This is a genomic window from Klebsiella sp. JN_Kp127, assembly GCF_040062505.1.
Classification (GTDB): domain Bacteria; phylum Pseudomonadota; class Gammaproteobacteria; order Enterobacterales; family Enterobacteriaceae; genus Klebsiella; species Klebsiella quasipneumoniae.
Genome location: NZ_JBEAHS010000052.1, coordinates 115,344 through 173,014 on the forward strand (window position 1 = coordinate 115,344; position 57,671 = coordinate 173,014).

Here is a 57,671-nt window from a genome sequence, read left to right on the forward strand (position 1 = left end):
CGGCGTGGTCGGGATGATGATTGGCAGTATGTTGGCAAAAGTCCTCACCGACCGCTGGTGCAAACTGCAGGTCTTCTTCTGGACCAACATCGTGCTGGCGATCTTCTCCTGCGCCTTCTATTTCTTTAATCCGCACGCCACCACGCTGATTATGGTGCTCTACTTCCTGCTCAATATCCTGCATCAGATCCCCTCCCCGCTGCACTGGTCGCTGATGTCCGATGTTGACGACTACGGCGAGTGGAAAACCGGCAAGCGCATCACCGGTATTAGCTTCTCCGGCAATCTGTTTTTCCTTAAAGTCGGCCTGGCGGTCGCCGGGGCGATGGTCGGATTCCTGCTGTCATGGTACGGCTACGACGCCGGCGCCAAAGCGCAGAGCGCCTCGGCCCTCAACGGCATCGTGCTGCTGTTCTCGGTCATCCCCGGCGTCGGCTACCTGATCACCGCCGGCGTGGTGCGCCTGCTTAAAGTTGACCGCACCCTGATGCGCCAGATTCAGAGCGATTTAGAGAAGCGCCGCAGCAACTACAGCGAGCTGAATGAATACCAGGAACTGAAAACCAGTGAACATGTAAGGAAAGCCTGATGAACAACTGGCCAAACCCCTTTATTGAGCAGCGCGCAGATCCCTTTATTCTGCGCCACCTGAATCATTACTACTTTATTGCCTCAGTGCCGGAATACGACCGGCTGGAGATCCGGCGCGCGGCAACCCTTGAGGGGTTGCGCGATGCTGAGCCGGTAGTGGTGTGGCGCGCACCGCAAAGCGGGCCGATGAGCCAGCTGATTTGGGCGCCGGAGCTACATGAGATAGACGGTAAGTGGTATATCTATTTTGCCGCCACCCATACCCACGATCTGGATGCGCTGGGCATGTTCCAGCATCGCATGTTCGTTATCGAGTGCGCCGACAGCGATCCGCTGACCGGCCGCTGGCAGGAAAAAGGCCAGGTGGAGACGCCTTTCGATACCTTCGCCCTCGATGCCACCACCTTTATCCATCAGGGCAAACGCTGGTACCTGTGGGCGCAAAAATCTCCGCATATCGAGGGCAACTCAAACCTGTATCTCGCTGAAATGGCCAACCCGTGGACGCTAAAAGGCGAGCCGGTCATGCTGAGCAAGCCGGAGTTCGCCTGGGAGTGCCGGGGATTTAAGGTCAATGAAGGACCCGCGGTGCTGGTGCATGGCGATAAGCTTTTCATCAGCTATTCCGCCAGCGCCACCGATGAAAACTACTGCATGGGATTGCTCTGGATCGACCGGGAGGCCGATCCGCTGCAGCCGGAAAACTGGCATAAAGCCCCGCAGCCAGTGTTCCGGACCAGCTATGAAAACCGCCAGTATGGCCCGGGCCATAACAGTTTTACCCAAACGCCGGCGGGAGAAGATGTGCTGGTATATCACGCGCGGAATTACACCGAGATTGAAGGCGACCCGCTGTATGATCCCAATCGTCATACGCGGCTAAAACTCGTCGCCTGGAGAGAGGACGGCATGCCCGACTTCGGCATCCCGCCGGCGGATACGCTGTAGCGGTTCGGTATGCTGCCCGCAGGCGCAGGTTCTCCAGGCCGGGTCAGGCGAAGCCGCCCCCCGGCAACATGACAAGCGCGGCGTCAGATATAGCGCCCGGCGGCGCTGTTGCTTGCCGGCCTGCGTGGTGTGAGCCCCAGGCCGGATAAGCGCAGCGCCATCCGGCAATCAAAGCCCCGCAGGTGGGGTATCCTGGCAGATAGAGTACGGGCGCAGGCCGTTACACCAGGGTGCCGTAGATCGTCAGCAGCGCCATGATCACCACCACCACCAGCGAGGTTTTCTTGGCCATCGACACCGCGGCCTTTGGGGTCGCCACTTTATCCACGTGCGGTTCACGGGCCAGGGAATACTGCGCCAGGCGGGTCAATACCTGATACTGCGACGAATGGCGGTCGCCTAACGATGCAAACCACGCCGGAAGCGCTTTCTCTCCATGCCCCACCAGGGCATAGACAACCCCCACCAGACGCACCGGCAGCCAGTCGACAATATGCAGGATACCATCGATTCCAGACTGCAAACGGTGATGCGGCGTCTGGTAGCGCGCCAGCCACGTCTGCCAGGCACGCAGAACGCAATAAGCGATAAGCGTCAGCGGCCCCCACGCCCCACCCACCACAAACCAAAAGAGTGGCGCCAGGTAGTAACGATAGTTAATCCATAACAGCGCATTTTGCAGTTCGCTAAGGTACTCGCGCTCATCACAGCCCGGCGGGACGCCATGGATCAACGTCAGCTCGCTGGCCATCGCATCGCAGGCGCGACTGTCATTGCGCGACGCCGCTTTCAGATAGGCATGATAGTGCAGCCGAACCTTGCCGGCGCCGATGCACAGCAGACCCAGCAAGATCCAGAACACCAGCAGCGGTACGTTGAACAGCTGCCCCTGCAGCAAGCGCTGAACGAGGTAGACCACCGCGACGGCGACCAGGGTCATCAGCAGCGTTCCCGGCAACGAGAAATGTTTTATCCGGCGAAACACCACCTCCAGCCGATGATCAAGCTGCCAGTGTTCGCCCAGTTTAAACAGGCGTTCAGCGATAAGCACCAGCAGCGTAGTAAACAGCGTCATGAGGTCTCCTTTTCTGACGGCGCGCTGAGCAGCGCACGAAATTTTTTCCAGTCAAAGGCCGGTCCCGGGTCTGTCTTGCGCACGGGCGCGATATCGCTATGGCCCGTGATGTTTGTGGCGATGGCAGGATAAATCGTGATAAGCAGATCCGTCACCGCCGCCAGCTGCTGGTACTGCGCATCGGTATACGCCAGGGTATCCGTGCCTTCCAGCTCTATGCCGATGGAAAAGTCATTGCAGCGTTCGCGCCCCTGATAGCAGGAGACCCCCGCATGCCACGCACGCTTATCGAAAGGCACATACTGCACGATTTCACCATCACGGCGAATCAGACAATGCGCCGAAACGCGCAGATGAGCGATCTCGGCAAAGAAAGGATGCGCGTGCGGATCCAGGGTGCCGGTGAACAGCGCGTCAATCCATGGACCACCAAATTCACCTGGTGGCAGGCTAATGTTATGCACCACCAGTAAGGAAGGGGCTTCTTCATCCGGACGGCAGTCATGGTGCGGCGAGGGAACCCGACGCGCGCCGACCAGCCATCCCTCGTTCAACTGCATGCGGGATCTCCTTTCGCGAACTCATGCTTCCGGGCCACACGCCGGCCCAAAGGATGAAGTGTGTATGGTACTGAAACGTCGTTCAGGTTAGCATGTTTCCCACTTCTGAATCTTATCTATCTGGAGCTTTATCATGTCGCCTCGTCGTTACAACCCCGACCGCCGCCGTGACGTGCTGCTGGAACGAATTAATCTCGATATTACCGATGCTGTCGCACACTCCCTGCGGGAAGATTTGGGCGGCGAAGTCGACGCCAGCAACGATATTAGCGCACAATTATTGCCGCAGGATGCACGCTCCCATGCGGTGGTCATTACCCGCGAAGATGGCGTCTTCTGTGGTAAACGCTGGGTGGAAGAGGTCTTCATTCAGCTCGCCGGTGACGACGTGACTATCACCTGGCACGTCGCCGATGGCGACGCGGTCAAAGCCGATCAACCCCTGTTCGAGCTGGAAGGCCCATCGCGCATTCTGCTCACTGGCGAACGTACGGCGCTGAACTTTGTGCAAACCCTCTCCGGCGTCGCCAGCGTCGTCCGCCGCTATGTCGACCTGCTGGCCGGCACCAAAACCCAACTCCTGGATACGCGTAAAACGCTGCCAGGGCTGCGTACCGCGCTGAAATACGCGGTTCTCTGCGGAGGCGGCGCCAACCACCGTCTGGGGCTGTTCGACGCTTTCCTGATTAAAGAAAACCACATCATCGCCTCCGGCTCGATCCGTCAGGCGGTGGAAAAGGCTTTCTGGCTGCATCCTGATGTGCCGGTGGAAGTGGAAGTGGAAACGCTGGATGAGCTGGAGCAGGCGTTAAAAGCCGGGGCCGATATCATTATGCTCGATAACTTCACCACCGACCTGATGCGCGAGGCGGTGAAAATCACCGCTGGCCAGGCGGCGCTGGAGGTCTCCGGCAACGTCACCTTTGACACCATCCGCGAATTTGCCGAGACCGGGGTCGACTATATTTCCGTCGGGGCCCTGACCAAACATGTGCAGGCGCTCGACCTGTCGATGCGTTTCCGCTGAGGATTTGGCCTTCACGCTTCCGGGCGTGAAGGCCTGAATTTGCGACCCGACTCGCAGTCGCTCTTGCTCGCCATGCAATACCGGTAAAAACCCTGGAACCCGGTTTCCCGGATCGTTTTCGTCTCCTCGCCTGCCCCCCAGAATCCCGTCACAGTGCTCCTGTCACAACAAGGAGCGACTTATGGATAAACAACGAGGTTTTACCCTGATTGAACTGATGGTGGTCATCGGCATCATCGCCATTCTCAGCGCCATCGGCATCCCGGCCTACCAGAACTACCTGCGTAAAGCCGCCCTCACCGACCTGCTGCAGACCTTTGTCCCCTACCGGACGGCAATCGAACTTTGCGCGCTCGATCATGGCGGCCTGACGACATGCGACGGCGGCAGCAATGGCATCCCCTCGCCAACAACCACGCGCTACCTCTCCGCCATGAGCGTGGCCAAAGGCGTCGTTACCCTCACCGGCCAGGAAAGTCTCAACGGACTGGGCGTCACCCTGACCCCGACCTGGGATAACGCCGAAGGCGTTACCGGTTGGCAGCGGGTCTGCACTATCACCGACAACAGCGCACTTCAGCAGGCCTGCGAAGACGTCTTCCGGGTGAAGTGAGGGCGACAACATGAAAACAGAACAGCTGATCCCTCTCTGTCGTCGCCATCACGCCCTGCTGCTGCACAGCGATGAGCAGACGATATCCATTGCGGTGGTCGATACCCCACCGACAGAGCTAATGGAAGCGCTGCGTTTCGCGACGCAAAAACGGATCGATATTGAATGCTGGAGCCAGGAGCAGATGGATAAGCGCCTGCAAGTCCAGGAAAAGCAGGCGCTGCTGGCGCAAAATGCAGGGCCGGAAAACATCGCCGAGCGGGTCAACCAGATCCTCGAGCAGGCCCTGCGTCAGCGGGCGTCCGATATTCATATCGAGCCCACGGAAGCGCACTTAAGGATCCGCCTGCGTGTCGATGGCGTGCTACACGCGCTGCCGCTGCTGGCGCCCGAGCTGGCCGCGCCGGTTATCGCACGTCTCAAGGTGATGGCCAATCTCGATATCGCCGAGCATCGTTTGCCGCAGGATGGCCAGTTCGCGCTGAACCTCGCCGGACGGCCGCTCTCCTTTCGCATCGCCACCCTGCCCTGCCGCTATGGCGAGAAAATTGTCCTGCGCCTTCTGCATCAGGTTGACCAGGCGCTGGATCTGGAGGCTCTCGGCCTCTCATCCTCTCAGTTGGCGGCCTTTCGCCAGGCCCTGAATCAGCCGCAGGGGCTGCTGCTGGTCACTGGCCCAACCGGAAGCGGGAAAACGGTGACCCTCTACAGCGCCCTGCAGGCCCGAAACCGGGAGCAAGTGAACATCTGTAGCGTCGAGGATCCTCTGGAGATCCCTATCGCCGGGATGAACCAGACGCAAATCAATCCGCGCGCCGGGCTGACCTTTCACAGCGTGCTGCGCGCCCTGTTACGCCAGGACCCGGATATTGTGATGGTGGGTGAAATCCGCGATGCCGAAACCGCTGAAATCGCGCTGAAAGCCGCTCAAACGGGCCATCTGGTGCTCTCTACCCTGCACACCAATTCCACCAGCGAAACCCTCACTCGCCTGCAGCAAATGGGCATCGCCCGCTGGATGATCTCTTCTGCGCTCTCGCTGGTTATCGCCCAGCGTCTGGTCCGCAAGCTGTGCCCCCACTGCCGGCGCAATGCCGGCAGCGCCGCCGACCTGCCGCACAGTCTGTGGCCCCGCCCGCTGCCGCGCTGGCAGGCAGCAGGCTGCGAAAACTGTTATCACGGGTATCATGGCCGTCTGGCGCTGTTTGAGGTCTTGCCTGTCACCCCGGGGCTACGTCAGGGGATAGTCCAGGGACTCAACGCCCTTGAGATCGAATCTCTGGCGCGAGCCGCGGGCATGATGACGCTTTTTGAAAGCGGATGTCAGGCTATCGAACAGGGGTTGACGAGCCTCGAAGAGGTGGTGCGGGTGCTGGGGATCCCCCATGGCGACTAAGCGTCTCTGGCGCTGGCGAGGCGTCGATGCACAAGGCGCTCCTTGTCAGGGGATGCTATGGCAAGCCAGTCGTCCGGAGGTACTGCATCACCTCCAGCAGCAGCGCATCATGCCGCTGGCTATACGCCGCTGTTCGGTGAAGCAAAGCCTGTGGCGCCCGCGCTACAGCAGCGAAACCATCCGCCAGTTGGCAACACTGCTGCAGGCCGGGCTACCGCTGGCGGAAGGGTTATCGCTGTTGGCGCAGCAGCAACCGCATGCGCAGTGGCAGGCGCTGCTTGAGGCGCTGGGCCGCGAACTGGCCCAGGGCGTAGCCTTCTCTGCCGCACTGGCGCAGTGGCCGCAGGCTTTTCCGCCACTGTATCTGGCGATGATTAGCACCGGCGAACTGACGGGCAAGCTCGATATTTGCTGCCAGCAGCTGGCCAACCAGCAGCAGGAGCAGCAGCGGCTTGCCGGCAAGGTCAAAAAGGCGCTGCGCTACCCGCTAATCGTGCTCACTCTGGCGCTGCTGGTGGTGCTTGGAATGCTCTATTTTGTCCTTCCCGAATTCACCGCCATCTACCAGACGTTCAATACGCCGCTGCCGTTGTTGACGCGAATGGTTATTGCGGCAGGCGACATGCTGAGCCGCGGCTGGCCGTTGCTGTTGGCCTTTCTGCTGAGCCCGCTGCTGCTCAACCAGCTGCTCCGGCAGCGCGCCGACTGGCTGCTGCGTCGCCAGCAGTTGCTTAACGCGCTCCCTCTCGTCGGCCCCCTGATCGGCGGCCAACAGCTGAGCCTGATATTCACCGTTCTGGCTTTAACCCAAAGCGCCGGTATCAGCTTTCTGCAGGGGCTGCAAAGCGTTGAAGAGACCCTGTCGTGCCCGCTGTGGCGCCAGCGCCTGGCGCAGGCCCGCGCGCTGATCGTTCAGGGGGATCCGATCTGGCAGGCGTTAAGCCGCTGCGGCGGTTTTACACCGCTGTGTCTGCAGCTCATCCGCACGGGGGAAATCGCGGGGGCGCTGGATCAGATGCTGGAAAACCTGGCGCATCATCATCGTGAGCAGACCCATCAGCGAGCCGACAGTCTGGCTGCGCATCTGGAACCCCTGATGCTGGTAATAACCGGCTCGCTGGTTGGGATCCTGGTGGTGGCGATGTATTTGCCCGTTTTTCACCTGGGCGATGCCATTGGCGGGGCGGGAGGATGAGAAACGCTGGCACCGCGCAGGCGCCAGCGCAGCCGGTTACAGGCTGTTGAATACCCGGTTCTCTTGTTCCTGAACGCGGATAAAGGTGGTGCGTTTGGTCAGCTCTTTCAGTCGCGAGGCGCCAACGTAGGTGCAGGCTGAACGCAGGCCGCCGAGAATGTCGCGCGCGGTATTGTCCACCGGGCCACGCAGCGGCAGCTTCACGGTTTTCCCTTCCGCCGCGCGGTATTTCGCGACACCGCCCACATGGCGGGTCATCGCCGACTCGGAGCTCATGCCGTAAAACAGCATGAATTTTTCACCGTTCTCTTCAACCACAGTACCGCCGCTCTCTTCGTGGCCCGCCAGCATACCGCCGAGCATCACGAAATCAGCGCCGCCGCCGAAGGCTTTCGCCACATCGCCCGGCATGGTGCAACCGCCATCGCTGATGATCTGGCCGCCAAGGCCGTGTGCGGCATCAGCACACTCGATCACGGCGGAGAGCTGCGGGTAGCCGACCCCGGTTTTGACACGGGTGGTGCAAACGGACCCCGGGCCAATGCCAACTTTGACGATATCGGCGCCGGAGAGGATCAGCTCTTCGCACATTTCACCGGTGACCACGTTCCCGGCGATAATGGTTTTTTGCGGCCAGGCTTCGCGCGCCTTCGCCACAAACTGTACGAAGTGTTCAGAGTAGCCATTGGCGACGTCAATGCACACAAAATTCAACTGTGGGTTCTCAGAGAGGATCTGTTGCGTTTTATCGAAATCCGCGTCGGAAGTACCGGTGGAAACCATCACATGCTTGAGAACGTCTGCGGATACGCTCTGGACAAACGCCTGCCATTCTTCTGCGGTGTAGTGCTTGTGTACTGCGGTCAGAATGCCAAAAGTGGCCAGCGCTTTCGCCATGCTGAAGGTGCCGACGGTATCCATGTTTGCCGCAATAATCGGCACGCCGGACCAGGTCAGGCCTGAATGTTTAAAGGTGAATTCACGTTCCAGCTCAACATCAGAACGGCTTTTGAGGGTAGAGCGTTTCGGGCGGATAAGAACGTCTTTGAAACCAAGCTTCAGATCTTCTTCAATACGCATGTGCGAATTCCTGGGGTTAATGGCATTAATGTAAGAGCACAACTCCAGTGACGTTATCATACGCACGAATCAGGCCCGCGCAAGACTGCGATTTTCACTTTTTTTACGCTACAATCGTATAAATTTACCTGGTGAATGGAGAAAAAAACGCTTATGTCTCCACCCGCCAGCGTATTATTTTTAACCATTTGATTTGCTTGATTAAAATAAACAGAATAGCGGACGGCGCTCCCGGTTGGCACGGGGCCATCACGACAAGATCGCTGTCGCCTCTCCGGCATACTGCCCGTCCTCGCTGTCTGAATACCAAAAAATACGAGCAATCCGTTTCAGGGTCAGAAGATATGGGGTACACAGTCGCGTTAACAGGCGGGATTGGCAGCGGTAAAAGTACGGTTGCCGACGCCTTCGCGCAGCTCGGGATTAACGTTATCGATGCCGATGTTATCGCCCGCCAGGTAGTCGAGCCCGGCACCCCGGCACTCCAGGCCATTGCCGGCCACTTCGGGCCACAGATGATCGCGCCCGACGGCACGCTAAACCGCCGTCTGCTGCGGGAAAAAATTTTTGCTCAGGTGGAGGAAAAAGCCTGGCTCAACGCGCTGTTGCATCCGCTAATTCAGCAGGAAACGCGCCGCCAGATGCAGGCCGCCACCTCCCCTTATCTCCTCTGGGTCGTACCTTTGCTGGTCGAAAACCGCCTGTCCAGCCAGGCCGATCGCGTCCTGGTCGTCGATGTGCCAAAAGAGACGCAAATCGAACGCACCATGCTGCGCGATAAGGTCAGCCGCGAACATGCTGAACATATTCTTGCCGCCCAGGCCACGCGCGAGCAGCGCCTGGCCGTCGCGGACGATGTTATTGAAAACACTGGCACGCCGGATGCAGTGGCATCGGATGTTGCCCGCCTGCACGAAAAGTATTTAACGCTGGCATCGCAGGCCGCCTCACAGGAAAACTCGTAATGCATACCCCCGTTCTGTTTGAACATCCTCTTAATGAGAAAATGCGCACCTGGCTGCGCATCGAATTTCTGATCCAGCAGATGGCTTTCCATCCGATGATTGCCAGCCATGCCGATGCGCTCCATTTTTTCCGTAACGCCGGCGATCTGCTGGATGTCCTGGAGCGCGGCGAGGTGCGTACCGATCTGGTCAAAGAGCTGGAGCGCCAGCAGCGTAAGCTCCAGTCCTGGGCAGAAGTGCCGGGAGTCGATCAGGAGCGTATTAACGCGCTGCGCCAGCAGCTCAAGCAGTCTTCCAGCACCCTGATGGCCGCGCCGCGCATTGGTCAGTTTCTGCGTGAAGATCGCCTGATTGCGCTAGTGCGTCAGCGTCTGAGTATCCCAGGCGGCTGTTGCAGCTTCGATTTACCGACCCTGCATATCTGGCTCCATATGCCGCAGGCGCATCGTGACGAGCAGATGGCCAGCTGGCTTGCCAGCCTCGATCCTTTGGTCCAGTCCCTGAGCCTGATCCTCGATCTGATCCGTAACTCCGGGCAGTTTCGCAAACAGACCAGCCTCAATGGCTTTTATCAGGATAATGGCGAAGATGCCGATCTGCTGCGCCTGCGTCTCGATCTGGCCCACCAGCTTTATCCGCAGATCTCCGGCCATAAGAGCCGTTTCGCCATCCGCTTCCTGCCGCTGGACAGTGAGTATGGGATCGTGCCGGAGCGCTTTGATTTTGAACTGGCCTGCTGTTAAGGAGATAACATGTCAGAAGAGACTATCGTCAATTGTCCGACCTGCGGCAAAAATGTGGTATGGGGCGAACAAAGCCCCTATCGTCCGTTCTGCAGCAAGCGCTGCCAGCTGATCGATTTGGGAGAATGGGCAGCAGAGGAGAAGCGCATCCCCAGCGCGGGCGATCTCTCCGATAGCGATGACTGGAGCGAGCAGCAGCCCTGATTTGACGGCACGCTAACCCACGCCTGTTGGGTTAGCCTCCCGGCCCGGGGCTCAGCCCTGGGCGATAAGTTTGCGGATAACCGGTTCATTAGCCGGGGGAAACGCCGCCGGATCCAGCGCCTGCCGCGCCATCCACTGTCCCGGCTGCCCCTCTTTGCCCCAGGGCTCGCCTTCCCAGCTTTCCACGAGGAAAAACCACAGCGTAATGTGGCGATCGGGGAACTGATACTCCAGCTTATCAAATAGTGAAAACGTGGTGACCGTAATCCCCACCTCTTCCTGTAGCTCGCGGATCAACGCCTGCTCTGGCGTTTCAGCAGATTCAATCTTCCCGCCCGGGAACTCCAGTTTATTCGCCATATGGGCATCGGCGGCGCGCTGGGTAATAAAGATGTCGCCTTCTGGATTGCGAATTATCCCTACGGCGATTTGCAGTTTTTTCATTGAATCAGCTCCATAAAAAAGGCGCAGAACTCTGCGCCTTTGTTTTTTTATCAGCCCTTAGCTCAGACGGCCATGGCACTGTTTGTATTTTTTACCGGAACCACACGGGCAGGGATCGTTACGCCCCACTTTACGTTCGCCGGTTTGCGCCGCCAGATCCTGTGCAGCGGCTTCATCATCGCTCTGATGGCTGAGCTGCTGCATCTGCGCCAGGCGCTCGGCCTCTTCCCGACGCTGCTGCTCCATCGCCTCGACTTCTTCCGGCATCCGCACCTGCACTTTGCTCAGGGTGCTGATCACTTCATACTTCAGTGACTCCAGCATCGCGGCAAACATAGAGAACGATTCGCGCTTGTACTCCTGCTTCGGATCTTTCTGCGCATAGCCGCGCAGGTGGATACCCTGGCGCAGGTAGTCCATCGCCGCCAGATGTTCTTTCCACAGCGAATCCAGGGTCTGCAGCATCACGCCTTTCTCGAAGTGGCGCATCATTTCGGCGCCGACCACTTCTTCTTTACGCTGGTAGGTTTCTACCGCGCTCTGCAGAATACGTTCGCGCAGGGTCTCTTCATGCAGCTCCGGCTCTTTATCCAGCCACTCTTTGATTGGCAGGTCGAGGTCGAAGTCGTTTTTCAGACGCTCCTGCAGGCCTTCGATATCCCACATTTCCTCCAGCGACTGCGGCGGAATATGGGCATCGATAGTCGCCTTAAACACGTCTTCGCGGATGCTGTTGATGGTTTCGCTGACATCAGACACGTCCAGCAGTTCGTTACGCTGGGTGTAAATTGCCCGGCGCTGGTCGTTGGCCACATCATCATATTCCAGCAGCTGCTTACGAATATCGAAGTTACGGCTCTCGACTTTACGCTGTGCGTTGGCGATAGCCTTGGTGACCCACGGGTGCTCAATGGCTTCGCCGGGTTTCATCCCCAGTTTACGCATCATGCCGGATACGCGATCGGAGGCGAAGATACGCATCAGGGCATCTTCCATCGACAGGTAGAAGCGGGAAGAACCGGCATCCCCCTGACGACCGGCACGGCCGCGCAGCTGGTTATCGATACGGCGTGATTCATGACGCTCGGTACCGATGATGTGCAGGCCGCCTGCGGCCAGTACCGCATCGTGGCGCACCTGCCAGTCGGCTTTGATTTGTTCAATCTGCTCAGGCGTTGGGTTTTCCAGCGCCGCGACTTCCGCCTGCCAGCTACCGCCGAGCATAATATCGGTACCACGGCCCGCCATGTTGGTAGCGATGGTCACCGCGGAAGGATAGCCTGCCTGGGCGACGATGTCCGCTTCGCTGGCGTGGAACTTGGCGTTCAGAACGTTGTGCTTAATGCCGGCTTTGGTCAGCTCACGGGAAACCACTTCCGATTTCTCGATCGAGATTGTCCCCACCAACACCGGCTGACCGGCTGCGGTACGGGTTTTAATATCTTCGATAATCGCCTGAATTTTTTCCGCTTCGGTCATATAGACCAGATCCGCCATGTCTTTACGGATCATCGGACGGTTGGTCGGGACGACCACGGTATCCAGCTTGTAGATGGAGCTGAATTCAAAGGCTTCAGTATCGGCGGTACCGGTCATCCCCGCCAGTTTCTCATACAGACGGAAATAGTTCTGGAAGGTGATAGAGGCCAGGGTCTGGTTCTCGTTCTGGATATCCACGCCCTCTTTGGCCTCAACGGCCTGGTGCAGGCCATCGGACCAGCGGCGGCCCTGCATCGTACGGCCAGTGTGCTCATCAACGATGATAACTTCACCATCTTTAACGATGTAGTCAACGTCGCGGGTGAACAGCGCATGGGCGCGCAGCGCGGCGGTGACGTGGTGCATCAGCATAATGTTGGTCGGGGAGTACAGGGACTCACCTTCATCCATAATGCCTTCCTGTACCAGCAGCTCTTCAATCAGCACCAGACCGCGTTCGGTCAGGTTAACCTGACGCGCTTTTTCATCCACCGAGAAGTGGCCTTCGCCGGTGAAGGTGTCCGAATCCTCTTTTTCCTGACGGATCAGGTGTGGAATGATCTTGTTGACCTTGCGGTACATTTCAGAGCTGTCTTCCGCCGGGCCGGAAATGATCAGCGGGGTACGCGCCTCATCGATCAGGATGGAGTCCACCTCATCCACCAGCGCATAGTGCAGTTTACGCTGAACGCGCTCTTCCGGGCTGAAGGCCATGTTGTCGCGCAGGTAATCGAAGCCGTATTCGTTGTTGGTGCCATAGGTGATATCGGCAGCGTAGGCTTCACGCTTCGCCGGCGCCGGCAGGCCGGACATGTTGATGCCAACGGTCATGCCGAGGAATTCGAACAGCGGGCGGTTATTTTCGGCGTCACGCTGGGCCAGATAATCGTTGACGGTCACCACGTGTACGCCTTTGCCGGTCAGCGCGTTGAGGTAGGCCGGCAGGGTCGCGGTCAAGGTTTTACCTTCACCGGTACGCATCTCGGCGATGCAGCGATCGTTAAGCACCATACCGCCCAGCAGCTGAACGTCGAAGTGACGCATGCCGAACACGCGCTTACTCGCTTCGCGAACGACGGCGAAAGCTTCAGGGATCAGGTTTTCCAGTACTTCGCCTTTTTCCAGGCGCGCGCGGAATTCAGCGGTTTTCGCTTTCAGCTCGTCATCAGAGAGTTTTTCCATCGCCGGTTCCATACCGTTGATGATATTGACGACTTTGCGCATACGACGCAGCGTACGGTCGTTACGGCTGCCGAAAACCTTGGTTAACATTTTAATAAGCATAATAAAATCTCAAACGCCCCGCGGTGCGGAGTCACAAAAAATAGGATAGTCCGTGGTTATTTTCAGCTGAGACGTTGAGGCCCTGCGCGGATCCCCGCCACCTGGCTTATCCAGGCGCTGACGCGGAAGGCAGAATATGAGGAAGGGATATACGCCGCCTGGCGGAACACCACCGGCGGCGTGCTGTCCTGCGTCAGCAGCGCGCTGAGCGTGTCGAGCAGCGCCAGATGCTGCGCCTGCAGCGGGGACGCTTCTTCCGCCACCGGCAAGGCCTGCGGCGCCATGGCGAAAGAGAGATGACGAATAACGGTGCGAATGGCGTGCTGATGCCAGTAGTCGACGGTAAAGTTTGGCCGGCGATTCGTCTCCAGCAGCGCCAGCTGGGAGAAATTAACTTTGCTCGGATTATGGTTGCTGGCGGTCGCCTTCGCTGGCGTCGCGGTCTCATGGCCGTTGCTTAGCGCAGGCAGGCCGAGGCTGGCCGCGACCATCCCCAACAGGAGATGCGGCCAAAAATACCGTCTGCCAAACTGTCGCCAGCGCGTCAGCAATCCACTCACGTTCATTACCTTTCTTTGGTATACCCGTTGTCGTTCAGGCTGTCTCTTTATTAACGTTTTTCGCAGGACAACCTGATGTCCACGGGGTAAAGCAACCCGGAGAAATAATTTTGCGCTCAAATACTAACATTAATAGCGCGCTGAGGCAGCATGAATGAAGGCTGTTGCCCGGGGAAAACGCTTAATAAAGCAGCGAACGCGCGCTAATTATTACCCAGAAATCGCAGCGAAAAATAACGGGAAGAGGCTATAAAAGAAAAACGACTGGTTCCCTGGTCGGAGAGAGTACCAGGTTACCAGTCGAATTTACTGAATGGTCAGGCTTACGCCAAAACCATCGACGGTGCGCGGAACGCCATTGGCAGTTTTGCGTCGTCTTCGAAGGTCACATACTCCCAGGCTTCCTGTTTTGCCAGAACAGCCTGCAGCAGTTTGTTATTCAACGCGTGACCCGATTTGTACGCCGTGAATGCGCCGATAATGTTGTGACCACACATAAACAGGTCACCGATCGCATCCAGCATTTTGTGGCGAACAAATTCGTCTTCAAAGCGCAGACCGTCTTCGTTCAGTACGCGATAATCGTCAACAACGATGGCACAATCGAAGCTGCCGCCCAGGCACAGGCCGCGGGACTGCAGATATTCGATATCGCGCATGAAACCGAAGGTACGCGCACGACTAATCTGACGCATGAACGCATCGGCCGAGAAGTTCAGCGTATAGCGCTGGGTGCTGGCATCAATCGCCGGATGGTTAAAATCGATGGTGAAGTCCAGCGAAAAACCATTGTACGGTTTGAATTCAGCCCATTTGTCGCCATCTTCGACGCGAACCGTCTCTTTGATACGTACAAATTTCTTGGCGCAGTTCAGTTCATCGATGCCGGCGTCCAGCAACAAATAAACGAACGGAGCCGCACTGCCGTCCATAATCGGGATTTCCGGTGCATCGACTTCAACAATAATGTTGTCGATACCCAGGCCAGCCAATGCGGCGTTCAGGTGTTCAACCGTAGAAATCCGCACGTCATGCTCATTAACCAGGCAAGTACAGAGCATGGTATCACGCACAGATTTGGCATCAGCCGGAAAATCTACCGGTGGATTCAAGTCGGTGCGACGATAGATGACCCCGGTATTTGCCGGCGCAGGGCGTAACGTCAGTGTGACTTTCTTGCCGGTATGCAAACCGACACCAGTCGCCTGAACGATACGTTTAAGAGTCCTTTGTTTGATCATCGTATAATCTCGCCAATTTACCTATCCAACCGAAGTGTACACCACTATCGGGAGGCCAGTTTAGCACAAAGAGCGCAGATGCCCAACTTCCAGTCGATTCTTAATCGGCTTGCTTACGCAGGAAGGCTGGGATATCCAGATAATCCGGCTCTTTCGCGGTTTGCGGCGTATTGTCGTTCACCACTTTTGCCGCCGGCTTCTGCTCTTGCGTCAGCGGGGACATACCGTGCTGCTGGTAGCGATCCATCACCGGCTGCTGAACCTGTTTGTTGGTCACCAGGGTAATTTCCGGACGCTTGTCCATGCCGATACCGGTCGCCACTACGGTGACGCGCAGTTCGTCGTTCATATCCGGGTCCAGAGAGGTACCGATAACCACGGTGGCGTTATCCGAAGCAAATGCGCGGATGGTGTTACCCACGGTTTCGAACTCATCCAGACGCAGGTCGAAGCCCGCGGTGATGTTAACCAGCACGCCGCGCGCGCCGGACAGGTCGATATCTTCCAGCAGCGGAGAAGAGATAGCCATTTCAGCCGCTTCTTCCGCACGGTCTTCACCGCTCGCCACGCCGGAGCCCATCATCGCGTAGCCCATTTCTGACATCACGGTACGGACGTCCGCGAAGTCGACGTTCATCAGGCCCGGACGGGTGATCAGTTCGGCGATACCCTGCACCGCGCCTTTGAGGACGTCGTTTGCCGCGCCGAACGCGTCAAGCAGAGAAATGCCGCGGCCAAGTACTTTCAGCAGCTTGTCGTTCGGGATGGTGATCAGTGAGTCAACGTGCTTGGACAGCTCGGTGATCCCCTGCTCAGCAAACGCCATGCGCTTCTTGCCTTCAAAATTAAACGGCTTAGTGACCACCGCCACGGTGAGGATCCCCAGATCCTTAGCCACTTCGGCAACAACAGGCGCCGCGCCGGTACCGGTACCGCCGCCCATGCCTGCCGCGATGAACACCATGTCTGCGCCATCAAGGGCCGCGCGCAGCGCTTCACGGTCTTCATCCGCCGCATTACGGCCGACTTCCGGGTTCGCGCCAGCGCCCAGACCTTTGGTAATACCGCTACCGATCTGGATAGTCTGGCCAACAGCCGTTTTGCGCAGCGCCTGCGCATCGGTGTTCACCGCGAAGAATTCAACACCCTCAATGCGCTCGCGCACCATGTGTTCAACGGCATTACCGCCGCCGCCACCGACGCCGATGACTTTAATCACCGCGTCGTTGGTCAGTTCCATAGGTTCAAACATAGTTTCTCTCCGTTTTGTGCCTGTCGCCTGAGAACGCTAATTGTCTGCGTTCTCTTAAAAAATTAAAACTCTTTTCGCAGCCAGCTGTTGAGTCGCTTAATCCACGAGCCCACCGACGCCGTCACGCGTTTTTCGACTTCCGCTTCACCACTCAGATGTGACTCTTTTCCGTAGTGCAGCAGCCCCACCGCCGTCGAATAATACGGCTCCTGGGCATAGTCCGTTAAACCGGTGATGTTCAGCGGCGCGCCAATGCGCACCTGAGTATGGAACACGCGCTGCGCACAGGCCGCCAGACCTTCAATTTGCGCCGCGCCGCCGGTTAACACAATCCCCGCCGCCAGATGGTGTTTAACCCCCTGCTGGCGGAGCTGTTCCTGCAGCTGCAGGATCTCTTCATTGACCAGATTAAGCAGTTCGGTATAGCGCGGTTCAATCACCTCAGCCAGCGTCTGACGCTGCAGGCTACGCGGCGGCCGTCCGCCTACGCTCGGTACTTCGACGTTTTCGTCTTTACCGACGATGGAACCCAACGCGCAACCGTGACGAACCTTAATGGCTTCGGCGTCGCTCGGCGGCGTACCGAAGGCATAGGCGATATCGCTGGTCACCACGTTGCCCGCGTACGGGATCACTTTGGTGTGACGCAGCGCGCCGCCGGTATAGACGGCGATATCCATTGTACCACCGCCAATATCCACCACGCAGACGCCCAGCTCACGTTCGTCTTCTGTTAATACGGAATAACTGGCCGCTAAACCGGCGAAAATAAGTTGGTCAACTTTCAGACCACAACGTTCCACCGCTTTAACAATGTTTTTCGCCATATCGTTATGGCAGGTAATCAGATGTACCTTCGCCTGCATACGCACGCCGGACAGCCCTACCGGGTTTTTTATCCCTTCCTGGTAGTCAATGGCGTATTCCTGCGGAATCACGTGCAGGACGCGGTGCTCATCGCGTACGCGAACCGACTTCGCGGTATGGACCACGTTCTCGACGTCATCCAGCGTCACTTCTTCTTCCGAAATCGGTACCATCCCGATTTCATTCTGACAGCTTATATGTTTACCCGAAAGAGCCAAATAAACTGATGAAATCTGGCAATCCGCCATCAGTTCGGCCTGGTCGATGGCGCGCTGTACGCATTTCACCACCGACTCGAGGTCGTTCACACCGCCTTTATCCATACCACGCGATGGGCAACTGCCCACGCCGATGATATTAATCATGCCGTCGGGCAGAACTTCCCCTACTAAAGCGGCCACCTTGGCGGTGCCAATCTCCAGTCCAACTACCAGTTTTCTGTCCGTCGCCTTGATCATTGTTGTTCTGCCTGTGCCTGATTCTGTTGTTGATTAGTTTCCTCTGCGGGAGCAGGTACCCAGCCTACTGCCGCACCCGAGTCATAACGCAAATCAACGTAGCTAATCCGTTTGCCGTCGGTCTGCGCCTGCTGCTGAAGAACCGGGTAGAGTTCCATAAAGCGCTGAAGCCGTTTCATGGTGTCGCCACGGCCAAGGTTGAGCTTAATGTCATTATTAAGCGTCAACTGCCAGGAACGACGGGCGGTCATTGCCGCCACTTTCAACGTGAATTTATCCTTTGCCAGCACCTGCCCCATGTCACGGTACCCTTGCAGCACTTCGTTCTCGCTGCCTTCCGGGCCATATAACATCGGTAAATTCTGTTTGCTGGTGCGATCCGCCGGCACGCTGAAGGCATTTCCTTCTGCATCCACCATATGTTGATCATTCCAGCGTGCAATCGGCACATATTCAACCAGATGAATCTTCAATTCATCGGGCCACTGCTTTCGGACGCTCGCCTGCTTAATCCATGGCAGACGTTCAATCTGACTCTGAATGATGTTCACATCCTGAGTCATAAAGGTGCCCGGCGAACCCAGCGCCAGGATCGCCTGGCGGATGTCATCATTGCGCGTATAGTGACGCTCGCCGGTCACCACCATCTTCGACAGCGGTAAACGCTGCGCGTCTTCCATCCAGCCAAGAACCATCCACCCGCTGACCAGCACGGTAAACAGCACCGCCAGCAGGAAAACGATCCCTGCCAGCCGCGTTCCATTACTCCGACGCGAAGAAGAAACGTCCTCTTCATGGTTCCGCGTATTCAGCGCAGCCTGCGACATATCACCCCGCCAGGTCCAGAATTCGTACAACAAGCTGGGAGAAGCTCATTCCTGCCTGACGCGCCGCCATCGGTACAAGGCTATGGCTGGTCATGCCCGGGGAAGTATTCGCTTCCAGCAGATAAAACTGGCCATCGCTGTCCAGCATGACGTCAATACGGCCCCAGCCTTTGCAACCCAGAACATTCCAGGCTTTAAGCACCAGGCTCTGAATGACTGACTCACGCGCTGGATCTTCCAATCCTGGGCAGAAATATTGCGTCTCATCAGAGAGATACTTCGCCTCATAATCATAGAAGGTTCCAGCCGCCTGGATACGTATTGACGGTAAAATTTCTTCACCGACGATGGCGACGGTAAATTCCGGCCCACTGAGCCATTTTTCGACCAAAACTTCATCATCATGCTGAAAAGCCAGCGCCAGCGCACTCGCTAAATCACAGCTTTCGCTGACTTTCGACATCCCAACGCTGGAGCCTTCGCGGCTGGGCTTGATGATGAGCGGCAGACCCAGCGCCGCAATCTGCTGTTCGACATCAGCAGATAATCCGGCGCTAAACTGGGCGCGGGTCAGCGCCACCCACGGCGCGACCGGTAATCCGGCCCCCTGCCACAGCCATTTGCTGCGCAGTTTATCCATTGAAATCGCCGAAGCCATCACGCCGCTGCCGGTATAAGGCAGCTGGATCAGATCCAACAGCCCCTGCAGCGTGCCATCTTCCCCGCCGCGGCCGTGGAGTGCAATAAACGCTTTCTTAAAGCCCAGCTTTTTCAACTGGGTAATATCGACATCGCGCGGGTCAACCGGATGGGCATCCACCCCGGCTTCACGCAGCCCGGCCAGCACCGCGGCGCCTGAATTCAGCGACACTTCACGTTCAGCGGAGGTTCCACCGAAAAGCACCGCGATTTTATCAGCCATGGCGCTCCTCCTCCGTTTTTTGCGGGATCAGTTTGATTTCAGCCAGGTGACGGGCGATTTTTCCAATGTTTCCGGCACCTTGCACCAGCACTAAATCGTTGCCGGTCAGCACCGACGCCAGCATCGCCGCGGCCTGCGCCGGGTCGGATACCAGAATCGGGTCGACTTTACCGCGACCACGGATCGTACGGCACAGCGAGCGGCTGTCGGCGCCCGGGATCGGCGCTTCGCCTGCCGGGTAGACATCGAGCATCAGCAGCGCATCGACCTGGGTCAGCACGTTGGCGAAATCATCGTACAGATCGCGAGTACGGGTATAACGGTGCGGCTGGAATACCATCACCAGATTTTTATCCGGCCAGCCGGCACGCGCCGCTTTGATAGTGGCGTCGACTTCCGTCGGGTGGTGACCGTAGTCATCGATCAGCATCGCGCTGCCCGCTTTGCCGTTGACTTCCGTCAGCGGATATTCGCCAAGGAAGTCGAAGCGACGGCCGGTACCCTGGAAGCTTTCCAGCGCGCGCAGGATCGCCTGATCGTCAATCCCCTCTTCCGTCGCCACGGCGACCGCCGCCGCCGCGTTCAGCGCGTTATGGCGTCCCGGGGCATTGAGCGTCACCTGCAGCAGTTCTTTATCCTGACGCACCAGGCGGAAATGCCCCTGCGCCCCAACCTGACGGTAGTCTTCTACGCGAACGTCGGCGTCGTCGCTGAAACCGTAGGTGGTGATCTGCCGGCCGACGCGCGGCAGCAGTTCACGAATAACCGGATCATCCACGCACATTACCGCGCGTCCGTAGAACGGCAGGTTGTGCAGGAAGTTGATAAAGGTCTGCTTCAGATTCTCGAAGTCGCCATGGTAGGTGTCCATGTGGTCGGCCTCGATGTTGGTGACGATAGCCACCATCGGCTGCAGATGCAGGAACGATGCATCGCTCTCATCCGCTTCCGCAATCAGGTAACGGCTATGGCCGAGACGCGCATGAACGCCCGCCGCTTTCACCAGCCCGCCGTTGACGAAGGTCGGGTCCAGCCCGGCTTCGGCGTAAATACTGGACACCATCGCGGTGGTGGTGGTTTTGCCGTGAGTTCCGGCAATCGCGATCCCGTGACGGAAGCGCATCAGCTCCGCCAGCATTTCCGCACGACGGATCACCGGGATACGCGCCTCGTGCGCGGCGACGATTTCCGGGTTATCGGCGGAAATCGCGCTGGAAACTACGACCACGCTGGCATCGCGCACGTTTTCCGGGCGATGGTTGAAATAAATGGTGGCGCCAAGCTGCGACAGCTGCTGAGTCACCGGATTCGGCGCAAGGTCGGAGCCGCTGATCTGATAACCTTCGTTAGCCAACACTTCGGCAATACCGCCCATACCGGCACCGCCGATGCCGACAAAGTGAATGTGCCGGACGCGACGCATCTCGGGCACTATGGAACGCAGTTTTGCCAAATCTTGTGTATTCATTCTTTACGCCATCAACTTCTGTATTCGGGCGGTGAAAATCACCGCAATTAGCGCGCCAAAGCTACGGCGCTGACCTCTTCTGCTACCCGCTCGGTAGCGTCCGGAATCGAAGCGCCACGCGCTCGTTCCGCCATATCCAGCAAGGTTTCCCGATCCCAGCTCGCCAGAGTAGAGGCTACCGCCTCTACCGTGAACGCCGGCTGTTCGAGAATTTTCGCCGCGCCGGCTTTCTCCAGCGGCAGCGCATTCCAGTACTGCTGACGATCTTTGTGCTGGAACGGTACAAACAGCGCCGGTAAGCCCGCGGCCGCGATTTCGCTAACCGTCAGCGCGCCGGAACGGCAAACCACGACATCTGCCCAGGCATACGCCGCGGCCATATCATCAATAAATTCCGTCACTTTATGCTGCGGCTGCCCCGCGGCGGCATAGGCCTGCTGCACGGTTTGCTGGCCGCCTTTACCGCTCTGATGCCAGATGGTCACCGTATCGCCGAGCTTCGCCGCCACCTGCGGCATGGTCTGGTTCAGGACGCGCGCGCCCTGAGAGCCACCGACCACCAGCACGCGAATCGGCCCCTGACGGCCCACCAGACGCTGTCCCGGCAGCGGCAGCGCCAGCACATCGGTGCGCACCGGATTCCCGACCACGTCCGCATGCGGAAAGGCGCCGGGAAACGCCTGCATCACTTTCTTCGCAATCTTCGCCAGCCACTTGTTGGTCAGGCCGGCAATGCCGTTTTGCTCGTGGAGGACCACCGGGATCCCCAGCGACCACGCCGCCAGACCGCCAGGCCCGGACACATAGCCGCCCATGCCCAGCACCACGTCCGGCTGGAAACGCTTCATGATCGCCCGCGCCTGACGCCAGGCGTTGAAGATCCGCACCGGCGCCAGCAGCTGTGCTTTAATCCCTTTGCCACGCAGGCCGGAGATACGGATAAAATCAATCTCGATGCCGTTTTTCGGCACTAAATCCGCTTCCATACGATCGGCGGTACCCAGCCAGCGAACCTGCCAGCCCTGGTCCATTAGATGGTGCGCGACCGCCAGTCCCGGGAACACATGCCCGCCGGTACCGCCCGCCATCACCATCAACCGCTTTTCCTGACCGCTCATCGAACACCCCGTGTAAACGCCTGGGCTTTTTCCAGACGCGTTTCATAATCAATTCGCAACAACAACATGATGGCCGTCGACATAATCAGCAGACTGGAACCACCATAACTGATCAGCGGCAGCGTCAGACCTTTCGTCGGCAGCATCCCCGCCGCCGCCCCGACGTTAACTAACGCCTGGAAGCTAAACCAGATACCAATCGCACAGGCGAGGAAGCCGGAGAAGCGATGATCGATCTCCAGCGCTTTTCGGCCAATCGACATGGCGCGGAAAGCGACGAAGAATACCATTAAAAGCGCCAGTACCACACCGATATAACCGAGTTCTTCGCCGATGATGGCGAAGATAAAGTCAGTGTGCGCTTCCGGCAAATACTCCAGTTTTTGCACCGAGTTTCCGAGTCCCTGCCCCCACATCTCGCCGCGGCCAAAGGCCATCAGCGACTGGGTCAGCTGGTAGCCGCTGCCGAACGGGTCTTCCCACGGGTTCCAGAAGGAGGTCACGCGGCGAATACGGTAGGGTTCGGCGAGGATCAACAGGACCACCGCCGAGATGCCCATGCCGATAATGGCGATGAACTGCCACAGCTTGGCGCCGGCGAGGAACAGCATCGCCAGCGTGGTGACGAACAGCACCACCACCGTACCGAGGTCAGGCTGCGCCAGCAGCAGGATCGCCAGCACGAAAATCACGCCCATCGGTTTTAAGAAGCCGCGCAGGTTGTTGCGCACTTCATCAGCTTTACGCACCAGATAGTTGGCGATGTAGCAGAACAGCGACAGCTTGGTGAACTCCGCCGGCTGAATGCGCAGCGGACCGAGGGCGATCCAGCGCGATGCACCGTTTACCGAGCTACCCACCACCAGCACGATCAGCAGCATGACGATCGAGGCGATCAGCATCGCGGTACTGTGGCGCTGCCAGAAATCCATCGGCAGTCGCAGCGTCACCAGCGCGAGGACAAAGGCCAGCACAATGTACAGGCCGTCACGCTTGGCGAAGAGGAAAGGATCGTTCGCCAGACGCTGCCCCACCGGCATTGACGCCGAGGTCACCATAATAAAGCCGATCGCCGCCAGGCCGAAGGTCAGCCACAGCAGCATCCGGTCATACATCACCAGACTGTCGTTATCTTTTGGGCGCGAGCCCATCACCCAGCCTTTCAGCGCGGCGAACAGCCAGGCGAAGATAAACATCCCCGGCAGTCGCGGCAGTCTCAACCGAGGCAAGCTCAGTTGCGGCATTCTCAGGCGTGGGAGAGAGAAACGCATCAACCTAACTCCTTCGCCAGGCGGGCAAACATCTCGCCCCGTTGTTCAAAGTTCTTAAACTGATCCAGGCTGGCGCAAGCCGGCGACAGGAGAACCATGTCGCCCGCTTTCACCAGGGGCGCAATCTGACGCATCGCCTGTTCCATGGTTTCAGTTTGTACCGCCACCTCAGGACGCAGCTCGGCGAGCTCGGCGCCGTCGCGACCAAAGCAGTACAGGCGGATACGATCGCCGCCAAGGTAGCGCTTCAGCGGGGTGAAATCAGCGGATTTGCCGTCGCCGCCCAGCAGCAGATACAGCGTGCCATCAAGCTGCAGGCCGTTCAGCGCCGCCTCGGTACTGCCGACGTTGGTTGCCTTCGAGTCGTTAATCCAGCGCACGCCGTTGTGATCCAGCACCAGCTGGAAGCGATGCGCCAGGCCGGTAAAGGTGGTCAGCGCCTTCAGGCTGCTGGCACGCGGCAGGCCCGCGGCATCGGCCAGCGCCAGCGCCGCCAGGGCGTTGCTGTAGTTATGCTGACCCGTGATAGACATCTCTTTTACATTGAGGACTTTCTCACCTTTAACGCGCAGCCAGGTCTCGCCCTGCTGACGGTTAAGGTGGTAGTCACCGACATCGACGCCAAAGCTGATGCAGCGATCGTCCGCGCCGCGTACCGGCATGGTGAGCGCATCGTCCGCGTTGACCACGCAGGTCTTCGCATTCTCGTAAATCCGCAGCTTCGCGGCGCGATACTGCTGCAGCCCCAGCGGGTAGCGGTCCATATGGTCCTCAGTCACGTTGAGGATGGTTGCCGCCACCGCCTGCAGGCTGGAGGTGGTTTCCAGCTGGAAGCTGGAGAGCTCCAGGACATACAGCTCACGATCGGTATCCAGCAGCATCAGCGCCGGCAGGCCGATATTGCCGCCCACGCCGACGTTAACCCCGGCCGCTTTCGCCATCTCGCCCACCAGGGTGGTGACGGTGCTTTTGCCGTTCGAGCCGGTAATGGCGATGATCGGCGCCTGCGCTTCGCGGCAGAACAGTTCGATATCGCCAACGATTTCTACGCCAGCGTCCGCCGCCGCGCTCAACGAAGGATGAGCCAGCGCGATGCCGGGACTGGCGACAATCAGATCCGCCGCCAGCAGCCAGGTATCATTGAGGCCGCCGACATGGCATTCGACCGATTCAGGCAATTTATCCAGCCCGGGAGGCGCGACGCGGGTGTCCATCACGCGCGGGGTTACGCCGCGCGCCATGAAAAAGTCCACGCATGACAGGCCGGTCATGCCCAGCCCAATAATGACGACTTTTTTACCCTGATAATCTGCCATGATTAACGTACCTTCAGCGTCGCCAGGCCAATCAGCACCAGCATCAGCGAAATAATCCAGAAGCGCACGATAACGCGCGGCTCCGGCCAGCCTTTCAGTTCATAGTGGTGGTGGATCGGCGCCATGCGGAAGATACGCTGACCGCGCAGCTTAAAGGAGCCGACCTGCAGGATCACCGACAGGGTCTCCACCACGAAAACACCGCCCATAATCACCAGCAGGAATTCCTGACGCAGCAGCACGGCGATAATGCCCAGCGCGCCGCCGAGCGCCAGCGAACCGACGTCGCCCATAAAGACCTGCGCCGGATAGGTGTTAAACCACAGAAAGCCCAGCCCCGCGCCGACGATCGCCGTACAGACGATCACCAGTTCGCCGGCGTGGCGCAGATAGGGGATGTGCAGGTAGTTGGCGAAATTCATGTTACCGGTCGCCCACGCCACCAGCGCAAAACCCGCCGCGACGAAGACGGTGGGCATGATCGCCAGGCCGTCGAGACCGTCGGTCAGGTTAACCGCATTGCCGGTGCCGACGATCACGAAGTAGGCCAGCAGGATATAGAACAGCCCCAGCTGCGGCATGACGTCTTTAAAGAACGGCACCACCAGCTCGGTCGCCGGGGTGTCTTTCCCGGCCAGATAGAGCGCGAACGCCACGCCCAGCGCGATCACCGACATCCAGAAATACTTCCAGCGGGCGATCAGGCCTTTGGTGTCTTTGCGCACGACTTTACGGTAGTCATCAACGAAGCCGATAATCCCGTAGCCGATTAATACCGTCAGTACGCACCAGACGTACGGGTTGGACGGGTAAGCCCACAGCAGCACCGACACGGTGATCGCGGTGAGGATCATGATCCCCCCCATGGTCGGGGTACCGCGCTTACTGAAATGAGACTCCGGACCGTCGTTACGAACCACCTGGCCGAAGGAGAGTTTTTGCAGACGGGCGATCATGCGCGGGCCCATCCACAGAGAGATGAACAGCGCGGTCAGCAGGCTGACGATGGCGCGAAACGTCAAATACGAAAAGACGTTAAAGCCGGAATAATATTTGACCAAATGTTCGGCCAGCCATACTAACATGTCCCAGTCTCCTGTAATGCGCGTACTACCTCTTCCATGGCGGCACTACGTGAACCCTTCACTAAAATGGTCATTATCTTATGCTCCGCCAGCAGCTCGCGCAGGCGAGCCACCACGGCGGCTTTATCGTTAAAATGTTCGCCCACGCCGCTGGCGCGGCTGATATCCGCGCTCAAGGCGCCGACGCTGAGAACGCAATCCAGCCCTGCCGCTTTCGCCGCTTCGCCGACTTCACGATGGCAAGCCGCGCTTTCCGCGCCAAGCTCCGCCATATCACCGACCACCATCGTCCGGAAGCCGGGCATCTCTGACAGCACCTGCACCGCCGCGGTCATCGAACCGACGTTAGCGTTATAGGAGTCATCCAGCAGCAGCTGACTCTCGGCCAGGCGGATCGGGAACAGACGTCCCGGAACGGCCTGCAGCTGCGCCAGACCGGCTTTCACCGCCGCCAGATCGGCGCCTACCGCCATCGCCAGCGAGGTCGCCGCCAGCGCGTTAGCGATGTTGTGGCGTCCCGGCAGCGGCAGCAGTACGTCAACGTTGCCGGTTGGGGTCTGCAGCGTAAATTCGGTGCCGTGGCTGGTGATCTGCACGTTAGTCGCGGTGAAATCGCTGTTGGCCGCGTTCGGCGAGAAGCGCCACACTTTGCGATCGCCAATCACCGCCTGCCAGTTCAGCCAGTCGTTGTTGTCGGCATTGAGAATGGCGATGCCGTTTTCCGGCAGACCGGTATAGATTTCGCCCTTCGCCTTCGCCACGCCCGCCAGCGAGCCGAAACCTTCAAGGTGCGCGGCGGCAAGGTTGTTGACCAGCGCCGCTTCCGGACGCGTCAGGCTGACGGTCCACGCGATTTCGCCCTGGTGGTTGGCGCCAAGCTCAATCACCGCGTACTGATGTTCTTTGGTCAGACGCAGCAGGGTCATCGGCACGCCGATATCGTTGTTCAGGTTGCCGGCGGTATACAGCGTGTTGCCGCACTGGCTGAGGATCGCCGCAGTCATCTCTTTGACCGAGGTTTTACCGGACGAGCCGGTCAGGGCGACGACGCGGGTCGGCACCTGCTGACGTACCCAGGCGGCCAAGTCGCCGAAAGCCTGCCGGGTATCTTTCACGATCACCTGCGGGAGATCGCAGGGTAGCGGACGGCTCACCAGCAGCGCGCCGGCGCCTGCCGCTTTCGCCTGTTCGGCAAAATCATGGGCGTCGAAACGCTCGCCTTTCAGCGCCACAAACAGGCAGCCCGCCGTGATTTTACGGGTGTCGGTGGTCACCTCGTCGATAGCGATATCGCTACCCTGCCGTTCGCCATGAGCGATCGCGGCGAGCTGGCTTAACGTAAAGCGAATCATGCTACCGCTCCCAGCAGACGCGCGACGGTGACGCGGTCGGAATAATCCAGACGACGGTTGCCGACGATCTGGTAATCTTCATGGCCTTTACCCGCCACCAGCACCACGTCGTTCTCCTGCGCCTGCATCACGGCGTTGGTCACCGCTTCCGCACGGCCTTCCATCACTTTTGCATGACCTGCATCGAGCATGCCGGCCAGAATATCGTTGATAATCGCCCGCGGCTCTTCGGTACGCGGGTTGTCGTCAGTGACGACCACGATATCGGCGAACTCTTCAGCAATCGCCCCCATCAGCGGACGCTTGCCTTTGTCGCGGTCTCCGCCGCAGCCGAAGACGCACCACAGTTTGCCGCTGCAGTGCAGGCGCGCGGCCTGCAGCGCTTTTTCCAGCGCGTCAGGCGTATGGGCATAATCCACCACCACGGCCGGTTTACCGGGCGCGCTGAACACTTCCATACGGCCGCATACCGGCTGTAAACGAGCCGCCGTTTTCAGCAGATCGGCCAGCGGATAGCCCAGCGCCAGCAGCGTGGCCAGCGCCAGCAGCAGGTTGCTGACGTTAAAGGCGCCCATCAGGCGACTTTCGATTTCACCGTTGCCCCAGCTGGAGTCAAATTGGATGGTGGCGCCGCTGTCGTGATAGTTGACCGCGGTGGCCTTCAGCCAGCGGCCGTGGCAGTTCGGATTGATATGATCTTCCATCGACACCGCCACCGCGTCCGGCAGCTTCGCCAGCCAGCGACGACCGACTTCATCGTCAGCGTTGACGATGGCCTGGCCGCAATGGTGGGTGGAGTACAGCAGCCATTTCGCCGCTTCGTAGTGCGCCATATCGCCATGGTAGTCGAGGTGGTCGCGGCTCAGGTTGGTAAATACCGAGGCGGCAAACTGCACGGCCGCCACGCGGTGCTGCACCAGCCCGTGGGAAGAGACTTCCATCGCGCCGAAGGTTGCCCCCTGCTCGACCAGGCCGGAAAGCACGTGCTGAACATCGACCGCAGAGCCGGTGGTGTTTTCGCTCGGCACCACTTTATCCAGCAGCCCGTTGCCGACGGTCCCCATCACCGCGCTGGTTTCGCCGAGCAGTTTCGCCCATTGCGCCAGAAGCTGGGTGGTGGTGGTTTTGCCGTTGGTACCAGTCACGCCCACCAGACGCAGCTGCTGCGACGGCTGATGATAAAAACGCCCGGCCAGCGCCGATAAACGTTCGTTAAGCTGGCTCAGGTAGATAACCGGCACGCCGTGCATTTCACGGATCTCACCGTCTTTCGCTTCGCCCTGCGCTTCAGCAATAATGGCAGCCACACCTTGCGCTATCGCCTGCGGGATATAACGACGCCCGTCCGCCTGATGACCCTGTACCGCGATAAAGAGATCGCCGGAAGCCGCCACCCGGCTGTCCAGCGTCATCTCTCGCAGAATGCGCTCCGGTGCGTTTGGCACCCATGGAGCGAGAAGGTCGCGCAAATTACGATCTGCCACCTGTTCCCTCGCCTTGATTAATTACAAATTCACTTTTTTCGCCCGTTGCCAGCGCATCCGGTTCGATGTTCATGGTGCGCAATACGCCGCCCATGATGGCACCGAACACCGGCGCGGAAACGGCGCCACCGTAGTATTTACCTGCCTGCGGGTCGTTGATCACCACCACCAGCGCAAAGCGCGGATGGCTGGCGGGCGCAACGCCTGCGGTGTAAGCAATATATTTGTTGATATAGCGGCCATCCGGCCCCACTTTTTTCGCCGTACCGGTTTTAATCGCGATGCGATAGCCTTTGATCGCCGCTTTCACGCCGCCGCCGCCGGGCAGCGCCACGCTTTCCATCATATGAACGACGGTACGAACGAGTGATTCCGGGAAGACACGCTCGCCCGGAACCGGTGGATCAACTTTGGTAATCGACAGCGGGCGATAGATGCCGTAGCTGCCAATCGTTGCGTAGACTCGCGCTAACTGTAACGGGGTTACCATTAGCCCGTAGCCGAAAGAAAAGGTGGCCCTCTCTATGTCAGACCACCGTTGTTTTTGAGGATATAAGCCACTGCGTTCTCCGACCAACCCCAAATTGGTCGCCTTTCCAAGCCCAAAACGTGAGTAAGTATCTACTAACGCTGAGGACGGCATCGCTAACGCCAGCTTAGAAACACCGACGTTACTCGACTTCTGTAGCACCCCGGTCAGGGTCAATTCGCTGTAGCGCGCCACGTCTTTAATTTCGTGGCCGTTAATTCGATAAGGCACGGTATTGAGCACGGTATTTTCGTTGACGATACCGCGCTGCAGCGCCGTCATCACCACCATCGGCTTCACCGTCGAACCGGGTTCGAAGACGTCGGTGATGGCGCGGTTACGCATGGTGTCTTTCGCCGTGCCGGCGAAGTTGTTTGGGTTGTAGGACGGGCTGTTGGCCATCGCCAGCACTTCGCCGGTGTTCACGTCCACTAACACCGCGCTGCCGGACTCGGCTTTGTTAAAGGCCACGGCGTTGTTCAGCTCACGATAGACCAGCGCCTGCAGACGCTCGTCGATACTCAGCGCCAGGTTGTGCGCCGCCTGGCTGTCGGTGGAAGAGATGTCTTCAATTACCCGGCCATAGCGGTCTTTACGCACGATACGCTCGCCCGGCTGGCCGGTGAGCCATTTATCAAAGCTTTTTTCGACCCCTTCAATCCCCTGGCTGTCGACGTTGGTAAAACCGATGAGGTGAGCGGTCACTTCCCCGGAAGGGTAGTAACGACGGGATTCTTCACGCAGATGAATGCCCGGCAGCTTCAGTTTTTTGATGTAGTCGGCCATGTCAGGGTTAACCTGACGCGCCAGATAGATGAAACGCATCCGCGGATTGGTATTGATGCGCGTCGCCAGCTGATCCAGCGGCATATTGAGGGCATCCGCCAGCGCCTTCCAGCGCGTATCCAGGGTTACCCCGCCGGCATCATGGAGTTCTTTCGGATCGGCCCAGATAGCTTTCACCGGCACGCTGACCGCCAGTGGACGTCCGGAGCGGTCGGTAATCATCCCGCGCGCGGTGGACACTTCCTGTACGCGCAGGGAACGCATATCGCCCTGACGCACCAGCATATCCGGGCTGACCACCTGTAGCCAGGCAACGCGCCCCAGCAGGAAAGTCAGCGCCAGCAGAATGCAGCCGCACAGCAACGCAAAACGCCAACTGATAAAGTTGGCCTGTTCTTCCTGACGTTTTGCTTTTGGCGTTTTTGGCGCTGCTTTCATCCGTCGCAATAATCCTTATTTCTGTACAACGATATTTTCTTGTGATGGATCGACGTGTTGCATCTGCAACTTCTCGGTCGCGATCCGTTCAACCCGACTGTGATCGCCGAGCGCGTTCTCTTCGAGGATCAGGTTGCGCCACTCAATGTCCAGGGCGTCGCGTTCCAGAACCAGTTGTTCACGCTGCGCGGTCAACAGGCGCGTGTGGTGCGCGGTGGTGACCACGGTAATCGCCGTAATAATGATGCAAATGAACAGGCAGAGTGGCAGTTTCCCAAACCGCAGAAGGTCGTCCCCGATCACGCCAGGCAAAGCATGGCGCTCGTTGCTTCCAATCGACCCTTTAACTTTGCTTAAGGCCTCTGTCACTCTGCCGATCATGCGTTCGTCCTCTCTGCGATACGCAGCACTGAACTACGGGCACGTGGATTCTCTGCCACCTCTTCTTCGCCCGGCATCAACTTGCCTAGTGCTCGTAACTCACGGCCGCCCAGTTTTTTGAGCTGCGATTCGGTCATCGGTATTCCCGCCGGAACCTGCGGACCGCGGCTTTGCTCACGCATAAAGCGCTTTACAATGCGATCTTCCAGCGAATGAAAACTAATGATCGACAGCCGCCCGCCCGGGGCCAGCACGCTGAGCGAGCTTTTTAGCGCCTGCTCTATCTCCTCCAGTTCACTGTTTACCCAAATGCGCACCGCCTGGAAGGTACGGGTCGCGGGATGTTTGTGCTTATCTTTTACCGGCATCGCCGCGGCGATGACCTCCGCCAGCTCTTTAGTGCGGGTCATCGGTGCAATGCGATTACGTTCGACGATCGCGCGGGCGATCCGTTTACCGAAACGCTCTTCGCCGAAGGTTTTAATCACCCAGGCGATATCCGCTTCTTCAGCAGTCTGCAGCCATTCGGCCGCGGACTGACCGCGCGTCGGATCCATGCGCATATCCAGCGGCCCGTCGCGCATAAAGGAAAAGCCGCGTTCCGCATCGTCAAGCTGCGGGGAAGAGACGCCAAGATCGAGCAGAATGCCGTCGATCTTACCGGTAAGATTGCGCTCGCCGACGTACTCAGCAAGCTGTGAAAATGGACCATGTACGATGGAAAAGCGGGGATCATCGATGGTTTGCGCGACGGCAATCGCCTGAGGATCGCGATCGATTGCCAGCAAGCGTCCTTCCGCTCCCAGTTGGGAGAGGATCAGGCGCGAGTGACCGCCGCGACCAAAGGTACCATCAATATAGATACCGTCTGGACGAATATTGAGGCCGTTGACGGCTTCATCCAGAAGTACCGTAGTGTGTTTAAAATTTTCCATCATTTTTATAAAGACAAATCCTGCAGGCGCTCCGACAGTTCACCGGTCGCGGACTGCTCAGCGTCGATATCTTCCTTGACCCGTTGATACCAGGTCGTTTCGTCCCACAGTTCAAATTTATTAAACTGCCCGACCAGCATCACTTCTTTTGTCAGCCCGGCATGCTGCCGTAACACCGGCGCTATCAGCAAGCGACCGGCATTATCCATCTGACATTCGCTGGCATGACCCAGAAGCAAACGCTGTACGCGCCGCTCAACGGGATTCATGCTCGATAAACGCGACAATTTCTGCTCGATGACTTCCCATTCAGGCAATGGATAAAGCAGCAGGCACGGGTGATGAATGTCAATGGTGCATACCAATTGACCGGCAGCGTCCTCGATCAGCCCATCGCGATAGCGCGTTGGCACGGCCAGGCGGCCTTTGCTGTCGAGATTGACTAACGTTGCTCCACGGAACATGCCAGCCTCACCCCTTTTCGCCACTTTATCCCACAAATTCCCACCACAAGGAGTTTACGGAGCGGAGGAAAAGCTTGTCAAGCCAGCGCGAATGCCAACGGAGCTCAAAAACCCATTATTTACAGCCGACATTAGCCCTGATGAAAAAATCATCAACAGGCGAGGCAAATTAACGTTATGAATACGTGTAAGAAAATAACCAACAAACTCGTAACAGTTATAAACATCAAAATATCTTCGGCGGGAAAATATAAAGTGTCAGTTTGCGACGCGAGCGGCATTTTAGGCCATTATGCCGGCCGTTAACAGTACCTGTTGCTGGCTGAAGGGCTGACCAGGCGCGGGATAAGGCAGGAGAGAAAGGTTGGGGCTAACAAAATGGGTGTTAATTCAGCAATTAACCTGGTGAATGTAACAAAATAATACAATTAAAGCCGGCACAATCATTTTTTGTGTCCCGTTTTGAGTCGCAAAACGATTGCCAGCGAATAAAACAAAATAACGCGTAAAGAAGTTTAGGGATTTGTCTGAAATATATTCAGTTTTGCATTCTGGACGTCAGTTGCCTGATTTATCGCCAGCGGCCTGCTCTCTGGCAGGCCTGCCAGGATTAATCCTGGGTGCTGACGATATTGCGCCCTTAACGGCGATTCAGGCTGCCGCGGCGATAAAGATTACGACGAATACGGCTGAGGCCCGGCTTCGGCTTGCGCGGTTCATCGAGGCTGGCGAGGACGATCTCGAGCACCCGCTCAGCGACATCGCGATGGCGCTGGGCCACGGCCAGTACCGGACACTGCAGGAAATCGAGCAGCTCATTATCGCCGAAGGTGGCGATCGCCAGCTCGGAAGGCAGTTTACCCTCACGGCGCAGCGTCACATCCATGACGCCCTGCAGCAACGGGAAAGAGGTGGTGAACAGCGCCTGCGGCATCGGATGGGTTTCAAGCCATTTCTCAAACAGCTGGGCCGCCGCTTCTCGCTCGTAGCTGTTGGCATAGAGATAATGCACCTCACGCGGATCGTCCTGCCAGGCTTTACGGAAGCCTTGCTCGCGCAGGAAGCTCACCGACAGTTCCGGCAGCGCGCCCAGATAAAGCACCGTTTCGCCGGGAAAAGTCCGCAACTCGGCGGCGAGCATCTCGGCATCATCCTGGTCAGCGCCGACGACGCTGGTGAAGTGCTCGCGGTCAAGGGCGCGGTCGAGGGCGACAATCGGAAACGGATCGTTAGCCCAGCGCTGATAAAAAGGGTGCTCCGGCGGCAGCGAGGTGGAAACAATGATGGCGTCCACCTGGCGCTGTAGCAGATGCTCGATACAGCGCATTTCGTTATCGGGCTGATCCTCCGAGCAGGCAATCAGCAACTGATAGCCGCGCTGGCGCGCCTGCCGCTCCAGATAATTTGCAATGCGGGTATAGCTGGTGTTCTCCAGATCCGGGATCACCAGACCGATAGAGCGTGTGCGTCCTGCACGCAGGCCAGCAGCGACCGCATTCGGGTGATAGTTGTGCTCTCGCACGACAGCCATCACTTTTTCGACCGTTTTGTCGCTTACGCGGTACTGCTTCGCTTTGCCATTAATCACATAGCTCGCGGTGGTTCTTGAAACACCGGCCAGCCGGGCGATTTCATCCAGTTTCACAATTGCCCCTTGGGTAAGAAGTGCCAAACATAACCATTATTCAGGTATGGAACCCTTTTTATAACATCTAAGCGCAGAATAGTTAGCGCAGCAACCGCTTTCGCTTACAGTTCCTACTGATTTCGCAAAAAAAAAGCCCGACAGTCGCTGCCGGGCTATTTTTGCATCAGTTCCCGATCCTCAGCGCATGATTTTATCACCGCGAGACAGGCCGACCACGCCGGAGCGAGCCACTTCCACGATCCGAGCGACATCGCGCAGGGAGGCCAGGAAAGCGTCGAGCTTATCGCTGGTGCCGGCGAGTTGAACGGTATAGATAGAAGGCGTCACGTCGATAATCTGTCCACGAAAGATTTCGGTGTTGCGCTTCACTTCTTCACGGCCGTAACCGCTGGCCTGGACCTTCACCAGCATGATTTCGCGTTCGACATGAGCCCCCTGCCCCAGCTCGCTGACCCGCAGGACATCCACCAGCTTGTGCAGCTGCTTTTCAATCTGCTCGATCGCTTTTTCATCGCCCACGGTCTGGATGGTCATCCTGGAGAGGGTCGGATCGTCCGTCGGGGCGACAGTCAGGCTTTCTATATTATAGCCGCGCTGGGAAAAGAGGCCGATAACGCGGGACAATGCGCCCGATTCGTTTTCCAGTAATACCGATAATATCCGGCGCATAATCAGGTCCTCTCCGTTTTGCTCAACCACATTTCATCCATGCCGCCGCCGCGGATCTGCATGGGGTACACATGCTCACTGCCGTCGACGGTGACATCGACAAACACCAGCCGGCGCTGTCGCACCTGCTCCAGGGCTTCTGCAAGCTTCGTCTCCAGCTCCTGCGGCTCGCTGATGCGGATCCCAACGTGGCCGTAGGCTTCCGCCAGACGAACGAAGTCCGGCAGCGACTCCATATAGGACTGCGAGTGGCGCCCGGAATAAAGCATATCCTGCCACTGCTTCACCATCCCCAGATAGCGGTTGTTAAGGTTAAGCACCAGGACCGGCAGCTCATACTGCAGCGCAGTAGAGAGTTCCTGAATGTTCATCTGGATACTGCCGTCACCGGTCACGCATACGACCATTTCGTCCGGCAGAGCCATTTTGACCCCCAGCGCAGCCGGTAGGCCAAAGCCCATGGTGCCGAGGCCACCGGAGTTAATCCAGCGCCGCGGCTTGTCGAAGGGGTAATAGAGGGCAGCGAACATCTGGTGCTGACCCACATCGGAAGTGACATAGGCATCGCCCTGAGTCAGGCGCCAGATCGTTTCTATCACCGCCTGCGGTTTGATCTTGTCGCTCTGGTCGTCGTAGCGCAGGCAATGGCGGGCGCGCCACTGCTCAATCTGCTGCCACCAGTCGCGAATGTCGTCCAGCGGCTGCTGCGCCTCTTCCTGCTCCAGCAGCTCCAGCATCTGCTCCAGCACCAGCCGGGCATCGCCGACGATCGGCACATCTGCTGGCACGGTTTTCGAGATTGAGGTCGGATCGATATCGATATGCAACACAGTCGCGTTCGGACAGTATTTGGCCAGGTTATTGGTGGTCCGATCGTCAAAGCGAACGCCGACGGCAAAAATCACGTCTGAATGGTGCATGGTCATGTTGGCTTCATAAGTGCCGTGCATGCCCAGCATCCCCAGCGCCTGCGAGTGCGTCGCCGGGAAAGCGCCCAGCCCCATCAGGGAGGAGGCCACCGGCAGCTTCAGCTTTTCCACCAGCTCGCGCAGCTGAGGTTCGCAATGCGCATTGATCGCCCCGCCGCCGACGTAGACGACCGGCTTGCTCGCCGCCACCAGGGTCTGCAGGGCGCGTTTGATCTGGCCTTTATGACCGCTGGTCGTCGGGTTATACGAGCGCATGCTGACCGCGTCTGGCCAGACGTACGGCAGTTTCTTCGCCGGATTGAGTATATCCTTCGGCAGATCGACCACCACCGGCCCGGGGCGACCGCTGGCCGCCAGCCAGAAGGCTTTCTTCAGCACGCCGGGAATATCTTCGGTTTGCTTCACCAGGAAACTGTGCTTCACCACCGGGCGGGAAATCCCCACCATGTCGCACTCCTGGAAGGCATCGTAGCCGATAAGCGATGTCGCCACTTGCCCGGAGAGGATCACCAGCGGGATAGAGTCCATATAGGCCGTCGCGATACCGGTGATGGCGTTCGTCGCCCCAGGCCCTGAGGTCACCAGCACCACACCGACCTCCCCGGTCGCTCGCGCCAGGCCATCCGCCATATGCACCGCCGCCTGCTCGTGGCGAACCAGCACATGATCGATACCGCCAAGGGTATGTAACGCATCATAGATATCGAGGACTGCGCCTCCGGGATAGCCGAATACTTGCTTGACGCCCTGATCGACAAGCGATTGGACGACCATCTCGGCTCCTGACAACATCTCCATGGTTTGCCTCCAGGCTTATTGTTTTACGACAGCGGAACTCAATTTCCGCGCGCTCGCACGATGCGAAGGAGTACCCCTCCGCACTGAGGTGAATGGACTGCATGCCACTACCATAACTGCTCGCCAGCAGGCAGGCAATTCGCCACCGGAGATGCTTTCTAAGTAGAATAAGAAGAAAAACAAGCGGAGAGAGGAAAATATGGTGGAATGCTTCAGAGATAAGAAAAGAGAATAGTAAATACTCGGAGAAAAGGCGCGATAGCAGGAATTGATCCATTTTTTGTTAACGGGCGGAGAGCAACCGAAAGGGTAAACAGCATAAAATTCTGCATTATTGTAATTAAATCATATAAAAAAAGGAGCCGAAGCCCCTTTCATGCTTATTGCCATCGGCTCAGCGCTGACAAATATCCACCAGCAGCTCTTCCATCCACTGATGACCTTTATCGCGACCCGCCGCTTCGTGCCAGGAGAGATAGCAGGTCCGGCTATTCACCTTCAGCGGCAGAGGTAATATTTGCAGCGCTAACTTATCGGCAAACTCATTTGCCAGCCAGCGCGGCGCAATGGCCACCATCTGCGTTTGCGACACCACGTTTAATACGCTGACCATCGCATTACCTTGATATGCGATGCGCGCTTGTTTATCGGCGGTGTCATACCACGGCAGACTGAATGAGGCATACCGATCGAGAGCCACCGCGGCATGCTCCTCGCGATAAATATCAGCCTCCATCACCGGTCCGGAGATACGCGGATGGTTGCGGCTAGCCACCAGAACCATTTCATCTTTGAATAGCGGTACACAGGCAAACTCAGGACGACGAAATTCTTCATAACCGATCACAAATTCCGTTTCCTGATAACGTAACTGATGTTCCGTATTTTGATTAAGCGCTGATTTAAAGACTAAATGAATATTGGGCGCGATTTCGGCGACTTTATTAAAAATTACCGACGTCAGGATGTTATCCAGCGGGCTACAGACGCACAGATTGAAAACACGCTCACTGCTCAAGGGTTCAAAACCGGAGCCTGGCAATTCGTTTTGTACCAGCTGCAGCGCCTGACGCACTGAGCCAAACAGCTGATAGGCCCGCGCCGTCGGCTGAATACCGCGGCCATAGCGCACAAACAGCTCATCATTAAACATCACTTTCAGACGTGAAACCGCGTTGCTCACCGCCGGTTGAGACATGCCGAGCGTATGGGCGGCACGGGTAATATTCTGTTCCTGCATAACCGCATCAAAAACGGTAAGCAGATTGAGATCAACCATCCGTAGTTGAGGTTTTACGACTTCCTGTCCGGGGGCTGATTTATATTCTGGACTTTCAATTAACATATCTAGTTCCGCCGTCACGATGAATTCCCTTTACTAAACCGCTATAATTAGCGCCGAAAATATCATTTATCATGCCAATGACATTTGCAAAATAGCAAAGGTGTATTTTAGGAATATATCAAGGCTATGAGTGGCAGTGTCAAACCGGTACCACCGGAATTAATAAACTGCTCAAACAATATGAGTTACTTAATGAAGATGAGTCTAACCATAATCCAGGAAAATAAAAACAACACCAATGGTTAACTGTAACTTAAGCAATAATAAAGTATTTTATTTTCCACCCCATAAAATTAACAACTATTTATCATTGAAAAAAGATCCGCTAAGGGGTAGACATATTCACACGAAAAATAAATATAATTATTTCATTCAGATAGCGATTTTTGACCGCTTCGCTCGCGGCGCATCGTGAGCGAGGCCTTTAATGCAAAGTGCATTTTCAAATGAAACATATCCCTGTGCGCCCCCGCAGGTCCAAAATAGGATCTTCGGCAAAAAAGGGCTAACATCAGCACAATTAGCTAATTCACGCTGCGGACCCAAAACGCTTTTTCCATGCCAGGGGTTGACTTTGAAACGGCTATCCAGTAACTCTAAAAGCATAACGATTTCATCTGGAGTTTGACGCAATGATTCGCACCACTCGCATCACCAGCCTACTACTACTAAACGCATGCCATTTGCGCGGTAGGCTGTTGGGCGACGTTCAGCGTTAAGTCATCTTCCAGCAAGACTATAAAACCCGCGCCTTGGCGCGGGTTTTTTTATGCTCGTCAACAAGGCGCCAGGACACAGACTAAGGATCCAAACCATGAGCCAGCAAGTCATTATTTTCGATACGACCTTACGTGATGGCGAACAAGCGTTACAGGCAAGCCTGAGTGTCAAAGAGAAGCTGCAGATTGCTCTGGCCCTCGAGCGCATGGGTGTTGACGTGATGGAAGTCGGTTTCCCAGTTTCTTCTCCGGGCGATTTTGAATCCGTGCAGACCATCGCGCGCACCATCAAAAACAGCCGCGTATGCGCCCTGGCGCGCTGCGTCGAGAAAGATATCGACGTAGCTGCGGAATCCTTAAAGGTGGCCGAAGCGTTCCGTATCCACACCTTCATCGCCACCTCGCCGATGCATATCGCCACCAAACTGCGCAGCACCCTGGATGAGGTCATTGAACGCGCGGTTTATATGGTGAAGCGGGCGCGCAACTACACTAACGATGTCGAGTTCTCCTGTGAAGACGCCGGCCGTACGCCGATTGCTGACCTGGCTCGCGTCGTGGAAGCCGCGATTAACGCAGGCGCCACCACCATTAATATTCCGGATACCGTCGGCTACACCATGCCGTTCGAGTACGCCAACATTATCAGCGGCCTGTATGAGCGCGTACCGAATATCGACAAAGCCATTATCTCCGTCCATACCCATGATGACCTGGGTATTGCCGTCGGCAACGCCCTCGCCGCGGTCCACGCCGGAGCCCGCCAGGTAGAAGGCGCGATGAACGGTATCGGCGAGCGTGCCGGCAACTGCGCGCTGGAAGAGGTCATCATGGCGATTAAAGTGCGCAAAGACATCATGAACGTGCACACCAATATCAACCACCATGAAATCTGGCGCACCAGCCAGACCGTCAGCCAGATCTGCAACATGCCGATCCCGGCGAACAAAGCCATCGTCGGCACCGGCGCCTTCGCCCACTCCTCCGGTATCCACCAGGACGGCGTGTTGAAGAACCGCGAAAACTACGAAATCATGACCCCGGAATCCATCGGCCTGAACCAGGTACAGCTGAACCTGACTTCCCGCTCCGGCCGCGCGGCGGTGAAACACCGGATGGAAGAGATGGGTTACCAGGAGAGCGATTACAACCTGGATCACCTGTACGACGCGTTCCTGAAGCTGGCGGACAAAAAAGGCCAGGTCTTCGATTACGATCTGGAAGCGCTGGCCTTTATCAACAAGCAGCAGGAAGAGCCGGAGCATTTCCGCCTGGATTACTTCAACGTTCAGTCCGGCTCCAGCGATATCGCGACCGCCTCGATCAAACTGGTCTGCGGGGATGAGATCAAAACGGAAGCCGCCAACGGCAACGGTCCGGTTGATGCTATCTACCAGGCGATTAACCGCGTCACCGATTACAACATTGAATTAGTGAAATATGGCTTAAGCGCGAAAGGCCACGGCAAAGACGCCCTGGGCCAGGTGGATATCGTCGTTGACTACAACGGCCGCCGTTTCCACGGCGTTGGTCTGGCAACGGATATCGTAGAGTCGTCAGCCAAAGCGATGGTTCACGTGCTGAACAACATCTGGCGCGCCGCCGAAGTCGAAAAAGAATTGCAACGCAAAGCTCAGAATAAAGAGAACAATAAGGAAACCGTGTAATGTCGAAGAATTACCATATTGCCGTTTTGCCGGGTGATGGCATTGGCCCGGAAGTGATGAACCAGGCGATGAAAGTACTGGAAGCCGTGCGCCAACGTTTTGCCATGCACATTACCACCAGCCAGTACGACGTCGGCGGCGCGGCCATCGACCGTCAGGGAACTCCCCTGCCGCAGGTGACCGTCGCCGGATGCGAGCAGGCGGACGCGATCCTGTTCGGCTCCGTCGGCGGCCCGAAGTGGGAACACCTGCCGCCCGCAGAACAGCCAGAGCGCGGCGCCCTGCTGCCGCTGCGTAAACACTTTAAACTGTTCAGCAACCTGCGCCCGGCCAAACTGTATCAGGGGCTGGAAGAGTTCTGCCCGCTGCGCGCCGACATCGCCGCCAACGGCTTCGACATTCTCTGCGTTCGCGAACTGACCGGCGGCATCTACTTCGGTCAGCCGAAAGGTCGCGAAGGCAGCGGTCAGCATGAGAAAGCTTTTGATACCGAGGTGTATCACCGCTTTGAAATCGAACGTATCGCGCGCATCGCGTTTGAATCCGCCCGTAAACGTCGTCACAAAGTGACCTCCATCGATAAAGCCAACGTCCTGCAGTCGTCCATTCTGTGGCGCGAAATCGTCACCGAGATCGGCAAGGAGTATCCGGACGTTGAGCTGGCGCACATGTATATCGATAACGCCACCATGCAGCTGATTAAAGATCCGTCCCAGTTCGACGTGCTGCTGTGCTCCAACCTGTTCGGCGACATCCTCTCCGACGAGTGCGCAATGATCACCGGCTCAATGGGTATGCTGCCGTCCGCCAGCCTCAACGAACAAGGTTTCGGCCTGTACGAGCCAGCAGGCGGCTCGGCGCCGGATATCGCCGGCAAAAATATCGCTAACCCGATCGCGCAGATCCTCTCCCTGGCGCTGCTGCTGCGCTATAGCCTCGACGCTGACGAGGCGGCGAGCGCGATTGAAAGCGCGATTAACCGCGCTCTGGAGGAAGGCGTTCGTACCGGCGATTTAGCGCGCGGCACGGCAGCGGTCAGCACTGATGAAATGGGCGATATCATTGCCCGCTATGTCGCAGAAGGGGTGTAATCATGGCGAAGACGTTATACGAAAAATTGTTTGATGCGCACGTGGTGTATGAGGCGCAAAACGAAACTCCGCTGTTGTATATCGACCGCCATCTGGTGCATGAAGTCACCTCCCCGCAGGCCTTTGACGGCCTGCGCGCCCACGGCCGCCAGGTGCGCCAGCCGGGTAAAACCTTCGCCACCATGGATCATAACGTCTCGACGCAGACCAAAGATATTAACGCGTCCGGCGAGATGGCCCGCATTCAGATGCAGGAGCTGATTAAGAACTGTAAAGAGTTCGGCGTTGAGCTGTACGATCTGAACCACCCGTACCAGGGCATCGTTCACGTGATGGGCCCGGAACAAGGGGTTACCCTGCCGGGGATGACCATTGTGTGCGGCGACTCCCATACCGCCACCCACGGCGCCTTTGGCGCGCTGGCCTTCGGCATCGGCACCTCCGAAGTGGAGCATGTGCTGGCGACCCAGACCCTGAAACAGGGTCGTGCGAAAACCATGAAAATCGAAGTGCAAGGCAAAGCGGCGCCGGGCATCACCGCCAAAGATATCGTGTTGGCGATCATTGGTAAAACCGGCAGCGCCGGCGGCACCGGCCACGTGGTGGAGTTCTGCGGCGAAGCGATCCGCGATCTGAGCATGGAAGGCCGCATGACCCTGTGCAACATGGCGATCGAGATGGGCGCGAAAGCGGGCCTGGTCGCGCCGGATGAAACCACCTTCAATTACGTACGCGGCCGTCTGCACGCGCCGAAAGGCAAAGATTTTGACGATGCGGTGGCGTACTGGAAAACCCTGAAAACCGACGACGGCGCCACATTTGACACCGTAGTGACGCTGCAGGCGGCTGAGATTGCCCCGCAGGTGACCTGGGGCACCAACCCGGGCCAGGTGATTTCGGTCAGCGATAATATCCCCGATCCTGCGTCGTTCAGCGACCCGGTGGAACGCGCCAGCGCCGAGAAAGCGCTGGCCTATATGGGGCTGAAATCCGGCATTCCGCTGACGGAAGTGGCTATCGATAAAGTATTCATCGGCTCCTGTACCAACTCGCGTATCGAAGATTTGCGCGCGGCGGCGGAAATCGCCAAAGGGCGTAAAGTGGCGCCGGGCGTCCAGGCGCTGGTGGTGCCGGGTTCCGGTCCGGTGAAAGCGCAAGCGGAAGCGGAAGGCCTGGATAAGATCTTTATCGAAGCCGGCTTTGAGTGGCGCTTACCGGGCTGCTCTATGTGTCTGGCGATGAACAACGACCGCCTGAACCCGGGCGAGCGCTGCGCCTCCACCAGCAACCGTAATTTTGAAGGCCGCCAGGGCCGCGGCGGACGCACGCACCTGGTGAGCCCGGCAATGGCCGCGGCGGCAGCTGTGACCGGCCATTTCGCCGATATCCGTAATCTGAAGTAAGGAGACCATCATGGCAGAGAAATTTACCCAACATACCGGCCTGGTGGTTCCGCTGGATGCTGCAAACGTCGATACCGACGCGATCATTCCCAAGCAGTTTCTGCAGAAAGTGACCCGCACCGGCTTTGGCGCGCACCTGTTCAACGACTGGCGCTTCCTCGACGATAAAGGTCAACAGCCGAACCCGGAGTTCGTGCTGAACTTTCCTGAGTACAAAGGCGCATCTATCCTGCTGGCGCGGGAAAACTTCGGCTGTGGCTCCTCGCGCGAGCATGCGCCGTGGGCGCTGACCGATTACGGTTTTAAAGTCGTTATCGCCCCAAGCTTTGCCGATATTTTCTATGGCAACAGCTTCAACAACCAGCTGCTGCCGGTGACGTTGAGCGATGAGCAGGTCGACGAGCTGTTCAAACTGGTGCAGGCCAACCCGGGCATTACGTTTGAAGTGGACCTGGAAGCGCAGGTGGTTAAAGCGGGGGATAAAACCTACAGCTTTAAGATCGACGATTTCCGTCGCCACTGCATGCTCAATGGCCTGGATAGCATCGGCCTGACGCTGCAACATGAAGCGGCTATTTCCGACTATGAGCACAAGCTGCCGGCGTTTATGAATTAATCTTCGCGCCCGGTCATTTGACCGGGCTTTTTAGTTTATTGCGGCAGAAAATTGCGATCTCACGCACAAAAAACAATATTGCTTCGCCGATCGTCAGCCCATGACGTTGGCCTGCCCCACGCGATAAAGACGAATGATTCCGCTTTCCTCCCCCTGACCTGCGTGGTTTATGTATTATCCCTTCACTGCAAGTAAAAATAAGGTACGAGTGTTTAATATAAAAATATAACAATGTGAAAAAAGCGTTAATCTCATAGAGAACCCCTATAGCTCACAGCAAAAAAAAACATTATTTTTCGATTTTTCGCCTCGCTATCTTTTCCCACAGAGAAATATTAACTAAGGACACGCCCGGGCCCCCGCATAGCGGCTTCCCGGCCTCCTGTGGAGAGAAGAGATGAGCCACTATCCGCACCTTTTCAGTCCGTTGACCATCAACGGCATGACGCTAAAAAACCGCATTATTATGCCCCCGATGGGCACCAATATGGCCACGCTCAATGGCGAGGTCTCGCAGGAACAGCTGGAATACTACGAACTGCGGGCCAAAGGCGGCACCGGGCTTATCACCATCGAAAACATCTGTATTGATTTCCCTTTCGCCTCCAACGGCACCACCCAGCTGCGGATCGATAACGATCAATATATCCCACGGCTGTTTAAATTAACCGAGACCCTGCATAAACATGGCGCCTGCGTATCCATTCAGTTAAATCACGCAGGCGCTTCGGCTTATGCCTACCGCCTCGAAGGTCAGACACCGCTCTCCTCCTCGACGACGCCCTCGAAAAAGCACGGTAATATTCCGCGGCCAATGACCCATGAGGAAATTTATCACGCGGTGGAAAAATTCGGTGACGCCGCAGAGCGCGTTCGTCGCGCGGGTTTTGACTGCGTCGAAATTCATGCCGGCCACTCCTATTTAATTAGCCAGTTTTTATCGCCGTTATTTAACAAGCGCACCGATGAATTTGGCGGCAGCGTCGAAAACCGCACCCGGATATTAAGTCTGATTGTCGATAAAGTTCGCGCCTGCGTCGGGCCGCGTTTTCCGGTCAGCCTGCGCATTAGCGCCGACGACTTCCTCAAGGGCGGCAATACCCTCGAAGATTCTCTGCGCATCCTTGAGCTCTGCCAGGAGAAGGTCGATATCATCAACGTCTCGGCGGCGCAGAACGACAACCTGAATCTGCAAATCGACCAGATGTCGCTGGAGGATGGCTGGAAGCGTTATCTCTCCCGCGCGGTGCGCGATAAATTCCATAAGCCCACGGTCATCGCCGGCAATATCCGTACCCCGCAGGTGGCCGAGGATATCCTCGCCAGCGGCGATGCCGATCTCATTGCCATTGGTCGCGGTCTGATTGCCGAGCCGGAGTGGGTGCAGAAGGTGCAAAGCGGTAAAGAACGCCTGATGCGCAAATGCATCTCCTGCAACATCGGCTGCGCCGACCATCGCATCGCCCGCTCGCGCCCGCTGCGCTGTTCAATTAACCCGGACATCATTCACGGCGATACCTACAAAACGCGGCGCGTTAATCGCGACACGAACGTGGTCGTCATCGGCGCCGGCACTGCCGGGATGGAGGCCGCCTGCACCGCGGCGGAAGTCGGCTGCCACACCTGGCTGCTGGAGGCGAAAAATCACGTCGGCGGTCTCGCCAGCGATATCGCCCGTCTGCCGGAGAAAAAACGCATCGCGGATTTCCCGCAGTTTATGAAAAACCGCATCGCCGCGCTGGACAACCTGATGCTGCAGGTCGGCAAACGGGCAGACGTGGCCTCGGTTTCCGCCCTGCGTCCGCATCTGATCGTCAATGCCACCGGCTCAACCCCCCTGCTGCCGCCTATTGCAGGACTGCGGGAGAATATTGACGCCGCGGAAGGCAAGGTCTTTTCCATTACCGGCATGATCGACAATCTGGCGAAATTTACCCATGTCGAGGGCAAACGCATCGCCGTTGTCGGCGCGGGCGCCGTTGGCCTTGACGTCATCGAATACTTTACCGCTCGCGGCGCGCAAGCGGTATTAATCGAAATGCAGGACGCCGCCGGTCGCGATCTCGACATCATTACCAGGAATGCCATGTTGACCATGCTCGACGAGCACCAGGTCGAACAGCACATGAATACGCAACTGATGGCGGTGGCTGCCGGCCATTTCCAGGTGAAAAATACACAGCATACCTTCGATATCCCCTTCGACTACGGCTTTGTCTGCCTGGGGATGCGCGCCAACCGGACGGGTCTCGACGAGATCGAGCGCTGGGCCAATGCCAATAACGTCAAAATCATGAATATCGGCGACAGCGTGATGGCGCGACGCATTATCGACGGCATCCGCGAAGGCCGCAACGTGCTGGACACCCTCGAAGACATGGGTGCGCTGGGCAGCCGCGAAGCACAACGAATTCCCTTTCTAACTTATTGAGGATTTTTGTCATGGCAGAACGTATTACTGGACACACTGAGCTGATTGGTCTGATCGCCACCCCGATTCGCCACAGCATGTCGCCCACCATGCACAACGAGGCTTTCGCCCATCTCGGGCTGGACTACGTCTACCTGGCTTTTGAAGTCGGTAATCAGGAGCTGAAAGACGTTGTGCAGGGCTTCCGGGCTTTGAAGCTGCGCGGCTTTAACGTCTCTATGCCGAACAAAACCGAGATTTGCCAGTATCTTGATAAGCTCTCGCCGGCGGCGCAGCTGGTCGGGGCGGTGAATACCGTGGTCAATGACGACGGCGTACTGACCGGGCATATTACCGACGGCACCGGCTATATGCGCGCCCTTAGCGAAGCGGGTATCGATATTATTGGCAAGAAGATGACCGTGCTCGGCGCCGGCGGCGCGGCGACCGCGCTCTGCGTCCAGGCGGCACTGGATGGCGTGAAGGCGATCTCGATCTTCAACCGTCGCGATAAATTCTTCGCCAACGCCGAAGAAACGGTAGCCAAGATCCGCAACAACACGCGCTGCGAGATCCATCTGTTCGATCTCGACGATCATGACAAACTGCGTGCCGAAATCGACAGCAGCGTGATCCTGACCAATGCCACCGGGGTCGGCATGAAGCCGTTCGAAGGCCAGATGCTGCTCCCGGACGACAGCTTCCTGCGTCCGGACCTGATCGTCTCCGACGTCGTGTACAACCCGCGCAAAACCCACCTGCTGGAAGTGGCTGAGAAAAAAGGCTGCCGTACGCTAAACGGCCTCGGGATGATGCTGTGGCAAGGCGCGCGCGCGTTCGAAATCTGGACGGGTAAACAGATGCCGGTTGATTACATCAAAAGCATCCTGTTCTAAGGGGCAAGCGATGAAAAATAAATACGTCCCTACCGCGGCAGGGCTGTACCTCAACTACCTGATTCATGGCATGGGGGTGCTGCTGATCACCCTCAACATGGCCCATCTCCAGGAGCAGTGGGGAACAGACGCTGCCGGCGTATCAGTGGTGATCTCCTCGTTAGGGATCGGCAAACTGGCGACCATCGTGACCGGCTTTCTGTCGGATCGCTTTGGTCGTAAGCCCTTTATCTATCTGGGGATCCTCAGCTATCTGATCTTTTTTATCGGCATTCTGCTGACCAAAAATATCTATCTGGCCTATGTCTTCGGCATTATGGCGGGCCTGGCGAACAGCTTCCTCGACTCCGGCACCTATCCCGCGCTGATGGAATCTTTCCCGCACTCCGCCAGCCGGGCCAACGTGCTGATCAAAGCCTTCGTCTCCGCCGGACAGTTCCTGCTGCCGTTCATTATCAGCTTCCTGATCTGGGCGAATCTGTGGTTCGGCTGGTCGTTCGTGATTGCGGCAGCGCTGTTTGTTGTGAGCGGCCTCTATTTGCTCAAAATGCCGTTCCCGGATAGCCAGGCGGCGAAAAAAGAGGCCACCCCAGGGCCACAGGCGGAAACCTCCGCCCGTCCGCAGGCCAACAAACTGGATATGGTGATCTTCACCCTGTACGGCTATATCGGCATGGCGACCTTCTATCTTGTCAGCCAGTGGCTGGCGCAGTACGGTCAGTTCGTGGTCGGCCTGCCCTATGCCTCGGCGATTAAGCTGCTCAGCATCTATACCGTCGGGTCGCTGGTCTGCGTCTTCGTGACCGCCGCCTTCGTCAAAGAGGTGTTCAGCTCCGCCGTCGCCATGATCATCTATACTGGCCTGTCGATGGTCTCGCTGCTGCTGGTATGCCTGTTCCCGACGCCGATGATGGTTACCGGCTTCGCCTTTGTCATCGGCTTTGCCGCCGCGGGCGGAGTGCTACAGCTGGGAGCGACGATCATGGCGATGAGCTTCCCGAACGGGAAAGGCAAGGCAACCGGCATCTTCTACACCGCCGGCAGTATCGCCAGCTTCACGATCCCGCTGATCACCGCCAAACTTTCGCAGATCAGTATTGCCAGCATTATGTGGTTTGATTTTGCGATCGCCGTGATCGGCTTTGTGATCGCCCTGTACATCGGCTATCGTCAACTGCAGGCTCGGGCGGCGCGAAAAGTATCACCCACCGCAGTCACCGCCTGAGGTTCAACGCGAATAATAATGGATGCCTACATGACAAATGCAGTTACCGTAAAGAACATCACCTTCCAGGAAGGGGAAACCTTAATTTGTGTACCGCTGATCGGCAAAACGCTGGATGAAATACTGGGTAACGCCCACGGCCTGGTCGACGCCGGCGCCGATATCATCGAATGGCGCGTTGACCACTTTACTCAGGTGAGAGAGATGGCTCAGGTGATGGCCGCGCTGGCGGAAATCCGTGGCGCGCTGAAAGCGCTGCCGCTGCTGTTCACCTTCCGCAGCAAGAAAGAAGGCGGCGAGACCGAGCTCAGCGACGACGCCTACTTCGCGCTCAACCGCGAAGCGGCGCGCAGTGGCCTGGTTGATGTCATCGATATCGAGCTGTTCAATGATGAAGCGCAGATCCGCGCGCTGGTTGACGATGCGCATGCCGCGGGCGTCAAAGTGATCATGAGTAACCATGATTTTCATAAGACCCCCGCCCAGGAAGATATCATCTATCGCCTGCGCCGCATGCAGGATCTGGGCGCCGATCTGCCGAAGATCGCGGTGATGCCGCAATCGCCGCAGGACGTTCTGACCCTGCTCGCCGCCACGCTGACCATGAAAGAAAAGTATGCCACCCGCCCGCTGATCACCATGTCGATGGGAAAATCGGGCGGCGTCAGCCGGGTGACCGGGCGTCTTTTTGGCTCAGCCATGACCTTCGGTACCGTGGGTCAGGCTTCCGCGCCGGGACAGATCGCCATCGACAAGCTGCGTGAAGTGATGGATATTCTCTCCTGATAACCCCTCAGCCCGGAGGACCTCTCCGGGCTATTCGCTAACAGATCTTCTGGCTGTCGTGGATGACCACATTTTTAAACGACTGCAGCGCAGGGGAAAGTCCGCGGTCTTTCATGGTCGCCAGATAGATATAGCGCGGAGGGAGGGTGTTTTTAATCTTCAGGATATGGACGTTGTAATGGGAGAGCGCCGAGATCCGCGGCATGATCGCGATCCCGTAGTCAATGCTGACCAGCCCGGCCATCGCGGTATCCTCTTCCACGTAGCAGGCAATCTCCGGCACCAGCTTTTGCTGCATAAATACATTATCGATAAACGGACGTAAGCCGCTATTTTCTGAAAAATAGATATAAGGATAATGAATCGTCTCCACGAGGTCGACTTCATGTTCATACAGTCGGGCCAGCGGATGATCCCTGGCGGTCACCACCACCAGCTCCTGCTGAATAACCGGAATAAAATCGATATCGGGTTCATCGGCAATATAAGAGCAGATCGCCAGATCGACTTTTCCCGCTTTCAGCTCCTGCAACAGCGTCAGCGAGGTCCCTTGAGTAAAAGAAAAAGTCACGTTGTGAAATTCAGGTGAAAGAGAATATTTATTAATTAACTGCGGAACAACATATTCGCCCATCGTGTAAATAAAGGCGATACGAATGTTTTCTTTATTTTCAGCGCCGTTTTTTTGCAAAACTGTGCGGCCATTTTCCAGTGAGGCCAGCGCATCTTCGACATACGGCAGAAAACGCTTGCCGTTTTGCGTAATTTTAACGTTCCGTCCCTGTCTGGCGAACAGCGCGACCCCTAACTCCTTCTCCAGCTCTGATATCGCATGGCTTAGCGAAGGCTGGGTGATGCACAGACTGGAGGCCGCTTCGGTATAATGTTCAGTTTCAGACAGACGTTTAAAATAATAAAGTTGCTTTAGGTTCATTATTTTTGCCCGTATAATATAAGAATAAATTCACTGATGCTAATATACCATGCAAGCCACCAATAATGCGCACGCGCGGGAAAATATTGGCGGTGCATCAAATATTATTTTCTGAAGCGGATGAATGTGCCACAAAGCGTTGCCATTCATAGATACTACCTATAGTTCCCGGAGATATTTTTGCATATACAAATATATGCAAAAATATTTTAAACTTTAAAGGAACTCGCTATGAGTATGTCAAACTCTCAGGAAGTCCTCACTTCCTCATCGGGGACGAAAAAAAGAAGCCGCGTTCGGATAGTTATTTTACTGCTGTTGTCCGTCGGAACGATGATCAATTATCTCGACCGCACCATCCTCGGTATCGTTGCCCCACAGTTAACCCAGGAAATTCATATCGATCCGGCGATGATGGGCATCATTTTCTCCGCCTTTGCCTGGACCTATGCCCTGGCGCAGATCCCCGGCGGCATGTTTTTAGACCGCTTCGGCAACAAACTGACCTATGCCCTGTCAATTTTCTTCTGGTCGCTGTTTACCCTGCTGCAAAGTTTCACCCTCGGGCTTAAATCTCTGCTGCTTCTGCGCCTGGGACTCGGCGTCAGTGAAGCACCCTGCTTCCCGGCCAACAGCCGCATCGTCAGCACCTGGTTCCCGCAGCATGAGCGCGCGCGGGCGACGGCAACATATACGGTTGGTGAATATATAGGACTGGCGGCCTTCTCGCCGCTGTTATTTTTAATCCTCGAACATCATGGCTGGAGAACGCTTTTTTTCCTCACCGGCGGATTAGGTATTTTATTTACTTTGGTGTGGTGGCGTTTTTATCACGAACCCCATGAATCGCGCACGGCTAATCAAGCGGAGCTGGATTATATCGGCGCAAACGGCATTGACAATAAAATCCAGAACGTTCCATTTAACTGGCGTGACGCCAGGCGCCTGCTGGGCTGTCGCCAGATCCTCGGCGCCAGTCTGGGTCAGTTTGCCGGTAACACCACGCTGGTGTTTTTCCTGACGTGGTTTCCCAGCTATCTGGCCAACGAGCGCCATCTTCCCTGGCTGCACGTTGGCTTCTTCGCCACCTGGCCGTTCCTCGCCGCCGCCATCGGCATCCTCTTCGGCGGCTGGATCTCGGACCGACTGCTGAAGCGAACCGGCTCCGTCAACATCAGTCGGAAGTTACCAATAATTTCCGGATTATTACTCTCCAGCTGTATTATTGCGGCGAACTGGGTGAGCGCCAACAGCACCGTTATTATTATCATGTCGGTGGCGTTTTTTGGCCAGGGAATGGTTGGCCTGGGCTGGACGTTAATTTCTGATATTGCCCCGGAAAATATGGCAGGCCTGACCGGCGGTATATTTAATTTCTGCGCTAATATGGCGTCGATTATAGCCCCACTGATAATTGGCGTGATTATCTCCGCAACGGGTAACTTCTTTTACGCACTGATCTACGTCGGCCTGACGGCGCTGATCGGCGTGATTGCCTACATCTTTATCATCGGCGACATCAAGCGAATCGAACTGAAGTAAACCCGGCGGCCCCGGCGAATTGCGCGCCGGGGCGAAGAGGACGGTCAGATATCCTTTACCTTGCTGGTTAAAAACAGCGTCACCAGCGAAATCGCGGCGATCGTCCAGTAGACGCTGGCGTGGCCATAGCTTTGCGACAGCGCCCCCTGCATCACGCCGGCCAGGATCACGCCAGTGGAAATACTGTTGGTAAACAGGGTGGTCGCCGCCCCCGCGCGCCCCGGCATTAAATCCTGGAACCACAGCATGCCGATCCCGGCGATAATGCCGATAAAGATGGCGTTGAACAGCTGCAGGGCCAGCAGCGCCGTACGGCCATGAAACAGGATCAGCCCCAGATAAAACAGCACACCGGCCGCCACCGCCGCCACCATCATTTTACGTTTACCAAAGCGCTTCACGTAGTAGCCGGCGAGGATCATCGCCGGAATCTCCAGCCCGGCGGCAGTGCCCATCAGGATCCCGGCCAGGCTGTCGGGAAGCCCGAGATCGCTGCTGATCCACAGCGGCATATCAATGATATACATGGTGTTGCAGGTCCACATCAGGGTGGAGGCGATAAACAGCATGCGTACGTTCTTGTCCTGCCATCCGCCGGCCTGCGCCAGCGCCTCCGCCTCTTCCGAGGGCTGCTCCACGCGCGGAACCGAGGGCAGTTTGACGGCAATCAGCGCCAGGCTGATCACAAAGATGCCCGCCGCAATGGAGAACATGGTGGTAAAGCCATAGTTGAGCGCCAGCATAAAGGCCAGCGGCGGGCCAATCACCCACGCCAGGGACAGCTGGGCACGCATGACCGAGCTGAACATCACCACTTCCCGCGCCGAGCTGTCGGCATACTCCCGCGCCAGGGCAAAGAGCTGCGGCATGGCGGCGTTAGCGATGGATGCCAGCATCACCCCGCAGGTGATCAGCGTCAGATAGTGGCGGTTGAAGGCAAACAGCAGCGCATTGCCTACCGCCATCAGGCAGCAGAACATAATTAACCGCCGCCGGTCGCCGCGGCTATCGGAGCGCTTGGCCAGCGCCAGACTCACCAGGATCCCGGCTATCGCATTCACGGTGTAGAACAGGCCCACCCAGAACGGCTGCGCCCCCACTTCGCGGCTGAGAAACAAACTCAACGTCGGCGCCTGCAATGCGCCCGCCACGCCCATCATAAAAGCAACCAGCATAAAGGCGGCATAGACGCCGTTTAGCCGTCGTCCCATCGTCATCAACCACAGCATGAAATGTCCTTAACACACGCGAAGTAAACGAAAAAAGCCAGCAGAGGCTTTCTGCTGGCGGGTGATTCTATACTCTGTGGAATTCACGTTGCAGGACAAACGGTTAACCGTTTTTGCGCTGGCGCCGAAAGGGTGAGTCCCGTAGGGGCGATTCACGCGGCCAGAACATAGGGCTCTGGGAGCATCGACAGCGATAAACCCGGGCGAGCGCGCGCACCTGCAGCTTGAAAAACGACGAGTATAACACCAATACTCAGTCACACATGATGTCTGCAAGTCAATGATCAGAGGTCTTTGACGTCACTCCCCACTGCATCAGTTCTCCCAGAATTTCCTGCTGTCGTCCTGCCATCAGGCGGGCCAGCCAGGACGCTTCCTGCGTCGCAGAAAAGTAGCGCTGGTAGAACGATTTTGCGGTAGACCTCATCATATTCACCTCCTCGCTTCATCGGGATTCATTATTGGCTTAATATGGGGAGTAATAAATTGCTGAGTTTTGCGCAGGAGTTCCTCTTTTATGTCTTCCGGCCGTCTGCAACAACAGTTCATCCGTCTATGGCAGTGCTGCGACGGCAAGTCGCAGGAGACCACCCTCAACGAGCTGGCGGAAATGCTGAGCTGCTCGCGCCGCCACATGCGCACCTTGCTCAATATGATGGAGTCCCGCGGCTGGCTGACCTGGGAGGCGGAGGCTGGCCGCGGAAAACGCTCGCGGCTGACCTTTCTCTATACCGGCCTCGCCCTGCAGCAGCAGCGTGCCGAAGATCTGCTTGAGCAGGATCGCATCGATCAGCTGGTGCAGCTGGTCGGCGATAAAGCAGCCGTCCGTCAGATGCTGGTCTCACATCTCGGGCGCAGCTTCCGCCAGGGGCGGCACATCCTGCGCGTGCTCTACTACCGGCCGATGAAGAATTTACTGCCCGGCAGCGCGCTGCGGCGTTCGGAAACCCATATCGCCCGGCAAATATTCAGCGCTCTGACGCGGGTAAATGAGGAAAATGGGGAACTGGAAGCCGATATTGCCCACCACTGGCAGCAGTTGACGCCCACCCACTGGCGCTTTTTCCTCCGGCCAGGCATCCATTTTCACCATGGCCGTGAGCTGGAGATGACCGATGTGATCGCTTCTCTGCAGCGCAGCAATGCCCTGCCGCTCTATTCGCATATCGAACGCATTGCGTCGCCCACCGCCTGGACCCTGGATATTCATCTGCGCCAGCCCGACCGCTGGCTGCCCTGGCTGCTGGGCCAGGTACCGGCGATGGTGCTGCCGCAGGAGTGGCGGACCATGAACCACTTTTCTTCGATGCCGGTCGGCACCGGCCCGTATGCCGTGGTGCGCAACAATCAGAACCAGCTCAAGATCCACGCCTTTGAGGACTATTTTGGCTACCGGGCGCTGATCGATGAGGTGAACGTCTGGGTGCTACCGGAAATTAGCGAAGAGCCCAACGGCGGCCTGACGCTGCAGGGCAATACCGAAAGCGAAAAGGCGGTGGAGAGTCGTCTGGAAGAGGGGTGCTACTACCTGCTGTTCGACTCGCGAAGCCCGCTGGGCGCCAACGAGGCGGTGCGCCGCTGGTTAAGCTATCTGTTTCAGCCCGCGAACCTGCTCTACCACGCGGGCGAGCTTTACCAGGGCAACTGGTTTCCCGCCTACGGCCTGCTGCCGCGCTGGCATCACGCCAGCAACCACGCCTGCGACAAGCCGGCGGGCCTGGAGACGGTCACTCTCACCTACTACCGCGATCACGTCGAACATCGGGTGATCGGCGGGATCATGCGCGACCTGCTGGCGGCGCATCAGGTGAAGCTGGAGATCCAGGAGCTGGAGTACGATGCCTGGCATCGCGGCGAGGTGGTCAGCGATATCTGGCTCAACAGCGTTAACTTCACCTTGCCGATCGAATTCTCGCTATTCGCCTATCTGTACGAAGTCCCGCTGATTCAGCGCTGCATCCCCATCGACTGGCAGGAAGACGCCAGCCGCTGGCGCGCGGGAGAGTTTAATCCGGCTACCTGGAGTCAGCGTCTGCTGGCCAGCCAGCATATCGTGCCGCTGATCCATCACTGGCTGATGATTCAGGGCCAGCGCAGTATGCGCGGCGTGCGGATGAACACCCTCGGCTGGTTCGATTTTAAATCCGCATGGTTTGCGCCGCCGGAGCCGTAAGCGCTTTCCGTCATCTGACAAAATCATTACACTAAGGCCGTTCTCAACGGGGTGCTAATAAACATACGCAATATCATTCAAGTTGCATCAAGGCAGCAAGCGGGTGAATCCCCTGGAGCATAGATAACTATGTGACTGGGGTGAACGCGCGAAGCTAACGCAGATGCGGCTTGAAGGATGAAGCGTATGGGCTGAGAAAATACCCGTCGAACCTGATCCGGATAACGCCGGCGAAGGGATTTGAGGCTCACTCAAAATCCTTTGCCACCCCTTTTTTCTGAGGTGCAAAGTGTTGAAAAAATTACTCCCGCTGCTGGCGCTGGTCGCCATGCCCGCTCTGGCTAAGCCTGTCCTCACCGTCTATACCTATGACTCCTTCTCTGCCGACTGGGGCCCCGGCCCGGCGGTCAAAAAAGCGTTTGAAGCGGACTGCGGCTGCGAGCTGAAGTTCGTCGCGCTGGAAGATGGCGTTTCGCTGCTGAATCGTCTGCGCATGGAAGGCAAGAACAGCAAGGCTGACGTCGTGCTGGGCCTGGATAACAACCTGCTGGAAGCCGCGGCGCAGAGTCAGCTGTTCGCTAAAAGCCACGTTCCCGCCAGCGCGGTCAGCGTGCCGGGCGGCTGGGATAACGACACCTTTGTCCCCTACGATTACGGCTATTTCGCCTTCGTCTATGACAAAAACAAACTGGCCAATCCGCCGAAAAGCCTGAAAGAGTTGGTCGAGAGCCCGCAGAAGTGGCGCGTCATCTATGAAGATCCGCGCACCAGCACCCCGGGGCTGGGGCTGCTGCTATGGATGCAAAAAGTCTATGGCGATAAAGCGCCCGAGGCCTGGCAGAAGCTGGCGGCGAAGACCGTTACCGTCACCAAGGGCTGGAGCGAAGCCTACGGTCTGTTCCTGAAAGGCGAAAGCGACCTGGTGTTGAGCTACACCACCTCGCCGGCCTACCACATTATTGAAGAGAAAAAAGACCACTATGCGGCGGCGAACTTCGCCGAAGGCCACTATCTGCAGGTCGAAGTTGCCGCCCGCACCGCCGCCAGCAAGCAGCCGGAACTGGCGGAAAAATTCCTCAAATTTATGGTATCTCCTGGCTTCCAGAACGCCATCCCCACCGGCAACTGGATGTATCCGGTGACCCAGGTCGCGCTGCCGGCCGGTTTTGCAACCCTGGTGAAGCCGCAGACCACGCTGACGTTTACCCCGCAGCAGGTCGCCAGCGAGCGTCAGACCTGGATTAGCGCATGGCAACGCGCCGTCAGCCGCTAAACCTTAGCGGGCTGCTGCCGGGCCTGTTCGCCGCCACGCTGCTCTGCGCCGTCGCGCTGGCGGCGTTTCTGGCGCTGTGGTTCAGCGCGCCCGGTACGGGCTGGCAGACGATCTTCAGCGATAGCTACCTCTGGCACGTGGTGCGCTTCTCCTTCTGGCAGGCGTCGCTCTCAGCGCTGCTTTCGGTGGGCCCGGCCGTCTTTCTCGCCCGCGCGCTTTATCGGCGTCGCTTTCCCGGCCGCACCCTGCTGCTGCGCCTGTGCGCGATGACCCTGATCCTGCCGGTGCTGGTGGCGGTGTTCGGCATCCTCAGCGTCTATGGCCGCCAGGGCTGGCTGGCCTCGCTGTTTCACGCTTTCGGCTGGCAGTGGGATTTCTCGCCTTACGGCCTGCAGGGCATCCTGCTGGCGCACGTCTTTTTCAATATGCCGATGGCCACCCGCCTGCTGCTGCAGGCGCTGGAGAACATTCCCGGCGAGCAGCGGCAAATTGCCGCCCAGCTTGGCATGCGCGGCTATGCCTTCTTCCGCCTCGTCGAATGGCCATGGATGCGCCGGCATATTCCCGCCGTCGCCGCGCTGATTTTTATGCTCTGCTTTGCCAGCTTCGCCACCGTGCTGTCGCTGGGCGGCGGCCCGAAGGCCACCACCATTGAGCTGGCTATCTACCAGGCGCTGAGCTTTGACTACGATCCGGCGCGAGCGGCGATGCTGGCGTTGATCCAGATGCTCTGCTGCCTCGGGCTGGTGCTGCTCAGCCAGCGTCTCAGTAAAGCGGTGGCTATCGGCGTCAGCCATGTCCGCGGCTGGCGCGACCCTGACGATCGCCTGCATAGCCGGCTGAGCGATGGGTTGCTGATCGGCGCCGCCCTGCTGCTTCTGCTGCCGCCGTTGCTGGCGGTCATCGTCGACGGGATCAACCGCAACATGCTGGACGTGCTGGCGCAGCCCGCCCTCTGGCAGGCATTGACGACTTCCCTGCGCATCGCCATTGCCGCCGGGCTGTTGAGCGTGACCCTGACGATGATGCTGCTATGGAGCAGTCGCGAGCTGCGCGCCCGTCAGCGGCCGCTGGCCGGGCAGGCGATGGAGCTGAGCGGCATGCTGATCCTTGCCATGCCGGGCATCGTGCTGGCTACCGGCTTCTTCCTGCTGCTCAATAACAGCATCGGTCTGCCGGAGTCCGCCGACGGCATCGTCATCTTTACCAATGCCCTGATGGCGATCCCCTACGCGCTTAAAGTGCTGGAAAACCCGATGCGCGACATTGCCGTCCGCTACAGCATGCTCTGCCAGTCGCTGGGGATCGAAGGCCTGGCGCGGCTGCGGGTCATCGAACTTCGCGCGCTCCGGCGCCCGCTGGCCCAGGCGTTAGCCTTCGCCTGCGTGCTGTCGATTGGCGACTTCGGCGTGGTGGCGCTGTTCGGCAACGAGGCGTTCCGCACCCTGCCTTTCTATCTGTACCAGCAGATAGGCGCCTACCGCAGCCAGGACGGCGCCGTCACCGCCCTGCTTCTGCTGCTGCTCTGTTTCTTATTATTTACGCTGATTGAAAAACTTCCGGGGCGTGATGCTAAAACTCAATGATGTGACCTGGCTGTACCAGCATCTGCCGATGCGCTTTACTCTCGACGTCGCGCGCGGCGAGCGCATCGCGGTGCTCGGCCCCAGCGGCGCCGGAAAGAGCACCCTGCTGAATCTGATCGCCGGTTTTCTGCCGCCCGCCAGCGGCAGCCTGCAGATTAACGGCGAGACGCATCACGCGACGCCGCCGGCGCAGCGTCCGGTTTCGATGCTGTTCCAGGAGAATAACCTGTTTAACCATCTGACCATTCGGCAGAATATCAGTCTCGGGATCCACCCTGGCCTGAAACTGAGCCGCGAACAGCAGCAGAAAGTCACGGCGATTGCCGCCCAGATGGGAATTGATGACTTGCTTGAACGCCTGCCGGGAGAGCTCT

The 57,671-nt window shown here is 57.6% G+C and carries 52 protein-coding genes and 1 riboswitch (2 of these 53 cut by a window edge); of the genes, 23 read left to right on the forward strand and 29 right to left on the reverse strand.

Features of this window, described 5'->3' with window-relative positions; genetic code table 11:
* A protein-coding gene (locus ABLV04_RS21305; RefSeq protein ID WP_017901173.1) for an MFS transporter crosses the window boundary here: on the forward strand, positions 1–589 show its final stretch. It extends 818 nt beyond the left edge of the window; only the last 589 of its 1,407 coding nucleotides appear in the window; its start codon lies beyond the left edge, outside the window; it ends in the stop codon at positions 587–589.
* On the forward strand, positions 589–1,539 hold the full coding sequence (locus ABLV04_RS21310) for a family 43 glycosylhydrolase (RefSeq protein ID WP_180266005.1): 951 nt from the start codon (positions 589–591) through the stop codon (positions 1,537–1,539). The genes ABLV04_RS21305 and ABLV04_RS21310 overlap by 1 nt, the downstream gene beginning before the upstream one ends.
* 220 nt (positions 1,540–1,759) lie before the next feature.
* Here ABLV04_RS21310 and ampE read toward each other — a convergent pair whose 3' ends face one another.
* Together ampE and ampD are read right to left on the reverse strand one after the other, a co-directional pair.
* Positions 1,760–2,614, reverse strand: coding sequence for a beta-lactamase regulator AmpE (ampE, locus tag ABLV04_RS21315; RefSeq protein WP_023291993.1), 855 nt, complete (start codon positions 2,612–2,614; stop codon positions 1,760–1,762).
* Positions 2,611–3,174, reverse strand: a complete 564-nt coding sequence (ampD, locus tag ABLV04_RS21320) for a 1,6-anhydro-N-acetylmuramyl-L-alanine amidase AmpD (protein ID WP_023291992.1) — start codon at positions 3,172–3,174, stop codon at positions 2,611–2,613. The genes ampE and ampD overlap by 4 nt, the downstream gene beginning before the upstream one ends.
* A gap of 133 nt (positions 3,175–3,307) precedes the next feature.
* On the opposite strand from ampD, the gene nadC reads away from it, so the two are divergent.
* The 4 genes from nadC to hofC all read left to right on the forward strand — a co-directional run bounded on the left by nadC (position 3,308) and on the right by hofC (position 7,405).
* Positions 3,308–4,201, forward strand: a complete 894-nt coding sequence (nadC, locus tag ABLV04_RS21325) for a carboxylating nicotinate-nucleotide diphosphorylase (RefSeq protein ID WP_023291991.1) — start codon at positions 3,308–3,310, stop codon at positions 4,199–4,201.
* A gap of 181 nt (positions 4,202–4,382) precedes the next feature.
* Positions 4,383–4,814: a prepilin peptidase-dependent pilin gene (ppdD, locus tag ABLV04_RS21330; protein WP_004204358.1), complete on the forward strand. Its 432-nt coding sequence runs from the start codon at positions 4,383–4,385 to the stop codon at positions 4,812–4,814.
* Positions 4,815–4,824: 10 nt separating this feature from the next.
* Complete coding sequence (gene gspE, locus ABLV04_RS21335; RefSeq protein WP_023291990.1) at positions 4,825–6,210, forward strand: type II secretion system protein GspE; 1,386 nt, start codon at positions 4,825–4,827, stop codon at positions 6,208–6,210.
* Positions 6,200–7,405 carry a protein transport protein HofC gene (gene hofC / locus ABLV04_RS21340; protein ID WP_180266006.1) on the forward strand — a complete coding sequence of 402 codons (1,206 nt, stop codon included), beginning with the start codon at positions 6,200–6,202 and terminating at the stop codon, positions 7,403–7,405. The genes gspE and hofC overlap by 11 nt, the downstream gene beginning before the upstream one ends.
* Positions 7,406–7,441: 36 nt before the next feature.
* Here the strand turns inward: hofC and ABLV04_RS21345 are convergent, their stop codons facing one another.
* Complete coding sequence (locus ABLV04_RS21345; RefSeq protein WP_023291988.1) at positions 7,442–8,485, reverse strand: GMP reductase; 1,044 nt, start codon at positions 8,483–8,485, stop codon at positions 7,442–7,444.
* Positions 8,486–8,829: 344 nt separating this feature from the next.
* Between ABLV04_RS21345 and coaE the strand changes: the two genes are divergently transcribed.
* The 3 genes from coaE to yacG are packed head-to-tail and all read left to right on the forward strand — an operon-like array spanning position 8,830 to position 10,397.
* The gene (gene coaE, locus ABLV04_RS21350) at positions 8,830–9,450 is read left to right on the forward strand and encodes a dephospho-CoA kinase (protein WP_032453842.1); all 621 of its coding nucleotides are present in this window, start codon (positions 8,830–8,832) and stop codon (positions 9,448–9,450) included.
* On the forward strand, positions 9,450–10,193 hold the full coding sequence (gene zapD / locus ABLV04_RS21355; protein WP_048296690.1) for a cell division protein ZapD: 744 nt from the start codon (positions 9,450–9,452) through the stop codon (positions 10,191–10,193). The genes coaE and zapD overlap by 1 nt, the downstream gene beginning before the upstream one ends.
* 9 nt (positions 10,194–10,202) lie before the next feature.
* A complete protein-coding gene (gene yacG / locus ABLV04_RS21360) occupies positions 10,203–10,397 on the forward strand; it encodes a DNA gyrase inhibitor YacG (RefSeq protein ID WP_004204348.1) in 195 nt (64 codons plus the stop codon).
* 51 nt (positions 10,398–10,448) lie between these two features.
* On the opposite strand, the gene mutT is transcribed toward yacG, so the two are convergent.
* From mutT to leuO, 23 genes are all read right to left on the reverse strand, one after another.
* Entirely contained in the window at positions 10,449–10,841 is a 393-nt protein-coding gene (gene mutT / locus ABLV04_RS21365) for an 8-oxo-dGTP diphosphatase MutT (protein ID WP_004204347.1), read from the reverse strand.
* Between the two features lie 57 nt (positions 10,842–10,898).
* A complete protein-coding gene (gene secA, locus ABLV04_RS21370; protein ID WP_180266007.1) occupies positions 10,899–13,604 on the reverse strand; it encodes a preprotein translocase subunit SecA in 2,706 nt (901 codons plus the stop codon).
* Between the two features lie 62 nt (positions 13,605–13,666).
* Positions 13,667–14,164, reverse strand: coding sequence for a secA translation cis-regulator SecM (gene secM / locus ABLV04_RS21375; RefSeq protein ID WP_196531386.1), 498 nt, complete (start codon positions 14,162–14,164; stop codon positions 13,667–13,669).
* Between the two features lie 323 nt (positions 14,165–14,487).
* Positions 14,488–15,405 carry a UDP-3-O-acyl-N-acetylglucosamine deacetylase gene (lpxC, locus tag ABLV04_RS21380; RefSeq protein ID WP_002888632.1) on the reverse strand — a complete coding sequence of 306 codons (918 nt, stop codon included), beginning with the start codon at positions 15,403–15,405 and terminating at the stop codon, positions 14,488–14,490.
* Between the two features lie 100 nt (positions 15,406–15,505).
* Positions 15,506–16,657 carry a cell division protein FtsZ gene (gene ftsZ, locus ABLV04_RS21385; protein WP_002888628.1) on the reverse strand — a complete coding sequence of 384 codons (1,152 nt, stop codon included), beginning with the start codon at positions 16,655–16,657 and terminating at the stop codon, positions 15,506–15,508.
* A gap of 62 nt (positions 16,658–16,719) precedes the next feature.
* The gene (ftsA, locus tag ABLV04_RS21390; protein ID WP_004204343.1) at positions 16,720–17,982 is read right to left on the reverse strand and encodes a cell division protein FtsA; all 1,263 of its coding nucleotides are present in this window, start codon (positions 17,980–17,982) and stop codon (positions 16,720–16,722) included.
* Complete coding sequence (ftsQ, locus tag ABLV04_RS21395; RefSeq protein WP_004204342.1) at positions 17,979–18,809, reverse strand: cell division protein FtsQ; 831 nt, start codon at positions 18,807–18,809, stop codon at positions 17,979–17,981. Before ftsQ ends, ftsA begins: the two co-directional genes overlap by 4 nt.
* 1 nt (position 18,810) lies before the next feature.
* Positions 18,811–19,731 carry a D-alanine--D-alanine ligase gene (locus ABLV04_RS21400; RefSeq protein WP_023291983.1) on the reverse strand — a complete coding sequence of 307 codons (921 nt, stop codon included), beginning with the start codon at positions 19,729–19,731 and terminating at the stop codon, positions 18,811–18,813.
* Entirely contained in the window at positions 19,724–21,199 is a 1,476-nt protein-coding gene (murC, locus tag ABLV04_RS21405) for a UDP-N-acetylmuramate--L-alanine ligase (RefSeq protein ID WP_023291982.1), read from the reverse strand. The genes ABLV04_RS21400 and murC overlap by 8 nt, the downstream gene beginning before the upstream one ends.
* A 47-nt stretch (positions 21,200–21,246) precedes the next feature.
* Positions 21,247–22,317: an undecaprenyldiphospho-muramoylpentapeptide beta-N-acetylglucosaminyltransferase gene (gene murG / locus ABLV04_RS21410; RefSeq protein WP_032429099.1), complete on the reverse strand. Its 1,071-nt coding sequence runs from the start codon at positions 22,315–22,317 to the stop codon at positions 21,247–21,249.
* On the reverse strand, positions 22,314–23,588 hold the full coding sequence (gene ftsW / locus ABLV04_RS21415) for a cell division protein FtsW (RefSeq protein ID WP_004204337.1): 1,275 nt from the start codon (positions 23,586–23,588) through the stop codon (positions 22,314–22,316). The genes murG and ftsW overlap by 4 nt, the downstream gene beginning before the upstream one ends.
* Positions 23,588–24,904: a UDP-N-acetylmuramoyl-L-alanine--D-glutamate ligase gene (gene murD / locus ABLV04_RS21420; protein WP_023291980.1), complete on the reverse strand. Its 1,317-nt coding sequence runs from the start codon at positions 24,902–24,904 to the stop codon at positions 23,588–23,590. The genes ftsW and murD overlap by 1 nt, the downstream gene beginning before the upstream one ends.
* A gap of 2 nt (positions 24,905–24,906) precedes the next feature.
* Positions 24,907–25,989, reverse strand: coding sequence for a phospho-N-acetylmuramoyl-pentapeptide-transferase (gene mraY, locus ABLV04_RS21425; RefSeq protein ID WP_004204335.1), 1,083 nt, complete (start codon positions 25,987–25,989; stop codon positions 24,907–24,909).
* Positions 25,983–27,341, reverse strand: coding sequence for a UDP-N-acetylmuramoyl-tripeptide--D-alanyl-D-alanine ligase (gene murF / locus ABLV04_RS21430; RefSeq protein WP_180266008.1), 1,359 nt, complete (start codon positions 27,339–27,341; stop codon positions 25,983–25,985). The genes mraY and murF overlap by 7 nt, the downstream gene beginning before the upstream one ends.
* Complete coding sequence (murE, locus tag ABLV04_RS21435; protein ID WP_023291978.1) at positions 27,338–28,825, reverse strand: UDP-N-acetylmuramoyl-L-alanyl-D-glutamate--2,6-diaminopimelate ligase; 1,488 nt, start codon at positions 28,823–28,825, stop codon at positions 27,338–27,340. Before murE ends, murF begins: the two co-directional genes overlap by 4 nt.
* The gene (locus tag ABLV04_RS21440; RefSeq protein WP_023291977.1) at positions 28,812–30,578 is read right to left on the reverse strand and encodes a peptidoglycan glycosyltransferase FtsI; all 1,767 of its coding nucleotides are present in this window, start codon (positions 30,576–30,578) and stop codon (positions 28,812–28,814) included. Before ABLV04_RS21440 ends, murE begins: the two co-directional genes overlap by 14 nt.
* A gap of 15 nt (positions 30,579–30,593) precedes the next feature.
* A complete protein-coding gene (ftsL, locus tag ABLV04_RS21445) occupies positions 30,594–30,959 on the reverse strand; it encodes a cell division protein FtsL (RefSeq protein WP_002888550.1) in 366 nt (121 codons plus the stop codon).
* Complete coding sequence (rsmH, locus tag ABLV04_RS21450; protein WP_004204328.1) at positions 30,956–31,897, reverse strand: 16S rRNA (cytosine(1402)-N(4))-methyltransferase RsmH; 942 nt, start codon at positions 31,895–31,897, stop codon at positions 30,956–30,958. The genes ftsL and rsmH overlap by 4 nt, the downstream gene beginning before the upstream one ends.
* Before the next feature lie 2 nt (positions 31,898–31,899).
* Positions 31,900–32,358 carry a division/cell wall cluster transcriptional repressor MraZ gene (mraZ, locus tag ABLV04_RS21455; RefSeq protein ID WP_004204327.1) on the reverse strand — a complete coding sequence of 153 codons (459 nt, stop codon included), beginning with the start codon at positions 32,356–32,358 and terminating at the stop codon, positions 31,900–31,902.
* 640 nt (positions 32,359–32,998) lie between these two features.
* Positions 32,999–34,003 (reverse strand): catabolite repressor/activator, encoded by a 1,005-nt coding sequence (gene cra / locus ABLV04_RS21460; protein WP_004145952.1) that lies wholly within the window; start codon positions 34,001–34,003, stop codon positions 32,999–33,001.
* Between the two features lie 180 nt (positions 34,004–34,183).
* Positions 34,184–34,675 carry an acetolactate synthase small subunit gene (gene ilvN, locus ABLV04_RS21465; protein WP_002888536.1) on the reverse strand — a complete coding sequence of 164 codons (492 nt, stop codon included), beginning with the start codon at positions 34,673–34,675 and terminating at the stop codon, positions 34,184–34,186.
* A 2-nt stretch (positions 34,676–34,677) separates the two neighbouring features.
* Positions 34,678–36,402, reverse strand: a complete 1,725-nt coding sequence (ilvI, locus tag ABLV04_RS21470) for an acetolactate synthase 3 large subunit (RefSeq protein ID WP_002888534.1) — start codon at positions 36,400–36,402, stop codon at positions 34,678–34,680.
* Positions 36,403–36,796: 394 nt separating this feature from the next.
* Positions 36,797–37,765 carry a transcriptional regulator LeuO gene (gene leuO, locus ABLV04_RS21475; RefSeq protein WP_072140386.1) on the reverse strand — a complete coding sequence of 323 codons (969 nt, stop codon included), beginning with the start codon at positions 37,763–37,765 and terminating at the stop codon, positions 36,797–36,799.
* A gap of 614 nt (positions 37,766–38,379) precedes the next feature.
* Between leuO and leuL the strand changes: the two genes are divergently transcribed.
* The 9 genes from leuL (at position 38,380) to aroD (ending at position 48,560) form a co-directional block, all read left to right on the forward strand.
* Positions 38,380–38,466 carry a leu operon leader peptide gene (leuL, locus tag ABLV04_RS21480; RefSeq protein ID WP_017901192.1) on the forward strand — a complete coding sequence of 29 codons (87 nt, stop codon included), beginning with the start codon at positions 38,380–38,382 and terminating at the stop codon, positions 38,464–38,466.
* 95 nt (positions 38,467–38,561) lie between these two features.
* On the forward strand, positions 38,562–40,133 hold the full coding sequence (gene leuA, locus ABLV04_RS21485; RefSeq protein ID WP_023291975.1) for a 2-isopropylmalate synthase: 1,572 nt from the start codon (positions 38,562–38,564) through the stop codon (positions 40,131–40,133).
* Positions 40,133–41,224: a 3-isopropylmalate dehydrogenase gene (gene leuB, locus ABLV04_RS21490; RefSeq protein WP_180266009.1), complete on the forward strand. Its 1,092-nt coding sequence runs from the start codon at positions 40,133–40,135 to the stop codon at positions 41,222–41,224. Before leuA ends, leuB begins: the two co-directional genes overlap by 1 nt.
* Before the next feature lie 2 nt (positions 41,225–41,226).
* Positions 41,227–42,627, forward strand: coding sequence for a 3-isopropylmalate dehydratase large subunit (leuC, locus tag ABLV04_RS21495; RefSeq protein ID WP_023291973.1), 1,401 nt, complete (start codon positions 41,227–41,229; stop codon positions 42,625–42,627).
* A gap of 10 nt (positions 42,628–42,637) precedes the next feature.
* Positions 42,638–43,243, forward strand: coding sequence for a 3-isopropylmalate dehydratase small subunit (leuD, locus tag ABLV04_RS21500; protein ID WP_023291972.1), 606 nt, complete (start codon positions 42,638–42,640; stop codon positions 43,241–43,243).
* Between the two features lie 397 nt (positions 43,244–43,640).
* On the forward strand, positions 43,641–45,674 hold the full coding sequence (locus ABLV04_RS21505) for an FAD-dependent oxidoreductase (RefSeq protein ID WP_180266010.1): 2,034 nt from the start codon (positions 43,641–43,643) through the stop codon (positions 45,672–45,674).
* Positions 45,675–45,685: 11 nt separating this feature from the next.
* Entirely contained in the window at positions 45,686–46,549 is an 864-nt protein-coding gene (locus tag ABLV04_RS21510) for a shikimate dehydrogenase (protein WP_017901194.1), read from the forward strand.
* 10 nt (positions 46,550–46,559) lie between these two features.
* Positions 46,560–47,774 carry an MFS transporter gene (locus ABLV04_RS21515; protein WP_023291969.1) on the forward strand — a complete coding sequence of 405 codons (1,215 nt, stop codon included), beginning with the start codon at positions 46,560–46,562 and terminating at the stop codon, positions 47,772–47,774.
* Between the two features lie 30 nt (positions 47,775–47,804).
* Positions 47,805–48,560 (forward strand): type I 3-dehydroquinate dehydratase, encoded by a 756-nt coding sequence (gene aroD, locus ABLV04_RS21520; RefSeq protein ID WP_065882765.1) that lies wholly within the window; start codon positions 47,805–47,807, stop codon positions 48,558–48,560.
* Positions 48,561–48,597: 37 nt separating this feature from the next.
* Here the strand turns inward: aroD and ABLV04_RS21525 are convergent, their stop codons facing one another.
* Positions 48,598–49,494 carry a LysR family transcriptional regulator gene (locus tag ABLV04_RS21525; RefSeq protein WP_004204315.1) on the reverse strand — a complete coding sequence of 299 codons (897 nt, stop codon included), beginning with the start codon at positions 49,492–49,494 and terminating at the stop codon, positions 48,598–48,600.
* A gap of 231 nt (positions 49,495–49,725) precedes the next feature.
* Between ABLV04_RS21525 and ABLV04_RS21530 the strand changes: the two genes are divergently transcribed.
* Positions 49,726–51,036 carry an MFS transporter gene (locus tag ABLV04_RS21530; protein ID WP_023291967.1) on the forward strand — a complete coding sequence of 437 codons (1,311 nt, stop codon included), beginning with the start codon at positions 49,726–49,728 and terminating at the stop codon, positions 51,034–51,036.
* Between the two features lie 44 nt (positions 51,037–51,080).
* On the opposite strand, the gene ABLV04_RS21535 is transcribed toward ABLV04_RS21530, so the two are convergent.
* Positions 51,081–52,265, reverse strand: a complete 1,185-nt coding sequence (locus tag ABLV04_RS21535; protein WP_023291966.1) for a sugar efflux transporter — start codon at positions 52,263–52,265, stop codon at positions 51,081–51,083.
* Positions 52,266–52,542: 277 nt separating this feature from the next.
* Positions 52,543–52,695, reverse strand: coding sequence for a glucose uptake inhibitor SgrT (sgrT, locus tag ABLV04_RS21540; protein WP_004204309.1), 153 nt, complete (start codon positions 52,693–52,695; stop codon positions 52,543–52,545).
* Between the two features lie 87 nt (positions 52,696–52,782).
* Between sgrT and sgrR the strand changes: the two genes are divergently transcribed.
* From sgrR to thiQ, 4 genes are all read left to right on the forward strand, one after another.
* A complete protein-coding gene (sgrR, locus tag ABLV04_RS21545) occupies positions 52,783–54,438 on the forward strand; it encodes an HTH-type transcriptional regulator SgrR (RefSeq protein ID WP_023291965.1) in 1,656 nt (551 codons plus the stop codon).
* 37 nt (positions 54,439–54,475) lie between these two features.
* Positions 54,476–54,695, forward strand: a riboswitch (TPP riboswitch).
* Between the two features lie 32 nt (positions 54,696–54,727).
* Positions 54,728–55,711 carry a thiamine ABC transporter substrate binding subunit gene (gene thiB, locus ABLV04_RS21550; protein WP_023291964.1) on the forward strand — a complete coding sequence of 328 codons (984 nt, stop codon included), beginning with the start codon at positions 54,728–54,730 and terminating at the stop codon, positions 55,709–55,711.
* Entirely contained in the window at positions 55,687–57,297 is a 1,611-nt protein-coding gene (thiP, locus tag ABLV04_RS21555) for a thiamine/thiamine pyrophosphate ABC transporter permease ThiP (RefSeq protein ID WP_032453832.1), read from the forward strand. Before thiB ends, thiP begins: the two co-directional genes overlap by 25 nt.
* A protein-coding gene (gene thiQ, locus ABLV04_RS21560) for a thiamine ABC transporter ATP-binding protein ThiQ (RefSeq protein ID WP_023291962.1) crosses the window boundary here: on the forward strand, positions 57,281–57,671 show its 5' portion. The gene runs 311 nt beyond the window's last position; the window shows 391 of its 702 coding nt (coding positions 1–391); it begins with the start codon at positions 57,281–57,283; the stop codon falls past the right edge of the window. The genes thiP and thiQ overlap by 17 nt, the downstream gene beginning before the upstream one ends.

Bases quoted from the DNA above. Each gene is read 5' to 3' on its own strand.
- coaE (WP_032453842.1), top strand. From the start codon at position 8,830: ATGGGGTACACAGTCGCGTTAACAGGCGGGATTGGCAGCGGTAAAAGT.
- leuB (WP_180266009.1), top strand. From the start codon at position 40,133: ATGTCGAAGAATTACCATATTGCCGTTTTGCCGGGTGATGGCATTGGC.
- murG (WP_032429099.1), bottom strand. From the start codon at position 22,317: ATGAGCGGTCAGGAAAAGCGGTTGATGGTGATGGCGGGCGGTACCGGC.
- ppdD (WP_004204358.1), top strand. From the start codon at position 4,383: ATGGATAAACAACGAGGTTTTACCCTGATTGAACTGATGGTGGTCATC.
- ampD (WP_023291992.1), bottom strand. From the start codon at position 3,174: ATGCAGTTGAACGAGGGATGGCTGGTCGGCGCGCGTCGGGTTCCCTCG.
- ampE (WP_023291993.1), bottom strand. From the start codon at position 2,614: ATGACGCTGTTTACTACGCTGCTGGTGCTTATCGCTGAACGCCTGTTT.
- ABLV04_RS21535 (WP_023291966.1), bottom strand. From the start codon at position 52,265: ATGCTGTGGTTGATGACGATGGGACGACGGCTAAACGGCGTCTATGCC.
- ABLV04_RS21345 (WP_023291988.1), bottom strand. From the start codon at position 8,485: ATGCGTATTGAAGAAGATCTGAAGCTTGGTTTCAAAGACGTTCTTATC.
- secA (WP_180266007.1), bottom strand. From the start codon at position 13,604: ATGCTTATTAAAATGTTAACCAAGGTTTTCGGCAGCCGTAACGACCGT.
- leuD (WP_023291972.1), top strand. From the start codon at position 42,638: ATGGCAGAGAAATTTACCCAACATACCGGCCTGGTGGTTCCGCTGGAT.
- thiP (WP_032453832.1), top strand. From the start codon at position 55,687: ATGGCAACGCGCCGTCAGCCGCTAAACCTTAGCGGGCTGCTGCCGGGC.
- ilvN (WP_002888536.1), bottom strand. From the start codon at position 34,675: ATGCGCCGGATATTATCGGTATTACTGGAAAACGAATCGGGCGCATTG.
- murC (WP_023291982.1), bottom strand. From the start codon at position 21,199: ATGAATACACAAGATTTGGCAAAACTGCGTTCCATAGTGCCCGAGATG.
- ABLV04_RS21530 (WP_023291967.1), top strand. From the start codon at position 49,726: ATGAGTATGTCAAACTCTCAGGAAGTCCTCACTTCCTCATCGGGGACG.
- mraZ (WP_004204327.1), bottom strand. From the start codon at position 32,358: ATGTTCCGTGGAGCAACGTTAGTCAATCTCGACAGCAAAGGCCGCCTG.
- sgrT (WP_004204309.1), bottom strand. From the start codon at position 52,695: ATGATGAGGTCTACCGCAAAATCGTTCTACCAGCGCTACTTTTCTGCG.
- ABLV04_RS21440 (WP_023291977.1), bottom strand. From the start codon at position 30,578: ATGAAAGCAGCGCCAAAAACGCCAAAAGCAAAACGTCAGGAAGAACAG.
- murF (WP_180266008.1), bottom strand. From the start codon at position 27,341: ATGATTCGCTTTACGTTAAGCCAGCTCGCCGCGATCGCTCATGGCGAA.
- ABLV04_RS21400 (WP_023291983.1), bottom strand. From the start codon at position 19,731: ATGGCTGATAAAATCGCGGTGCTTTTCGGTGGAACCTCCGCTGAACGT.
- aroD (WP_065882765.1), top strand. From the start codon at position 47,805: ATGACAAATGCAGTTACCGTAAAGAACATCACCTTCCAGGAAGGGGAA.
- mutT (WP_004204347.1), bottom strand. From the start codon at position 10,841: ATGAAAAAACTGCAAATCGCCGTAGGGATAATTCGCAATCCAGAAGGC.
- sgrR (WP_023291965.1), top strand. From the start codon at position 52,783: ATGTCTTCCGGCCGTCTGCAACAACAGTTCATCCGTCTATGGCAGTGC.
- ftsA (WP_004204343.1), bottom strand. From the start codon at position 17,982: ATGATCAAGGCGACGGACAGAAAACTGGTAGTTGGACTGGAGATTGGC.
- rsmH (WP_004204328.1), bottom strand. From the start codon at position 31,897: ATGATGGAAAATTTTAAACACACTACGGTACTTCTGGATGAAGCCGTC.
- nadC (WP_023291991.1), top strand. From the start codon at position 3,308: ATGTCGCCTCGTCGTTACAACCCCGACCGCCGCCGTGACGTGCTGCTG.
- gspE (WP_023291990.1), top strand. From the start codon at position 4,825: ATGAAAACAGAACAGCTGATCCCTCTCTGTCGTCGCCATCACGCCCTG.
- mraY (WP_004204335.1), bottom strand. From the start codon at position 25,989: ATGTTAGTATGGCTGGCCGAACATTTGGTCAAATATTATTCCGGCTTT.
- yacG (WP_004204348.1), top strand. From the start codon at position 10,203: ATGTCAGAAGAGACTATCGTCAATTGTCCGACCTGCGGCAAAAATGTG.
- ABLV04_RS21505 (WP_180266010.1), top strand. From the start codon at position 43,641: ATGAGCCACTATCCGCACCTTTTCAGTCCGTTGACCATCAACGGCATG.
- leuA (WP_023291975.1), top strand. From the start codon at position 38,562: ATGAGCCAGCAAGTCATTATTTTCGATACGACCTTACGTGATGGCGAA.
- murD (WP_023291980.1), bottom strand. From the start codon at position 24,904: ATGGCAGATTATCAGGGTAAAAAAGTCGTCATTATTGGGCTGGGCATG.
- ABLV04_RS21515 (WP_023291969.1), top strand. From the start codon at position 46,560: ATGAAAAATAAATACGTCCCTACCGCGGCAGGGCTGTACCTCAACTAC.
- leuL (WP_017901192.1), top strand. From the start codon at position 38,380: ATGATTCGCACCACTCGCATCACCAGCCTACTACTACTAAACGCATGC.
- lpxC (WP_002888632.1), bottom strand. From the start codon at position 15,405: ATGATCAAACAAAGGACTCTTAAACGTATCGTTCAGGCGACTGGTGTC.
- ftsL (WP_002888550.1), bottom strand. From the start codon at position 30,959: ATGATCGGCAGAGTGACAGAGGCCTTAAGCAAAGTTAAAGGGTCGATT.
- zapD (WP_048296690.1), top strand. From the start codon at position 9,450: ATGCATACCCCCGTTCTGTTTGAACATCCTCTTAATGAGAAAATGCGC.
- ABLV04_RS21510 (WP_017901194.1), top strand. From the start codon at position 45,686: ATGGCAGAACGTATTACTGGACACACTGAGCTGATTGGTCTGATCGCC.
- ftsQ (WP_004204342.1), bottom strand. From the start codon at position 18,809: ATGTCGCAGGCTGCGCTGAATACGCGGAACCATGAAGAGGACGTTTCT.
- ABLV04_RS21525 (WP_004204315.1), bottom strand. From the start codon at position 49,494: ATGAACCTAAAGCAACTTTATTATTTTAAACGTCTGTCTGAAACTGAA.
- ftsW (WP_004204337.1), bottom strand. From the start codon at position 23,588: ATGCGTTTCTCTCTCCCACGCCTGAGAATGCCGCAACTGAGCTTGCCT.
- ilvI (WP_002888534.1), bottom strand. From the start codon at position 36,402: ATGGAGATGTTGTCAGGAGCCGAGATGGTCGTCCAATCGCTTGTCGAT.
- leuC (WP_023291973.1), top strand. From the start codon at position 41,227: ATGGCGAAGACGTTATACGAAAAATTGTTTGATGCGCACGTGGTGTAT.
- ABLV04_RS21310 (WP_180266005.1), top strand. From the start codon at position 589: ATGAACAACTGGCCAAACCCCTTTATTGAGCAGCGCGCAGATCCCTTT.
- hofC (WP_180266006.1), top strand. From the start codon at position 6,200: ATGGCGACTAAGCGTCTCTGGCGCTGGCGAGGCGTCGATGCACAAGGC.
- ftsZ (WP_002888628.1), bottom strand. From the start codon at position 16,657: ATGTTTGAACCTATGGAACTGACCAACGACGCGGTGATTAAAGTCATC.